Raw genomic sequence first — 54,485 nt, forward strand, 5'->3', positions numbered from 1 at the left:
TTTGCGTTCGCTGCGGCCAAGAAACGCACCATCAGTTTCCTGGGAGGCGCCATGCATCTGCCCACGTCGCGCGACATCGATCGCCGCCTGGTGGTCGGGAGCCTCATCTTTGGTGCGGGCTGGGGCATTGCAGGCTTTTGCCCGGGGCCCGCCATCGTTTCGGCGGGCGCGGGCCAGCCCAAAGCCATCGTGTTTGTGATGGCGATGCTGGCGGGCATGTGGCTGTTTGAACTGGCCGAACGCATGTCCCACCGCGCCCCACCTACCCAGACCGGAGCCCGCTGACATGCCGATGCAGATCATTGCCCTGACCCCCGACTTCGCAGTGTCGCCCCAGCTGGCCACCACGGACTTTGCCTCTTTGGCCCAGCAGGGCTTCAAGACCATCATCAACAACCGGCCCGACGGGGAGGGCGGTGGCGCACAACCCACCAGCCCTGAAATGGAGCGCGCCGCCACGGTGGCCGGACTTCATTACGTGTACCTGCCTGTTGTGAGCGGTTCCATCACCCCGGAACAGGTACGGGCCATGCACAAGGTCGTGATCTCCGCTCCCAAGCCCACGTTGGCGTTTTGCCGTTCGGGTGCCAGGTCTGCCCAGTTGTTTGGACTGACGCAGACCCTGGATGCCGAGGCGTCCTGATCACCCCGGAGCCATCATGAACTTCATACCCGGCTGGGTCCGCAACTACCAGAAGTCCTGGCTCTCCGGGGACATGGTTGCCGGTGTGATCGTGACGGTCATGCTGATCCCGCAGAGCCTGGCCTACGCGCTGCTGGCGGGCTTGCCCCCCGAGGTCGGCTTGTACGCCAGCATCCTCCCCATCATTGCCTACGCCATGCTGGGCTCCAGCATGACGCTGGCTGTGGGGCCCGTGGCGGTGGCCTCCCTCATGACGGCGAGCGCCCTGCAGCCGCTAGCGGCGGCTGGCTCGCCCGACTACGTGGCGCTGGCCATGCTGCTGTCACTCCTGTCAGGAGGCATGTTGCTGCTATTTGGCGCATTGCGGCTGGGCTTCCTGGCCCATTTTCTGAGCCATCCGGTCATCAGCGGGTTTATCTCCGGCTCGTCAGTGCTCATCGCTGTGGGCCAGGTCAAGCACCTGCTGGGGGTAAGGGCCGGCGGTACCGACGTGTTTGACACCGTGGTGCAGCTCGCGCACGCGGCACCCGGAACCAACCTGGTCACGTTGGGCATTGGTGCGGGCAGCGTGTTGTTTCTCGTGCTGGCGCGCAAGTCCTTGTCCCCGTGGCTGGTCCGCCTGGGCGCCAGCCCTCGGTTGGCAGACATCGCATCCAAACTGGCGCCGATGCTGGCGGTGATGGTGTCCACCGCCTTGGTGGCCGCCATGCGCTGGGACCAGACGGCAGGGGTCAGCATTGTCGGCACGGTGCCCCAGGGCCTGCCACAGCTTGGGCTGCCCGCAGTTTCTATGGCGTCTGTGGGCTCGCTGTGGCTGCCTGCGCTGCTGATCTCGCTGGTGGGCTTTGTGGAAAGTGTGTCGGTAGCGCAATCGCTTGCGCTCAAGCGGCAGCAGCGCATTCAGCCCAACCGAGAGCTGCTGGGCTTGGGAGCGGCCAATGTCGCCAGTGCGCTGTCGGGCGGTTTCCCCGTCACGGGCGGCTTTGCGCGCTCGGTCGTCAATTTTGCCGCCGGAGCCAACACGCCCCTGGCAGGTGTCATTTCTGCCGTGCTGATGGGTGTGGTGATTGCCGCGCTGACCGGGCTGTTTCACTATCTGCCCCATGCCGTGCTGGCGGCCACCATCATCGTGGCGGTGGTGTCCCTGATTGACGTCGAGACACTGCGCGAGGCCTGGCATTACGACAAGGCGGATGCCATGGCCCTGCTGGCCACCGCAGGGGGCGTGATCGCTTTGGGCGTGGAAGTCGGCATCCTGATGGGGGTGGCGTTGTCGCTGGGCACTTTGGTGTGGCGCAGCAGCCATCCGCACATTGCGGTCGTGGGGCGCGTGCCTGGCACGGAGCATTTCCGCAACGTCGCCCGCCATGCAGTCACTATCGAACCCGGCCTGATTGCCGTGCGGGTCGACGAAAGCCTGTATTTCGCCAATTCGGACGCGTTACTCGATAAGGTGGAGTCTCTGGTTGCGGCACAGCCTGACACGCACTATGTGCTGTTGGTGTGCTCGGCCATCAACCAGATCGACACCACAGCCTTGGGTGTGCTCACCGACCTGGAGCGCAGCCTGGTCCAGCGCGGCATGGCATTGCTGCTGGCAGAGGTCAAAGGGCCTGTGCTGGACCGCCTGCAGACCACGCCGCTGGGGCTGCGTTTGGAGGGCAGGGTGTTTCTGAGCACCCATGCAGCGTTCCAATTTGCAAACCGCGAGGCGACTGTCTCGCCCAACCCATCGCCATCGCTGGCCCGATAGCGTGCAGCGGGTGGACGGCGACTGACGGCACGGGTGCATTGAGCCCCATCCACGGCCCTTTTGCGCTTGGACTTTGCCTGTGTTCGCCATCGAACAGACCGTGCCCCGCCTGCTGCTTACATTCCGTCTCACATCCCTGCAGGGTGTGACGTAACGGGGTCGCAAGACGCCGCCACTCCACGTCCTGCGCGCAGGGTCCAGCAGTGGTCTGAACAAAAGGCGTTCTATGCACGTGAATCGAGAGAGCCGGCAGCTTGGTCCTGCCGAGCGCAGCGCTGCACCCGAAATTCCCCCGGCGCGGTGGCTGTGGTTTGCGACGGCATTTGCCACCCTGTTGGGCAGCGCCAGTACGTGGGCGGCCCCGATGACGCAGCCTCTTGAATCCATCGAAGCGCTCAGTCAGCGGTGGGTGCCTGGCCCTGTGGCATATGCGGTGCTGTCCACCATGGCGGCGCTGCTGGCCATGATCATCTTGGTGATGATGGTGTATGCCACCCGGCATGGAGTGCTCACACTGAACCGCCTGTTAGGGCACCAGCGCCATCCGTACCTGGACATCGATCAGGCAGACTGGCCGCTGATCACGGTGTTCATCGCTGCCCACAACGAAGAACAGGTGATCGCCGGATGCCTGCAGGCCCTGCTGGACACCAATTACCCGCTCGACCGGCTGAAGGTGGTGCCGGTCAACGACCGGTCTACCGATGGCACGCGCGCCATCATCGATGACTGGGTAGGCCGTTACCCGGGGCGAATCGTGCCGTTTCACCGTACCAAGGGCAAGCCAGGCAAGGCCGCAGCGCTCAAGGATGCCCTGCAGCATGCGCAGGGCGACATTGTGATCATCTTCGATGCCGACTATGTGCCCGGCCGTGGGCTGCTCAAGCAGCTAGTGGCGCCATTTTTCGACCCCGAGGTGGGGGCAGTGATGGGCCGTGTGGTGCCGGTCAATACGGGGGTGAACCTGCTCACACGCATGCTGGATCTGGAGCGAAGCGGCGGCTACCAGGTGGACCAGCAGGCCCGTATGAACCTTCGCCTGGTGCCCCAGTACGGCGGCACCGTGGGTGGCGTGCGCTGCTCGGCTGTGGCTGCGGTGGGCGGCTGGCACGACGATACGCTGGCCGAAGACACGGACATTACCTATCGGCTGTTGCTCAACGGCTGGAAGACTGTCTACACCAATAGGTCCGAGTGCTATGAGGAGGTGCCTCAGGACTGGCAGGTGCGCATCAAGCAGATCAAGCGCTGGGCCAAGGGGCACAACCAGGTGATGGTGCGCTATGGCTTGCGCTTTGCATTCAGTCCTTACCTGAGCTGGCGAGAACGCCTGGACGGGCTGCTGCTTTTGTGGGTATTTGTGCTGCCGCCGTTGCTGCTGGTGGGTTGGCTGCTGGCGCTCGGCCTGTATTTTTTCAATGCCGGGGACATGCTGACGGGGCTGATCTCCTTGTTTGCGCTCATGGCCTATGGCACGCTGGGCAACTTTGCCGCGTTCTTTGAGATCGCCGTAGCGGTACTGCTGGACGGCAAACGCAGGCGGTTGCGGCTGCTGCCGCTCAGCTTGCTGGGCTTCGTGATCAGCCTGTTTGCCATATCGTCATCGGTGTGGGGGCAGTTGATGGACAAGCTGCTGCGCCGCGACATGGTGTGGGACAAGACCGTGCGCTACCGGCAACCGAGCGTCGAACAATGAACACCGCCTTGTTCTACCTGGCCTTCGTATTGATCAGCTCGGGATTGATGGTGATTGCCCTTGGTCCCACCTGGCGCGAGTGGCGGCACCCCACCGATACCGAGGCATTGCAGGTGTTGCCGCACTACACCACCGACATCGACCATTTCGCTGACCGGTTCCGCGCGCTGGTGCAGGCCCACCAGGCGCAAGTGCCGGGTCCTTATGCCAACGAGTTTGATTTTGCGCCGGTGTCACTGGAGGGCGTGAACTGGGCCGGCATGCTGCGACCCCTGGTGTGCCTGGGCTCGGTCAAGCCGCAGACAGCGATCCAATGTGCTGCACCGCTGTTCGTGCATGGTGACTTCGAAGCACCGGCCCGCAGCCGCTTTGTGGGCCTGTTGGCGCAGGGTCGTATCCGGCTGGGTGCGGGTAGCGATGTGGGGCAGTGGGCACATGCCGACGCGTCCCTGCATCTGGCCCGGGGCTGTTCGGGGCTGCGGCGCCTGTCTTCATCGACCGCCGTGGAGCTGGAGGCCGATTGCTGTTTTGAGCGGATCCAGGCGCCACACATCCGCTTTGGTGGTGATGCGGCCCTGCAACCTGAACGGGAGCATGCGCCTTTGATCGAGGCCAGCTTTGATCGGCTGGAGGGTGCGCTTCGCCAGAGCGAGCATGTGACGCTCGTGCGCGGCGACTGTAAGCTGCCACGCATGCACCGGTATCACGGCTCGCTGGTGGTCACGGGGCGTTTGCTCATTGGGGCTGGCACCGTGATTGAAGGCGACGTGAAAGCCCGTGGCGGCATCGTCATGGGCGACCACGCGCGGGTGCAGGGCTCGCTATGCAGTGAAAAGCAGATCCAGCTCCTGGACCATGCCCAGGTGGCCGGACCCGTGGTGTCCGAATCGGGCATCCTGCTGGGCGCTGGGGTACAGGTGGGCTCGCCGCAGGCCCTCACCACCGTCAGCGCAGAAACCATCATGGCGGAGGCGGGCGCCCGGGCGCATGGCACCGTGTGGGCCCGCCAACTGGGCATTGTGTGGTCGGCGTGAACGCGGCGCACCCGCATTGCATGGCTGGTCGGTGGCCTGCACCCTCGCATTGTTCCATCCGCTGAACCGCCACAGAGGGCTTCTACTTGCCACATCCCACCGTTATTCCCCACAGCCGCCGAGACCGCGAGCTGGCTTTCAATGCTGCGCGTGGCCTGTTGGCGCAGGCCCAACAAACCCACAGGCACCAGTTGCCCCATCGCGCTCTCAGCCGCATCCGGCTCAACCCATGGCTGCTTTTGCAAATGGTGGGGCTGCCGGTGGTGTGGTTGTCTCTGATCTACGCTTTGCGGGAGCCTCTGTACGGTTTTTGGCGCAACTACCTGCTCACCTGGGCGCAGTGGCTGCATATGCCGCTGCAGCCAGCGGCAGTGTCATCACGCCAGGACCTGTTGGGGATGAGCTGGTTGCCAGGCGCGGGTGACCTGGGGCTGTCCATCACCACTGGTGCTGCCCTGGCTGCCGTGCTGACTGTGGTGGCCTGGGGGTTGGCACTGCGCCTGCGAGGGCGATGGCTTCCCGCGCAGTATCTGGTGCGGGTGCTGTGCGTGGTGCAGGCACTGGCGCTGCTGTACTTCTGGTTTGCGCCGATGCCGTTCCCGCACTTGGTGCTGAACCATGTCATGGACCTGCTGGATGCTGGCTATTTGCTCATTCTGGCCATACCGGTGCTGATGGCGCTCGGCTACTACCCACTGCAAATCAGCTGGCAGGCCAAGGTCGTGCATACCTTGCTTATCTTGTTGTTCTTTGGGGTCATGGTGCCGCAGCAAGCCATGGTGCACCTGCTGGTTCTGCAGCACTTTTCGGTGGTATTCATGCCCGTGCTGTACCTGTGTTTGGGGGCGCTTTTCGACATGATGGTGTTTGTGGCTCTGTATGCATGGGCGGCCAGCACGGCCCCCTTGTCCGCTACACATTAGGGCGCTCATCCCCCTGTCGGGTCTGTTCAGCCGTACCCTCTGCGGCGCTGCCAGGTTCACCTGTCTGTACGCCTGCGTACGCAGTGAAGAAATCGGAGGCATCTTCTGCAAAATAAGTACGCCACCCTTTACCCGGGGGTGTCGGCCTTCCTGGCAGTGCGCTTCTTTTTGCGCTGTTGCTCTCCAGATGTTGAAAGCGGTGTCCGGGCTTGCGTTCGGAGATCGTGCACATGCGGCGTCGTTCATTGCTAGAAAAGGTGCCAGCCTTGGGGGCTGGGTTGCTTTTGTGTTCGGCCAGCTGGGCGTCAGAAGCTCGCGCGCCCATCGATGCTGTAGCGGAGATCAAGGCGTTGCGCATCCTGTCGGGTCCCTATGCCGGTGGCTACGAGCTGGCGCCCAATGGACGCCTGAACTGGTACTTCGCCAACCTGGGATTGTTGCCCTTGGTGCCCATGCTCAGTGCGCCGGATCTGGAAACATACGTCCTCCCGTATCTGAATCTGTACCTGGCCAGCACCGATCCTGCCACCAGCACCATTGCGGATATTGAGTTCCCCTATGGCCGGGCCAATACCTCGGTGGTCAAGAAGGTGCTGGCTGACTCGGACGACGCCTATGCATCCACCTTTCTGTCCCTGGCGTCGCGCTATGTGGCGGCCAGTGGCAATTGGGCCTGGTGGGAGGCGCGCAAAGCCGCCCTCAAAAATATCGCTTACCGCAACCTGGCATTGACTGCCAAGCCTTCGGGGCTGACTGCAGTGTTTCAGGCGCCGCGCAGCCAGACCAACGCCAGCGGCTACCTCATGGACAACTGCGAAGGTTACCGAGGTCTGCGCGACTTTGCGGCGGTGCTGCGGTCGCGCAGCGAACTGTCTGAAGCCAACTACTATGACCTGCTGGCGACCAATACCGCAGAAGGCATTGCGCGCCAGCTCTACAAGGCCCCAGAGCAGTCATTTTTGGCCAGCGACGCCGCGCTGGCACCCAGCGCAGAGTTTTACCCTGGCACCACTTGTCAGGTGTACCCGCAGGCCTTTGGATTGCGCGAGCTGACCGGGCTGTTTGCAGCAGGGTGGAACTGTCTCAACACGCGCTCACCAGGCTGGGAAACCGGGCGCTATGACCCTTTCCCGTGGGCCATCCTCGGGTACGTTGCCGCGCTTCGAGGGCAGGGCAGTCAGGCGCGTACTCAACTGGCGGCCATGGAAAAAACCTTTGCGGCCAACCGCAGCCTGGTCACCATCAACGAATTGGGTTTCTATCTGCGCACCAAAGCCGTGTTGGGCGGGAGCACGGCGGCATGAGGGCGGGCTTGCGTAAGCTCCATGTGCGCCAGCAGACAGACAGAGACGGTGTGCCCTCCGAGAATTCAAAACGATCCCGTCCTGCTGTCAAGAAGCCGCACATCGACCAATCCCTCGCGAACCGACTGCTGGCCCTTTTGCGGCCTACAGAGCGGTCGCGCCTGCTGTCCGTTGCCGAGTGGGTCGAACTGGAAAGCCAGCAAGTATTGGGGCGAGCGGGTGAACGACTCAGCCATGTGTACTTTCCCACCAACAGCATGATCTCGTTGCTCTCCAACCTGGAGGGCGCGCGGCACTTTGAGGCCGGACAGATCGGCTTTGAGGGCATGTTGGGTGCCAGCGCAGGGCTGGGGGTGACGGCCTCGGCCTTTGATGCGGTGGTTTCGGGGGCAGGCCAGGCATGGCGAATCCAGCTGGATGCCTGGCGCAGCCATTGTTTGGCCAGCCGGACGCTGAGCCTGCTGACCACCCGCTATCTGTATGTCGAGCTATCGCAAATGGGCACGATGGTGGCCTGCGGGCACTTTCATTCGCTGGAGCAGCGTCTGGCGCGGTTTCTGCTGATGAGCGAAACGCGGCTGCGCACCCCCGACATCCAGATGACCCATGAGACGCTGGCGCACCTGCTGGGGGTACGCCGGGCCGGTGTGACGCTGGCGGCCGGCAAGCTGCAAGAGAGCGGTGTAATCCAGTACACGCGCGGGCATATCCTTGTGCTGGACCGAGAGGCATTGCTGGCGCAAAGCTGTGGGTGCTTTGACCAGGATCTGGAGACCTATGAACGGGTCATGTCAGGCGCTGTCGCTTAGACGCTGCAGGCTCGGACAACCTAGGGCAGTTCCCAAAACAGCGACAGCTTGGCGCCGTTGCGGGAATAGTAGGGGTTGCGGTAGCGCTCTAGGCCCGCAGTAATGCCCCACTGTGGGCCCAGCCACTGCCGCAGTGTGAGCTGTGACTGGCGACTGTCAAAGTTGACCAGAGATACCCCATTGCCAATGGCCTGGTAGCCCTCGGCACCCCAGCCGTGGCGGGCAATGATCTGCGTGTGGTGCGCGCGCCCCCAGGTGGCCGCCACAAACTGCTGATGGGTACGCACGCCACCGGGGGAGCTGTTGTTGAAGCGTATTTCTGCCTGTACCACCCACGGCAGATCGAAATAGTAAGTGGACCCGAGGCTGATGTTGCGGTCGATGTGGCCGTCTGGCGCTCGGTAGTAACCTGCCCCCAGGGTGGCCACCCATTGGCGTGTGGGCAGCAACTTGCGGTTGATGAACCCGTCCACACGGTAGCGCGGCAGGTAAGCAGCACCATCGCCTGCGCCCACCGATAGCATGGAGAACCAGTCTTCGTTCCAGGTCATGGTGTCGGACAGCCCGATGAACAGGCCCGACTCTCCAAACCGCCGCGTGGTGGCGATTTCCATGCCGAGCCACTGGCTGTTCACACCCCATTGGCCGCGCACGCCAGCTTCATGCCAGTTGCCATACCCGTTGGTGAGGGTGTGGCGGCTGGTGTAGGCCTCAATGCCCCGGACCGGGGCCGGCAGGTCTGCAACGTCTTGCGCATGGGCTGCAGGTAAGGCATGGGCCAGCAACCCCAGTGCCAGAACAAGGGACGGGGCAGGGCGGTGGATGTAGTGGGTGTTCATGGTGACCGTGCGGGGGTGTGACGAGAACTGGTGCAGTTAGTTGTGTCCACGGCGGCAGTGATGGCCTTGGACTGCAGGATTTGCGCGGCGACTTCGTCCGTCACCGTCCAGTGGGCGCCGTGCCGATGGGGCAGGGCGGTACGAAGCCAACAGCGGGCAGAGGGGATGTCGCCTTGCTGCAGTGCCACCACAGCCACCAGACCCCAGGCAAAGTCGTCCTTCACCTGGGCCAGCCATTCGTTGCGGTGCTCAGCCATCCAGCGGCGGTAATGCGCGGGCGCCCCACCAGGGATCAGCGGAAAACGCACCAACAGCGGAAAGATCTGCGCCACGGCGTCGGGGTAGAAGGCATGTGCGGTCTCACGCTGTCCGGGCTGGGTGGAAACCAGGTAGCGCTTGCGCTGATCGTCCCAGAACACGGTCGCCAGAGTTTTGGTGAAGTTGGGGTGGCGCGCGTTTTGTGCCGCCTTGTGGGTGAGCGGGTAGGCCCACAGCTCCAGGTTGTCCATGAGCAGCCCATGTTGGTACACCGGTGAGACCAGGTAAATTCCCCGGTTGGGGTCTACCAACTTGGCCAGCGCCGCACTGGTAGCCATGCGGCTGCGCACCCAACTGGCCTGGCTGCGTTGTGAGGCAGGCATGCTGTCCATGAACGCCAGCCACAGGCCGAGTACAGAGTCATCGGCATCGGCGGTTTTACATGGGGCCCACACAGGGCCGTTGCGGCAAAAACGGTCAAAGGTCGCGTCGGGCTTTTGCCGCTGTACCAGCCAGGCGCCCCAGGCCTTGGCAGGCGTGGAAATATCCAGCCCATGGCTTTGAGCCAGCAGCAGTGCCTGCAAGGCAAAGTAGGGATCTACCGTGTCGCCCTGGTGCTGCACCGAGATGGCGCCCGAGGTCTCGGCATACCCCTCCAGATCGAGCACGGCCGCCGAAGTACAAAGTGGTGCTGCAAGAACGGCGCACGCCAGAGCGTTGCCTATCCAGCGCTTCAGGCCAGAGTGGGCCTGTGACAAATGAAGGCATTTGGGAGCTGGAGAGTCTGGTGTCAATGGGTGATCCGTGGCATGGAAAGCCATGGTCAGCGTGTAGGCACAGAGCTGTCTGTTCGATACCGTACATAACGCGGCGCGTTCGATAGCGCACAGACCGTCTCGGTCCAAAGCCCCACCGTCGGTGTTCGCCTTGGCCTGGGGTGCGGGTTATCTGGCGAATCTCATTCAACAGGACTACCCATGACAACGCAAAAAATGTTTGGAACCGACGGCGTGCGCGCCCCAGTGGGTATGGAGCCCATGACCCCCCAGACCATCATGCGGCTGGCGCACGCCTGCGGCCAGCTGCTCAGCCGTCAGCACACGGGACTGAACCCGCGACCTGTGGTGGCAGTGGGCACCGACACGCGCGGGTCGGCCCCCATGTTTGAGGCGGCCTTGCAGGCGGGGTTTTCTGCGGCCGGTGTGGACACGGTGATGTGCGGCGAGTTGCCCACACCCGGCGTGGCCTACCTGACGCGCTTGCGCGGCTACCAGGCGGGTGTGGTGGTGAGTGCATCGCACAACCCTTGTGAGGACAACGGGGTGAAGTTCTTTTCGGCCACAGGTGACAAGCTGCCCGACGGCATGGAGGCCGAGATCGAACGCACCATGGACCAGCCCATGGTCTGTTTGCCATCGTCTCGGTTGGGCCGCGTGTCCCTGCTGCCCGAGGCCTCCGATCTGTACATCCAGTTTTGCAGGCAGGCATTGCCGGCAGGTTTGCACCTGCAGGGTATGAAGATCGTCATCGACGCCGCCCATGGCGCCTGCCACCGCATCGCCCCCGAGGTGTTCCGACAGTTGGGCGCGGAGGTGGTTGCGGTGGGCGCCACGCCTGATGGGCAGAACATCAACGACAACGTGGGCGCCACGTCGCCCAAGCACCTGAGCGAGGCCGTGCTGGCTCATCAGGCAGATGTCGGCGTGGCGCTGGACGGCGATGGAGACCGGTTGGTGATGGTGGACAGCGAGGGCCGCATCTATGCGGGTGACGAGCTGCTGTACGTGCTGGCCGTGGATGCCCAGACCAACGATGGCTTGCAGGGTGGGGTGGTGGGCACGGTGATGAGCAACCAGGGGCTGGAGCAAGCGCTGCTGCGCCGTGGGCTGGACTTTGCAAGGTCTGCCGTGGGTGACAGGCATGTGCTGGAGCTGCTCAAGCAGCGGGGTTGGCGCTTGGGCGGCGAGGGCTCGGGCCACCTGATCGGGCTGGACTGGCACAGCACCGGAGACGGCGTGATGTCAGCCTTGCGGGTGGTTGCTGCCATGAAGCGCTCGCAGCGCAGCTTGTCGCAGCTGTGCAGCGATCTGTGCATGAACGCTCAGTGCCTGGTCAATGTGCCCGTGACCCGTGGTGCGGGGATGGCCGACAACACCTGGATGCCCCACTTCCAGCTGCGGGCCGAAAAGTTGCTTGGCGACGATGGGCGGGTGCTGCTGCGTGCCTCGGGCACCGAGCCTGTTGTGCGGGTGCTGGTGGAGTGCCGTACTGCACTCAGGGCGCAGCGGATGGCCAGCCGGTTTGCCAAAGAGGTCAGCCAACTGCTGACCGCACCCGCGGCGCTGGATACAGTTACCGCCTGAACGGCCGCCGTCCCCGCACCATCCTGGATGGTGGTGGGGCCGCAAGCGCTGTCAGTCCACCGTGCAGAGCCGGTCTGCAATGTGCTGCGCGGTGTGGCCATCGCCAAACGGGCTGCTTTCCAGCTGCATGCTGCGGTACGCCCCATCGTCGCGCAGCAGGCGTGCCGCCTCAGTCACCATGCGGCGGATGTCTGTGCCAACCAGTACCGCACCACCAGCTTCCACCAGCTCCTGCCGCTCGGTGCTGTCGCGCGCAATCAGCACTGGCCGCCTCAGAGCAGAGGCCTCTTCCTGAATGCCGCCCGAGTCCGTCAGCGTGAAGTAACAGCGTTGCAGCAGGCTGATGAGGGCAGGGTAGTCCATGGGTTCGGTCAGACACACCCGTTGGCGCAGGTCGTCCGGCAATGCGTCGATCACCGGCCTCACCGCCTGACTGACGGCTGGGTTGGGGTGAAGCGGCCAGACCACAACCAGATCGCCATGGGCCGCCAGCAACTGCCCGATGGCAGTGGCGATATTGCGTATGGGGTCGCCCCAGTTCTCTCGGCGGTGGGCAGTCACCAACAGAAGCCGTTGGTTTATTTGCTGATCTAGAAACTCTGCGACCATGGCTGGTACCACTGAAGACGAACCGGACGGCAAGACAGAAGGCGCGGACGATGCATTGGTCTGCAGGCGCTCCTGCGTCCAGCGCGCCGCGTCAATCACCGTATTGCCGACGACGGAGATACAGGCGTCTGCGATGCCTTCGCGCAAAAGGTTGTCCCGGGTCCGCGCCGTCGGTGCGAAGTGCCAGTGGGCGAGCCGTGCAATCAGCTCCCGGTTTTTTTCCTCCGGAAACGGCTCGCGTGTGCCTGTGCGCAAACCCGCCTCGATGTGGGCGACCGGCTTGTCGTTGTAGTAGCCACTCAGCGCTCCGACCAGCGCAGACGTCGTGTCGCCCTGCACCAGCACCACATCAGGCTGGGTTTCGTCCACCAGCCTGTCCACTCCCTCCAGCAACAGCGCCGTGAGGTCGCCCAACCTCGGTGTGCGCCGCTCCAGTGCCAAGCGCAGGTCTGGCCCCATATCAAAAAATCGGTAAAGCACCTCGGCCACCTCGGCGTGCTGCCCGGTGTGGAGCACCACCACGCGGTGGCCACGCAGCTTTAGCTCGCGATGCAACGGTGCCATCTTGATGATCTCAGGGCGGGTGCCTAAACACGCAAGGTAAGTGGTCATGGGTTCTTTCAACGCAGCGGCGCTCGCGTTTTGGTGGGAGGCGTTGGAACCAGTCCAGACGGACTTTCCGGAAGGGAGACTTGGGAGAACGCCGCCACAGCAGGTGCCCCCAAGGCCGACGCATGGTGCGGTTGGGGGGCGTGGAGTGTCTGTTCGACACCGCACAGAGTGTGTATTTGATATTTAACATAATATACATCGTATCTAGTGTTAATGATGTCATTCCAACGAAGCGCCAATGCGCCGTCGGCCCTGCATCCTGTTCAAGCCGCTACCATCACCGCCCATGAACCTTCCCACCCAAGCACCTTCTACATCGTCCATCCACTTCGGTCATCAGGGCCGCGTCTGCATCGTCACGGGTGGCGCCCAAGGCATTGGCGAGGCCTGTGTCCGCCGCTTTGCGGCCGAAGGCGCCAAGCCGGTGATCGTCGACGTGGACGATGCGCGTGGCCAGGCGCTGGCGCAGGAGCTGGGCGCGCTGTATGTGCGCTGCGATGTGGGCGATAAATCGCAAGTGGATGCACTGGTGGCCCAGACCCTGGCGGCCCATGGGCGCATCGACGTTTTGGTGAACAACGCGGGCATCTTTCGCGCGGCAGACTTTCTGGAGGTAACCGAGGCCGACTTTGACGCAGTGCTGCGGGTCAACCTCAAGGGCTCGTTCCTGGTCGGCCAGGCGGTGGCGCGGGCCATGGTGGTATCGGGAGGCGGTTCGATCGTGAACATGAGCTCGGTCAACGGTGTGCTGACCATTCCCAATATCTCCAGCTACAACGTGAGCAAAGGCGGCGTGAACCAGCTCACGCGGGTGATGGCGCTGGCATTGGCCGACAAGAACATCCGCGTGAACGCGGTGGCCCCGGGCACCATTGCCACTGAGCTGGCCGCCAAGGCCGTGCTGACCAGCGATGAGGCCAAGAACAAGATCATGAGCCGCACGCCCATGAAGCGGCTGGGCGAGCCGTCCGAGATTGCCGATGTGGTGGCCTGGTTGGCCAGCGATGCGGCCAGCTATGTGACCGGCGAGATTGTGACTGTGGACGGTGGGCGCATGACGCTCAACTACACCGTGCCGGTCTGACGCACTTCTGGCCACTCCTGTTTTGATAGCTGCCAGCGCATGATTCACTAGCGCTAGCAGCTGTTTTCATCACTTTCAGACCTGTGGCATGCGCTGCAGCAGACGGGTGGTACTGCGCGGCCAGCCCACCGGACCGAACCAGGCGCCGCCAGCAATCGCCCAGGCGTTGACCAAGCCGTAAAGCACCAGCGCCGCCCCCTGCGCTGCAAACACGGCAGCCAGTCCACCGCCCCAGCGCAGCGCCAGCCAGCCGCCGGTGACGGCCACCGCCAGGCGCACGATGTTGCCGATCACCGGCCAGAGCAGGCGCCCTGCCCCTTGTGAGGCAAAGTACAGCACCAGACCCAGGCCGAAGAAGCCGTACACGGGGCCGACGGTGCGCAGATACAGCGCACCCGCTTCCAGCATGGCGGGGTCGCTGTTGAACAGGGACAGCCACGCGTTGGGAAAGGCTGCCGCCCACAGGCCAATCGCCTCGGCCATCACAAACGCCATGGCCGCGCCAATCCAGGTGGCGCGCAAGGCGCGCTCGCGCTGGCCGGCGCCGATGCATGTGCCGACCATGGCCACCAGCGGCGCGCCCAGGCCAAACACCAGCGGCACCAACAGGTATTCCAGCCGCGATGCGGTGCCGTAGCCCGCGATGGCCGCTGTGCCAAAACCACCCACCAATGCGGTCGTGACGCCAATCGCCAGATTGGTGGCGACGGTAGACACCGTGCCCACCAGACCCACCCGCAGGATGTCTTTGAACAGCACCCAACGAAACCGGATGTGCGCCAGCGACGGCCGCAGCAGGCTGCGCGGCGACCACAGGTATGCGGCCAGCACGGCGCTGCCGATCAGGTAATACGCCATCAGCGCAATGGCGCCACCGGCAATGCCCAGGCCCGGCATGGGGCCCCAGCCAAAGATGAACAGTGGCGACAGCGGCACCAGTACAAACGCGCCCAGCACCGTGACGTAGGCTGGCACGGCCATGTTGCCCGTACCCCGGATGACGGCCGACAGCGTGTTGAACAGCCAGACCAGAAACGCGCCCGCAAACACCCAGTTGGAATAGACCAGTGCCGCATTCAGCGCGCCGCCCGTGCCGCCCATGCGGGTGTAGAGCCAGCGCCCTCCTCCCACCACGCCCACAGTAAAGACCAGCGAAAACACCGCCGCAATGGCCAGCGCATGCAGCACCAGCGCGTCGGCATCGTCCCGCCGCCTTGCGCCCAGGGCGCGTGCTATGGCCGAAGCAATGCCGCCGCCCATGGCGCCCGCCGAGGTCATCTGCATCAGCATGACGACCGGAAACACCAGCGCCATGCCCGCAAGCGCATCGGTGCCCAGCTGGCCGACAAAGTAGGTCTCAATCAGCCCGACGCCCGCCTGCGCCAGCATCACCAGCACGTTGGGCGCGGCCAGCCGCAGCAAGGTGGGCGCAATGGGCGCCTCCAGCAGCATGCGGGTGCGCGGGTTCAGGGCCTCGGTCACATCAGGCCCCTGCCCCACCGGCTGCAGGCCGGCGTGGCACCACGATGCGCACGGTAGACAGCTGCAGCACATCGCCGTGCTGGTTGCGGGTCTCGCTGCGCACCGTGACCATGCCCCGGTCGGGCTTGGACTTGGAGGGCTGGATCTGCACCACCTCGCTCACCACATGCAGCACATCGGTGGCGCGTGTGGGCCGGGGCCAGGTCAACTCGCCCCCTGCGCCGATGATGCCGCCTGCAATCGGCAGCCCACTGGTCACTTGCAGACGCATGGTCACGGCCGCCGTGTGCCAGCCGCTGGCGGCCAGACCGCCAAACAGCGTCTCGCGCGCAGCAGCGTCGTCCAGGTGAAAGGGCTGCGGGTCGAACTGGGCGGCAAAGGTGGTGATCTGCGCTTCGTCCATGGCGTGTTCGCCGCTTTGGAACTGGTCGCCGACAGACAGGTCGTCCAGGTAAATCGGAGACGTGGGGGCTGTCGAAACGTTGCTGGCGGGGGTCTGCGTCATGTCGATGGCTTTCGTGGAGAGAAGGTGGTTGGTCAGGCCGCTGTGGCGGCGGGGCGCGCCACGCGCGCTTCCCGGATCGGCAGGTTGACCAGCGCTGCGCCCACGGCCAGCACGATGTCGATGTACCAGACCCAGTCATAGCTGCCGGTGGCCTGGAACACGCTGCCGCCCAGGTAGGCACCCAGGAATCCGCCAATCTGGTGCGACAGCATCACGATGCCGAACAGCATTGCCATGTTGGCCGTGCCAAACATCTTGGCGACCAGTCCGGCCGTGGGTGGTACGGTGGACAGGAAGGTGATGCCCATAACGGCGGCGAAGACCAGCACCACGGCCGGCGTCTTGGGAGCAAACAGGAAAATCAGTACCGCCAGACCTCGCGTGGCGTACAGCAGCGACAGCAGCGACTTCATGCGCCAGCGCCCTACCGCCCACCCCATGGCCAGGCTGCCCGCAATGTTGAACAGCCCGATCACCGCCAGCGACCAGCCCCCTACTTCGGGCGCCAACCCGCACGCTGCAATCACGCCGGGCAAGTGCGTGGCCAGGAACGCCACGTGAAAGCCGCACACCAGAAAGCCTGCCGCCAGATACCGGTAGCTCGGTGTGGCCAGGGCCTGGGCAATGGCCTCGCGCGCGGTCAATGCCTTCTGGCCGGATACCGCTGCAGCCTGTGCCGCCAGCGCGTTGGAGTTGCCCTTGAGCACCCACACCGCCGGCAGCGCCAGCAGCACCAGCACGCCCAGCCACTGCATCGCACTGGCCCAGCCCACGGCGGCGGTCAGGCTGATGGCGATGGGCGCCATCAAAAACTGCCCGAACGAGCCGCCCGCGTTGACGATGCCGCTGGCCAGCCCGCGCTTTTGCACAGGCACCAGCCGGGCAGTGGCCGCCATCAGCACAGACGGCCCAGCCATGCCTGCGCCGCCTGCGGCCAACACGCCAATCGCAAAAATCAACCCGGCCGTGGTGGTCATATACGGCGTGATGAAGGTGCCCAGCGCCACCAGCGCCACACCGATCAGGATCACACGACCCGTGCCGATGCGGTCGGCCACAGCCCCGGCAAACGGCTGGGTCAGCCCCCACCACAGTTGGCCAAACGCAAACGCCAGGCTGATGCTGCCGATGCCCAGGCCCGTGGAGGTGTTGAGTGCGGACAGGAACAGACCCATGGTCTGCCGCGTGCCCATGGTCAGTGCAAAGGCGCCTGCGGCCGCCAGCAGCACCAGCCACAGGGCCAGCGGTGCGGCGGGCTTGGTTGCCGTCGCCTGAGGGGTGTGGTTATTCGTCATGCGCAGTCTCCTGCACTGGCAGTGCAGCCAGCAAATCGAGCGAGTCGTCCACCAACGCGTGCAAGGCCATCACGCGTTCCACGCCCAGTGCCTCGTTCAGCGCCAGTTGTGCGGCCTTCCAGTGGCGTTGCGCTTCCGCGCGCTTGTCGCGACCTGCGTCGGTGATGTGCACCAGACGGCTGCGTGCGTCCGTACCCGCCTTCAGCGTCACCCAGCCCGCGTCCACCAACGGGCGCAGATTGCGGGTCAGCGTGGACGCATCCATCTTCATCTCCGTGGCCAGATCACCGGGGCGAATCGGGCCCAGCTTGAGCACATGCGACAGCAGCGAATACTGCGTGGTCTTGAGTCCACATTTCGCCATTTCGGCGTCGTAGTGGTTGGCCACGCGGCGCATCAGCTGGCGCAGCTTGAAGTTGGTACAGCCCTGCGGCAGCACAGGGGCCAGGGTGGATGGGTTGGCTTGCATGGATTTGATTGTATCTGCAATAATTGCATATGCAACTCATGCATTTCAACCCCGCTACAAACCAGGACACCCCATGACACAGCACAACCACCTTGAAGACTGGCTGGCACAGGAGCGCGACATCCTGGCCACGCTGGATGCAGGCCCCGGCCCGGGCGTGGCCCGCCGCGAGCAGATCGCCCACCTGAACGGCCTGCAGCAGATGCAGGCCATGCTGCGCGGTGAGCTGCCCTACGCGGCCATTGCCAAGACGCTGGACTTCCTGATCGTCGAAGTGGGCGAAGGTACGGCCATCTTCCAGGGCACACCCCGCGCAGAGCACCTGAACCCCATGGGCACGGTGCATGGCGGTTGGTTTGCCACCTTGCTCGACTCCGCCCTGGGCTGCTCCATCCACACGCGCATGGAACCTGGGCGCGGCTACACCACGGCCGAGCTGGGCATCAACCTGGTCAAGGCCATCACGCCCAAGGTACAGCGCGTGCGCGCCGAGGGCCGGGTGATCCACAGCGGGCGCCAGCTGGCCACGGCCGAGGCGCGCCTGGTGGGGCCGGACGGCACGCTGTATGCCCACGCCACCACCACCTGCCTGGTTTTCGATCTGCCTGCACAATCGAAGGGATGAAATTCCTCCACACGATGCTGCGCGTTGGCAACCTTCAACGCTCGATTGATTTCTACACCCAGGTGCTGGGTATGCAACTGCTGCGCCAGTCCGAGAACCCCGAGTACAAATACTCGCTGGCCTTTCTGGGCTTCGAGGGCGGCAACCCCGGCCAGGCCGAGATCGAGTTGACCTACAACTGGGGCGTGGAAAGCTACGACATGGGCACGGCCTACGGCCACATCGCGCTGGGCGTGCCCGATGCGTATGCCGCGTGCGAAAAGATCAAGGCCTCGGGCGGCAACGTGACGCGCGAAGCAGGTCCGGTCAAGGGCGGCACCACGGTGATCGCGTTTGTGACCGACCCCGATGGCTACAAGATCGAGTTGATCCAGCGCGCCGAAGGCGCAGGCGGCCAGGGTCTGCGGTGATATTCACTATCAAATAGATAGCTGCTGGCGCATATTCCACTAGCGCATGCGGCCATTTGGTCCCAAAAAACCCGGCAGCGCCGGGTTTTTTGTTGGAGAAGCAGGCGGCGCTTACAGGGCGCCCAGCGTCACTTCCACGCGGCGGGCTTCGGCGTTGCTGCCGGTCGCGGTGGCTTCTTCTGGCTTCTTCAGCTCCACCTTGTCTTCGGCCACGCCCAGGGCCTTGAGCGCTTCGGCCACGGCCACTGCACGCTGCTTGGCCAGCTCCGCGTTCAGGGCGGCGTCGCCCGTCGCGTCGTGGAAGCCCGAAACAACGGCCTTCTTGCCTTCAGCCACACCCTTGACCACATCAGCCAGGGCTTCGTTGGCGCCTGCGGCCAGTTCGGCCTTGGCGGTGGCAAAGTAGAACTTCACCACGCCGCTTTCCACGCGCACGCTGGCAATATCTTCTTCCACGGCTACGGCGGGTGCTGCGGGCGTGTTGCTGGCTGCAACGGCGGCAGGCCGGACCGGTGCCTTGGCGCCCAGACGCTTGACCACCACGGTGCCCACCACCACGGAGATCACCAACGCAATCAGTGCAAACAGAAAACCGAGGGCAAAACGTTGTTGGCTATCGTCGTCAGAGCTGGACATGGAAGATCCCTGTAGTGATGAATAAAGTGGTTGGACGGCCAATGCAGGCGTTGCGAAAACAAGGCCCTGGCCGATTGCAGCAAAGCTTTCGATTGTAGAGTGAAGGCATGACGAATCTGCCCGCCCCACTGCGAGACCCGGCGCCGATGCTGGAGCGTGCCCTCCAGGAATGGGGTGGCCATCAGGACCTGTGGATTTTTGGCTATGGGTCGCTCATCTGGCGGCCGGATTTTGACTACGCCGAGCGCCGCCCGGCCAAGGTCCACGGCTGGCACCGGGCGCTCAAGATGTGGAGCCGTATCAACCGCGGCACGCCCGAGTGCCCGGGGCTGGTGTTCGGCATGCTGTCGGGCGGAAGCTGCCGGGGCATGGTGTTCCGCGTGGACAAGGTGCATGCGCGGCAGGTGATGATCAACCTGTGGCAGCGCGAGATGGTCACCGCTGTCTACGACCCGCGCTGGCTGACGTGCCACACACCCCATGGCCCGGTGCGGGCGCTGACTTTTACCCTGTCGCGCAAAAGTCCCAACCACACGGGCGAGCTGCCAGACCACGAATACTGCCGCATTTTCGAGCAGGCCTGTGGACGCTACGGCACCACCCGCGACTACGCCCAGGCCACCTACGACGAGTTGCGCAAGCACGGCATCCACGACAGGGCTTTGGCTCGGTTGATCGCGTTGGCCCAAAAAGAGGCATAGTGCACATTTTTCTGGACTCTCGCGTGGTGGCTTGCGAGACTGCGCCTTTGTATCGGGTTCAATCCCGCGTTCATTCATTCGCACCGAGGAGTTTGAGTCATGAAGATTCGTTTTGCTTTTGCCCTGTCTTCCCTGGCTGTTGTGGCGCTGGCGGGCTGTGCCTCCCACCTGTCTGGCAACCGCGCTACCGCCAAGCTGGAGCCCACCCGGGGCAACACAGCCACTGGTACGGTGACGTTTGTACAGACCGGCGATGGCGTGCAGGTGTCGGGTGAAATTCGTGGACTCAAACCCGATGCAGAACACGGCTTTCATGTGCATGAAAAGGGCGACTGCTCGAGCGGCGACGGCATGAGCACCGGCGGACATTTCAACCCCACGGCCAAACCGCACGGGTCCCACGGCGCGGGCGAACACCACACCGGTGACCTGCCCAGCCTCAAGGCCGACAAATATGGCGTCGCCGCATTCAGCTTTGTGTCGCGGTCCATCAGCGTGGGCGGCCCAACCACGGACATCGTCGGCAAGGGCCTGATCGTTCACCGCGACCCCGACGACTACAAGACCCAACCCACCGGCAACGCAGGACCACGCCTGGCTTGCGCGGTGATTGCTTCCAAATAAAGCGGAAGCGGCCCTCGCCGCCGTTACCCACGCGCCGCCAGCAACTGCGCGGCGCGCTCCAGGTCTTGCACGGTGTCAATGTCGGTCACCGTGCCTTCGTCATCCACCTCCACCTGCCGTACCCTGCCCTGCTGCGCCTGCGCGCGCACCACGCTGGCGGCGCCCTGCTCGCCGGTCAGCGCCAACAGGCTGGACAAGCATGCGGCCGAAAACCCCACAGGGTGACCGCGCTCGCCCTGGTACACCGGCATGACCACGGCGCAGTCCGGGTCCGCCAGCGCGGCGGCGATGGTGCGCAAGGTGTCGGGACGGATCAGCGGCAAATCCCCCGGCAACACCAGCCAACCGGGCGCCTGGGCCGTGGCGCGCACGGCTGCGGCGATCGAATCCCCCATGCCGGGGTGGCCTGCATCTTCCAGGTGCCAGGGCAGGCCGCTGGCGCGCACGGCATCGAGGGTGTGTTCCAGCACGGTCTTTGCTCCCAGGGGCGCGCGCAGCTTGTGCACCGCACCGCCGGACGCGGCAAAACGCTCTCCCCGGCCCGAGGCCAGCACCAGAACGACGGGAAGTGAGGTTGGTTGAAGCATGGGGTTGCGCTTGAGCAGGTTCCGGGGGCCGGCGGCTGCGGCTTGCAGTCGGCGCGATTCTAGGGCCGCCATCCGCGCATCAAGCTGTCAGAACGCGCCACTCGCCACCGTGAAATCCGCATGCTGCGCTGCCAGCCCGTGCAGCATGCTCACCAGCGGCCGCAGGTCATCACGCCGACTGTGCAACGCATAGTCGAGCGACCCCAGCGGCACAGGGCTGGGCAACACCTGCAACACATCCCGGGCGTGCAGGGCTTGCGCCCAGCCCTCGGGCAGCAGGCCAGTGCCGCTGCCCTGAGCCAGCAAGCCCACGATGGCGCCCCAGTGGTTGCACACCAATCTGCGTGCGGGGCGTGCATCGGCCTGCCGCAGCCAGTCGTCGATGAGGTGGGTCACCCCCGAGCCTTGCGGCAGCGTTACCAGCGGTTGCGACTGCATCGCATCGGCATCCATCTGGCGCAGGCCGTGCGCCACGCCAGGGCCAGCGCACCAGGCAAAGCGCGCATGCGCCAGCGGCACCGAGGTCAGCGCGCTGCGGCTGGCGGGGCCAGCGATCACGGCCACATCCAGCTCGCCCTTGTCCAGCCGCTCCGCCAGGGCTGCACCCACATCCACGTGCACCGACACCTCCAGTGCCGGGTGCGCCGCCGCCAGGGCTTCCACCAGGCGCGGCAGCCAGGTGATCGCCGTCAGCTCGCCCACCCCCAGGCGGCAGGGCCCGCGCAGGCCGATGGTGCTACCCATGTCCTGCTGCAAACGGTCTGCCTGTTGCAGCAACGCGCCCGCCAGAGGCAGCAGTCGCGTGCCCGCCTCCGTCAACGCCGCGCGGTGTCCGGCGCGGTCAAACAGCACCTGGCCCAGCGATGCCTCCAGTTCGGCGATCCGCTTGGACAGCGAGGACACCGACAGGTGCACCCGCTCGGCCGCCATGGCAAAACTGCTGCAGGTGGCTGCCCAGTAGAAGGCTTCGAGCTGCTTGAGGGTCATGTCGTGAATATATTTTCAATTTGGCGAACAAATAATTAGCAATAAATTCGCTTTCTTGATTATTGCGGTTTCAGGACACTGCTTTCCAGCCCTTGTTTGCTCTTGCCTGGAACCACGCCATGCCCACCCCCTCCACCACGCCCCAACAGCCCGCCACCAATGCCTGGAGCGCCTTCAACGGAACGCATCGTAGTGGCCGCACGTCCCATCTGCTGTCGCTGGACGACTTTGAAGCCGCTGCCCGTCGCGTGCTACCCCGCCCTATCTTTGGCTACGTGGCCGGGGCGGCGGAAGACAACCTGGCCCTGGACGACAACCGCCAGGCGTTCCGAGAGATCGCCCTCGTCCCCCGCGTGCTGCGCAACGTGGCCCAACGCGACCAGGGCGTGACCCTGTTCGGCCAGCGCTATGCCAGCCCCTTTGGCATCGCGCCCATGGGTATCGCGGCGCTGTCGGCCTACCGGGGCGACATCGTGCTCGCCCGTGCGGCGGCAGCGGCGGGCATCCCGGCTGTGCAAAGCGGCAGCTCGCTCATCCGGCTGGAAGAAGTGATGGCCGCCGCCCCCGGCACTTGGTTCCAGGCCTACCTGCCCGGCACCCCCGAACGCATCGACGCCTTGCTGTGGCGCGTGATTGCGGCAGGCGTACAGACCCTCGTAGTGACGGTGGACATCCCCGTGGCGGGCAACCGCGAGAACAACATCCGCGCGGGCTTCTCCACCCCGCTGCGCCCCAGCCTTCGCCTGGCGTGGGACGGCCTGGTGCGCCCGCGCTGGCTGGCAGGCACGCTGCTGCGCACGCTGGCACACCACGGCATGCCGCATTTTGAAAACTCGTTTGCCGAACGCGGCGCGCCCATCCTGTCATCGCGTGTGCAGCGCGACTTTGCCGCGCGCGACCACTTTGACTGGAGCCACATCGCCCACATCCGCCGCCAGTGGCGCGGCCCGCTGGTCGTCAAGGGCATCCTCAGCCCGCAGGATGCCGCCCTCGCCCGCCAGCACGGGGTGGACGGCATCATCGTCAGCAACCACGGCGGTCGCCAGCTCGATGGCGCCGTGGCCCCGCTGCGAGTGCTGCCCGCCATTGCCGAGCAGGCTGGCAGCGGCATGACAGTGATGTTGGACGGCGGCATCCGCCGGGGCACCGACGTGATCAAGGCCCTGGCGCTGGGCGCGCAGGCAGTGTTTGTGGGGCGGCCCTTCAACTACGCAGCAGCAGTTGACGGCGAGGCAGGCGTTACAGCGGCCATCGATCTATTGCGCGCCGAGGTGGACCGCAATCTGGCTATGCTGGGCGCTACCACCTGTGCAGCGCTGGGGCCAGAGCATCTCATGGACCGCCGAGCACCGTAGAGGACTGCGGCGCACGCGTATCGGAGGGTCTCTAAGGCGCAAAGCGCCATCAGCGTAGTTTGAAATGAAGTGATGGCGGCGCAGGCAAAAATCCTGTTGATCACTTCAATATTGATAGCAGTCAGCACCTATCGGAAAAGCGCTAGCAGCACTTTTCATTGATTAGTAATGGTCTGCAGCGCCACAGACGGCCTTGGGCTGATTTCGAACTTTCACTCGACCACCATTGGCAGGCAGTTTTTGGCCCGAACCGGTGTGTTTGCCGTGCACTATGGACCTGCCATGCGCGGCCCTTCAGTTAAAGTCCCCGCCCCGCGGGCGATTTTTGACCGCATCGTGCTCCCCGGTGACGGGGTTCGAAAACAAAATCTGCGACTTTGGGTGAGGCTCGCCGGCGGATGCGGCCGTGCAAAACGCAACTCGCGGAGATAGAAAAAATATGCTGCTAACCGATATAGCCGTCGAGCACACTTTGGTGTCTAAAAAGGATGGCGTTCGTCAGACTTTCTTGCTGCATCCTTTTACTGATACACAGCGCGATTCACTGGGCAAATTCGAGCTCGTTCGCGACGTCAGCCAGCCCGGACTCAAAGACGTGAAACGCTCCACCTTCGTATCGTTTCACCAATTGGCGGAGCTGTATGCAAAAGGCCTGCTCGAAGAATTCGGGTTTTCCGTTCGCATGTGTCCGGGTAAAGGCACCTACCCTGCCAAGCTTCCAGCCAAAGAGATACTGCCCACCAGCATCAAGCCAGGCTCTTCGTTCGATCTGGCGGTGCAAAAGGTGGATATTTCCAAACCGGCCACGCGCGAATTGAGAACCGCCTTGCTTCGCGCCAACGTCCAAATTTAAGCGTGACGGCGCTGATTGATAAGGGAGCCGATGTGAATCCAACCATTGCGCATGCTGAACTGATTGCCACATTCAAGCGGGCCGAGGCAGATGCCGCTCACAAGTTCGGACTGATCCAAGCGGCTGCGAACAAGGGCCCCAAGGCGATACAAGCCGCCACAGAAACAGCGGCAAAGGCGGCAAAACGCAGGGACTCTTTTGCGAAAAAGCTGGGCGATCTGGGGGTGAATCTAAAGTATTGAACGCCGCCACGCACATGGCGCAACACCCACCATTGGCGACCGCGCACAAGGGGCCTTGATCATCAAAATAATCTCCGTAATCTGAAAACAGAATCGGTCATGGGTTCTGCCCCGATTTGCATGTTTTCCAAGCGCGGCAGTTGAAGCGTCTTCGTTTTCCAGATTACAAAGGTGTTGAGAGAGATGGAAACCGCTATAGCTGTGTTGCAGTCATTCAGTGACGGTAAACGAATGAGTACTACCGGCCAGAACCGGACGTAGAACTTGCTACCCAGAGGCTCTCTCGCGGGATTCGGGGTTGGCTTCGTATCTAAGCCATCCTGCGATCGCAGAGCCTCCTCCAATTCGATCTTTCGGATGTGTTCTGCCTTCGTTGACTGGCACTTCCGCGAAGTCAAAAGGACTCATCCCTTCGATGCAGGCCACATTGACTCCGTATTGGTCTGGCGATGAGCGACGCTGGTGGAAGGTGTAAATACCGCACCTTGAGCAGAAGTAGTGCTTGGCCTCTCCCGTATTAAACGTGTACAGCGTGAGTGCCTCATTGCCATGCGTGACCTGAATATCGTCTAGGTCGGCCGATACCGCTACTGCCCCTCGCATCCGACAGTAGGAGCAGTTGCATCTACGGGCTGTTCTCAGGCCATCTCTTAAGCGCAATGAAAACCGCACAGTACCGCAATGACATGCGGCTTCATACGAAGGCCGTTCTGGGAGATTGCTATCGGTCATTCCTCATTCTCACTTACAAAGTGCGCGTCGGGAGATGACTGTATGGGCCCAAAGCTGAAGCTCAATCCTCGCCGAATGCGTGCGTACAAGTAGTTCTCAACCACAGGTCATCGGGCGGACCATTGAAACCAACTAGTGCATCAACGCCGCATCGGAGGCAGATGGCCGTTTGATTCTGGTTGTCTCCAACGCCCCATTCAATGATGGTATTGGGTGCATTGCAGTCATTTCTCTGCCGCTTGAGCTACGCCGAAAGCTGCGCGCCAAAACACAGCCAGAGCAATGCCATGGTGGACACCGAACTGAAGCAGATGGATGGGTCTAAAAAAAAGCGCCGTGCTTTCCCAAACCCGGCGCTCTCATTCCAACAAGCTTTATCAAGCCAGCTTGAACGGCAGCTCGCGTGGCGTCTTGCCCGTGATCTGCGCGATGGCATTGGCAAACGCAGGTGCCAGCGGCGGCAACCCAGGTTCGCCCATGCCCTTCGGTGGATCGGCGCTGGGCACGATGTGCACCGTCACCTGCGGCATGTCGGTGATGCGGGGCACGGCGTAGTCGCCGAAGTTGCTCTGCTCCACCACACCGTCCTTGAGCGTGATGGCTGCGCCGGGCAGGCAGGTGCCCAGGCCCATCAGCGCGGCGCCTTGTACCTGGGCTTCCACGCTTTTGGGGTTGACCACCAGGTTGCAATGCACGCCGGCCGTGATGCTGTGCAGCTTGGGCGTGCCGTCTTTGACGGAGGCCTCGACCACATAGGCCACCACCGACTCGAACGACTCGTGCACCGCCACGCCCCAGGCGCGGCCGACGGCCAGCTTCTTCTTGCCGTAGCCCGACTGGGCGACGGCCAGCTGCAGGGCTGCCTTGTGGCGCGGGTGCTTGTCGCCCATCAGGGCCAGGCGGTAGGCCACGGGATCTTGCTTGGTGGTGCGGGCCACTTCGTCGATCAGGGTCTCCATGGCGTAGGCCGTGTGGGTGGAGCCCACGCTGCGCCACCACAGCACCGGTACGTTCACGTCCGGGTGGTGCACCGACAGCTTCATGGGCACGTCGTAGGGCTCTTTCATGCCTTCGATGGCCGTGGCGTCAATGCCGTTCTTGATCATGAAGGCCTCGAACGGCGAGCCCTTGGTGATGGACTGGCCGACGATGGTGTGGTCCCACGCCAGGATCTTGCCCTTGGCGTCGAAGCCGATCTCGGCGCGGTGCACGTGCATGGGGCGGTAGTAGCCGCCCTTGATGTCGTCCTCGCGGCTCCACAGCGTGCGCACCGGCGCGGTGATGCCTGCAGTGCGCGCGGCCTTGGCCACGCCGCAGGCCTCCACCACGTAGTCGCTGGTGGGGATGGCGCGGCGGCCAAAGCCGCCACCGGCCATCTGCGTGTTGACCTTCACGTTCTGCGGCTGCAGGCCCAGTGTCTTGGCGGCGGCCATAGCGTCCAGGCCGGGCATCTGCGTGCCCATCCAGAGTTCTGCTTTGTCGCCGTCCAGTTTCACGGTGCAGTTGAGCGGCTCCATGGGCGCGTGCGCCAGGTACGGGAAGACGAACTCGGCACTGATCTTGTGGGGTGCGCCCGCCAGCGGCGCCATGTCGGCCTGCATGGCCACATTGCCCGGCTTGGCGGCCAGTTCGCGGTACTGCGCCAGCAGCGCAGTGGTGTCGGGCTTGGTGACCGCGCTGGTGTCCCATTCCACCTTGAGGGCGTCGCGCCCCTGCTTGGCGGGCCAGTAGCCGTCGGCCACGATGGCAACGCCCTCGCCGCCCCGGTCGGTAGGCACGCGCAGCACGGCCTTCACGCCCTTGATGGCTTTGGCAGCGCTGTCGTCCAGGGACTTTACCTTGGCACCAAACACGGGCGGGCGGGCCACCACGGCCGTCAACATGCCGGGCAGGCGCACGTCAATGCCGTAGTCCTGCTGGCCGCTCGACTTGGCCTTGGCATCCAGCCGCCCGGTGGGTTTGCCGATCAGGCGGAATTGCTTGGGGTCCTTGAGTGCGACCTTTTCAGGCACGGGCTGCTTCATGGCTGCTTCTGCCAGTGCACCGTAGCCCAGCTTCTTGCCACCGGGGCCGACCACAAAGCCGTTGCTGGTGCGCAGGGCCGACGCGTCCACTCCCCACTGGGCGGCCGCCGCCGAAACCAACATGGCCCGGGTGCGCGCGCCCAGCTCGCGGTACTGGGTGTACGAGTTCTTGATGGAGTTGGACCCACCGGTGAGGTGCATTCCAAATGCGGGGTCGGCATAGGCCGGGTTGGCGTCGCCGTGCACGCTGCGCACCTTGCTCCAGTCGGCATCCAGCTCCTCGGCCAGGATCATGGGCAGGCCGGTTTGCACGCCCTGGCCAAAGTCCAGCCGGTTGATGGTGACGGTGACGGTGCCATCGGCATCGATGCGCACAAAGGCCGAGGGCTGTTCGTGCGGCTTGAGGCCAGCGGGGGCCGCAGCGGCTGCGCCCTGCGCAGCAGACACCAGGGGAAATGCGCCCAGCGCAAAGCCCGAGGCAGCCGACACCTTGAGGAAGGTGCGGCGAGCCACACCTTCCGACGCATCAAAAGCTCCTGAATTCATAGCGCCCTGCGCTTTATCCACTAGCGCTTGGAGGTGTTTTGGCATGAAATGTTGTGCTTGGCCCTGCAGGGCATGGGGTTCGAAGTGCATGGCGGTCTCCTTCAATCAGGCCAGGGTCATGGCAGCGTCGTGGATGGCGGCGCGGATGCGCACGTAGGTGCCGCAGCGGCACACGTTGCCGGCCATGGCAGCGTCGATGTCGGCGTCGGAGGGCTTATTCTTGCCCTTGAGCAGCGCGGTGGCGCTCATGATCTGGCCGCTCTGGCAGTAGCCGCACTGGGCCACATCGTGCTTGACCCAGGCGGCATGCACGGCCTTGCCCACCTTGTCGTCGGCGGCAATGGCTTCAATGGTGGTGATCTTCTGGCCTGCCGCCGCCGAGATGGGCGTGATGCAGGACCGCACCGGCGAGCCGTTCAGGTGCACGGTGCACGCACCGCACAGCGCCTGGCCGCAGCCAAACTTGGTGCCGGTCATGCCCAGCGTGTCGCGCAGGGCCCAGAGGATGGGGGTGGATTCGTCGGCATCCACGGCCGTGTCTTTGCCGTTGATATTGAGGGTGGGCATCGTGGGACTCCTTGGGGTGAAGGTCAGCGCTCAAAAGCACAGCGCAATCGGTAGGGCGGCGCGGGCAGACATCAAGCCGCTTTGTTGTTTTAAGAGAATAACTATTCGATTAAACCGCAAAATTCGAGTTTCTGCAGCGGCACGATTTACGCCTTGATGGCGTCCCAGCACAGGCCAAACGCCATTTGGTGCACGGCCTCGTCATCGGGCAGCACCTGGGTACGGATCAGGTTGCCGGTCTCCCGCACCGAGCCCACCAGGCTGGCCGTGAGCAGCGGAATGGGCACGGCCTTGAGGATCTCCTGCTGCTGGCCTTCTTCCATCAGCGCAAAAAAGCCCGCCATCAGCCGGGTCGAAAATTCGCGGTTGCCCTGGGTGAACCAGGGCGAGTTGTAGTACTGCTCCTGGAACACCACCTCGGCGTATTGGTCCAGCCGATGGCGCAGCAGATTACCCCAGGCGCGGCGCACCCGTGCGCGGTAGGGCATGCCAGGTTCTATGCCGTCCATGATGCGCGCGGCCGTCACTGTCTTGGCATCCTGGTACAGCTGGCTGATCAGTTCGTCCTTGGACGGGTAGTACACGTACAGCGTGCTCGTGGCCACACCCGCTGTCCGGGCAATGTCGGCCAGGGTCAGGCCGCTCAGGCCCCGCTGGGCCACCAGTTCAAAGGTGGCCTGGGCAATGGCACGCTGTTTTTCGTCGTCTTTGGGTTTCATCGGAACCAGGAATATAAGCGAACACAAATTCGATCACCACCAAAGCCCGTGCGCATGACTACGGCGCCATGCCCTAGCGCAAAGCACCATGGTACGGGGGATGCACAATCGTGGCCATGACCACGAACTCCATCGCGGACCTCCGCAAGAGCTACGAGCGCGCCGAACTCAACGAAGACGCCTCGCACGCCGCCCCCCTGCAGCAGTTTGACCAGTGGCTCAAAGAAGCCATCAGCGCCGAAGTGCCCGAGCCCAACGCCATGACCCTGGCCACCGTGGGCAGCGACCTGCGACCCAGCACACGCATCGTGCTCATCAAGGGTTATGACGAGCGCGGCATTGTCTGGTTTACCAACTACGACAGCCGCAAGGGCCGCCAGATTGCGGGCAACCCGTTTGCAGCGCTGCAGTTTCACTGGGTGGAGCTGGAGCGTGTGGTGCGCATCGAAGGCGTGGTGGAGAAGGTCAGCGACGAAGAAAGCGACGAATACTTCCACAGCCGACCGCTCGACTCCCGCATCGGCGCCTGGGCCAGTCCGCAAAGCCAGGTCATTTCAGGCCGCAGCGTGCTGGTGGCCAATGCGGCCAAGTACGGTGCGCAATTCATGCTGAAACCGCCCCGCCCGCCGCACTGGGGCGGCTACCGCCTCAAGCCCGACCAGTGGGAGTTCTGGCAGGGGCGCAAGAGCCGGCTGCATGACCGGCTGCGCTACCGGCTGGACGCAGGCGAATGGGTGCGGGAGCGGTTGGCGCCCTGAACACTGCTGGCCGCCCTGCGTGAGCCTTAGCGATGGGTAACCAAGTGGATTCCACATCCGAAGTCGTTTACCTGTGTCTCAACCCGGAGTCTGAGCTGCCCCAGCTTTCTCTGGGGAGCTTTCGCGCCATCGTCGTGATTGAGTCGGAAGTGTCTGCGCTCTGGCAGAACACTGTGAGCGACTGGCTGGTACGTTCAGGATGTCTACAAATGATGTCCTGGGGTCTTGGCAGCAGTTCCTGGGACGACTCTGTGGACTGGGCCAACATCAGCCAGTTTGATCATGGAGATATACCGGACGAGAGCTTTGTCCTGACCTCATGGCATGAGGATCAGTCGTTGCAAGAGGTCATGCATTTCTGCAAACACTTCGCAGACCATCCGTTTGCAGAGCTACGCTCAACGCTGCTTTTGCATATCGCGCACGAGCCGCGCGAAGAAGGAATTTGCAGGTTGTACAGCGATGCCTAGCCGATCAAACAGGCTGCTGAACGAAAGACTTGCGCACCGCTGCGGATATCACCCCACCACCCACCGCGTGACCGCCAAAATCACCACTGGCATGGTCACCAACCCCATGGCGGTGGACACCGCCACGCTGGCCGTCACCTCTTCTTCTGCCACGCGATAGCGCTGCGAGAACAGAAACACGTTGGCCCCGACGGGCAGCGAAGCCGCGACGATCATCACGGCCAGCGGCATGCCCGACAGGCCCAGCGCCCAGCCCATGCTGGCCAGCACCAGCGGGTGCACCACACATTTCACCAGCGCAATGCGCAGCGCGGCCTTGAACTGGTGGCCCACCTTGGTGAATGCCAGCGTTACCCCCACCAGCAACAGCGCAATCGGCCCCAGCGCCTGGCCCAGCAGTTGCAGGGGCTTGCCCACCACCTCGGGCACCACCAGCCCGGTCTGCGCAAACAGCAGGCCCGCAATGATGGGCAGCGGCACGGGGTGCACGATGCCGTTGCGGATGGCTTGCAGCACGGTGCGCCACATGGGCTGCTGCACCCCGCCGGGGCGCCCCGCATGTTCGCGCGCGGCCGCCAGCTCGAACACCACGGTAGCCGCAGTCAGCAGGATGAGCGAGTGCACCGAGATCAGGGTGAACAGCGTGACCAGCCCCGCATCGCCAAACACCAGGCCCACCAGCGGCACGCCGATCATCAGCGTGTTGCTGAAGGTGTTGGCCAGCGCCCGCGCGGCGCCCAGCGTGTTGAAGCCCTGCACCGCCAGCGTGGCGGCATAGACCACACCAAACGCCACAAAGTAGATGCCCACGGGGCCGAAGTTGAGGTCTTCGATGTGCACCGTGCTCATGGTGCGAAACAGCAGCGCGGGCGTGAGCACCATGAACACGAGGTTGGCCAGGTCCTTGACGGACTCGGCACGTATCCAGCCGCGCCGCCCCACATAAAAGCCGATGGCAATGAACAGGATGACGGGGATCAGCGAGGTGAAGACAGGAGAGTTCACGGAGAAAAGCGCGCCAGGTCGGCAAGGGTGGGCGCCGATTGTCTCCCATCATCTCTGCCGACCAGGCGTAGTGTGTCTGGCGTACAGCGATACCACGCTATATTTTTAATAGCTATCAGCGCATACTCCACTAGCGCTTGGCGCCGATTCCTTTCAAATCCTCTGGCCTGCGCCCGCTGGGGGCGTATCTGCTGCGGCGCGCGGTGCGTCCGCCGACAGCAGGGCCAGCAGCCCTTGCAGCCCCTCCACCCGGTGGTCTGCCAGAGGCCAGGGCTCGACACCCGGCCGCACGGTCTGGACGGTGGTGGCCCCCAGCGCGCGCCCGGCCGCCAGCTCGGACAAGGGGTTGTCGCCCACCACCAGCATCTGGCGGGGCTTGCAACCCTCACGGGTCAGGATCTGTTCAAAGAGGGCCTGCTTGCCGTGCCCGGCACCGGTGGGTGGTGCGTCAATCGCGTCGATGAAGACCTGTTCAAACCATGGGCGGATTCCCAGCGCATCGATCTTGCTGTCCTGCAGGCGCCGAAAGCCGCTGGTGACCAGGTAGCGCCGCAACGGAATGCAGGGCAGCAGACCGATGTCGGCATAGCCTTGCAGCGGTGCTGTGGCTTCCATCTGGCTGAACTGGCGCCATCCAGCCGCACGCATGGCCGGCGTGAAATGGTGGCGCTGGGCCACCAGGTCGAACGCGGTGAACCAGCAGGCCTGCAGCGCTTGGTCCAGGGCCTGCGGGCTCAGCGCGCCCTGGTTGGCTTGCCGCACAGCCTCGAAAGCGGGCTCGAACAAGGGGCCCACCGCCCGCGCGTCCATCAGGCAGTTGTCCAGGTCAAAAACAGCAACGGTGTAGTCCAGAGGCATGGCTCAACAAAAATGGGTTAACAAAACGGTGCGGCGCATACCGGGCAAACGCCGCGCACCTTTAAACAGGTTCTTATCCGGCCACCACGGATACGCCGTGGTCTGCCAGCGTCAGGCTGACAGGGGCGCCCACGTCCAGCGGCAATTCCACCAGGGGCGACACCACAAAAATGGCGCCCAGGGCGCTGGCAAAGGTGTATTCCATGACGCTGCCCAGGTAGGTGCAGCGGATGACCCGCGCGGCGAGGCCCGCCGATGTGGCCGGGCCAATCACCCAGGCCTCCGGGCGCACGGCGATCTTGACCGGGCCTGTGGGCAGTGCGGCGGGTGACGGCACGCGCAGCGGGCCCAGCTGCGCATACCCGGTGTCCGCGGTGCTGCCCGGGCTGGGCGCGTGGTTCTGGGCTGCGAAAAGCATGGCCTCGCCCATGAAACCGGCCACAAACTCGGACGTGGGTTGCTCGTACAGCGCGCTGGGCGCGCCGCGTTGGGCGATAGCGCCCCGGTCCATCACCACGATCTGGTCGCTGACGGCGAGGGCCTCGGACTGGTCGTGGGTGACATAGGCCACAGTGAGCTTCAGGCGCTGCTGCAGGGCGCGAATCTCCTCGCGCATCGCGCGGCGCAGGCGGGCGTCCAGGTTGGACAGGGGTTCGTCGAACAGCAGCACCGCGGGCTCCAGCGCCAGCGCGCGGGCCAGCGCCACGCGCTGCTGCTGCCCGCCCGACAGCTCATGCGGCCTGCGCTGGTCCAGGCCGTGCAGGCCCACGGTGTCGAGCATGGCGCGCGCCTTGTCGCGCACCTGCTGCCTGCCCAAGCCCGAAAGGTGTAAGCCGTAGACCACGTTGTCGATGACGTTCATGTGCGGAAACAGCGCGTAGTTCTGGAACACCAGGCTCACATTGCGCTGCGCCGGGCCGAGGGGGGTCACATCCTGCCCGTCGATAAAGATGCGGCCCGATGTGGGTGATTCGAGCCCGGCAATCAGGCGCAGCGTGGTCGTCTTGCCGCAGCCCGATGGCCCGAGGATGGTGGTAAGCGTGCCGCGCGGCACGCTGAAGCTGATGTGGTTCACCACCAGCGGAGCGTCGGGCGACGAGCCGTAGCGCTTGCTGACATCCCGGAACTCGATGCCATGCACGGTTGGTGTCTCAGAGGGGGGCGTCACGGGCATCTCATTCTTCCCAGGCCACGACGGCATCCACGCCGATGACCTGCCCCGCGTCCATGCGGTTGAACAGCGTGACCTGCGCGCCCATTGCCTCGGCAATCTGCCGGCAGATGGATAACCCCAGGCCCACCCCACCCTGCCCGGCCGAAAACGGCTGGAACAATCGCTGCCGCACAGCGTCGTCGATGCCAGGGCCCTCGTCCCACACCAGCACCTCGCGCCGCCCCGTGCTGTCGCGCAGCAGCACCCCCAGCCGCCCATGGGTGGGCGTGTGGTGGATGGCGTTGGCCAGCAGGTTGCGCATCAGTTCGCCCAGCAGCGCTGCGTCGCCGGGTGCCCACAGCGTGTCAGGGCCCTCCAGCGCAAAGTCGAGCCGTTTGGCCGCAATCAGCGGTGCCAGCTCCATCACGGCCTCGCGGGCAATCGCGTTCAGGTCCACGTTGGGCAGCTCGCCCATGCGCTTGAGCTGCTCCACCTTGCTCAGGCTGAGCAACTGGTTGGCCAGGCCCGAGGCGCGATCCACGGTGTGCAGCATCTGCTGCAGCGCATCGCCCACCAGCATGTCGCCTGCCATGGCGGCCTGCAGCTGGGTGCGCAGCACGGCCATGGGGGTGCGCAGCTGGTGGGTGGCATCGGCCAGAAAGCGCCGCTGCTCCTCGATCCAGCGGCTCTGGCTGTGTTGCAGCTCGGCAAAGTGCTGCACGGCGGGCGCGAGTTCCGACGGGCCTTCGTAGATGCGCTCTGCAGTGCCCACAACGTCGCCGCTGGGCGGCCGCATCAGCGACACATCTGCATGCCGCAACCAGCCCGATGCCGCCCGCGCCAGCAGCACCGCCACGGTGGTCATCGCCAGTGCCAGCAGGACCACCCACCACAGGCCCGACGCACCGCCCAGCAGGCGGCGCGCACCCGGCAGGCGCTCGCCCAGCGGGCGCGCCGCCTGGCGCAACACGGGCGCAGCCACGGCTTGCCCCTCCTTCACCCCGGTGGGCTGGTACAGGGTCACGGCCACCCGCACCAGTTGGTCTCCGACCTGCGCCAGGTAGAAGTGCACGGCACCGGGGTCACGCACCACCTCGGTGGGAGGCACGCGCGGCAGGTCGGCGCTGCCCGCCAGGCGTTCGCCGTCCAGATTGCTCTCGCGGTACCAGACACCGGGCACTTGTTGGGCAGGCAGGGATGCGGCAGGCTCTGCTGACAGATCTGCAGGCCAGTGCGCCAACGCCTGGCGCAGGGCCTCATCTTGCGCGGTGGCGTCATGCTGCGCCTGATAGGTCCATTGCACCACGCAGATCACGGCCACCAGCCCCCACAGCGGCACCACCCAGCCCACCAGCAGCACCCGCTGCAATGAGCCGCCCCGCGGCCGCCAGGGCCGCCGCTGCCACCACCGCAGCGTCACCGGACAACCCCGCCCTTATCGGACTTGTCGGCTTTGTCCGTCTTGTGGGCGGCCATGCTGTCGGCGTCGCACAGCAGGTAACCCACGCCGCGCAAGGTCACAATCTCGGCTTTGGTGCCCACCAGCTTCTTGCGCAGCCGGTGCACCACCACTTCCACCGCGTCGGCTTGCACCTGCTCGTCCGTGTTGGCAAACACCTGGGTGCGCAGCTCTTCCTTGCTGACCACCCTGTCCACGCGCGACATCAGCAGCCGCAGCAGTTCGGACTCCCGCTGCGACAGCTCCAGCGGCAATGCGTCGTTGTAGAACACGCCACTGCCCGGCTCGCGGTACAGCGCCCCGCAGCGCAACTGCCCGTCGCGCCCCACGCGGCGCGTCAGGGCCCGCAGCCGCGCCACCAGCTCATCCAGGTCAAAGGGCTTGGCCAGGTAGTCATCGGCCCCGGCCTCCAGTCCTGCCACCCGGTCCGTGACGGCAGCGCGGGCCGTCAACGCCAGTACCGGTGTGGTGCTGCCGCCATCGCGCAGGCGCCGCAGCACCTCCAGCCCGTCCAGGCCCGGCAGCGACAGGTCGAGCGTGATCACGTCAAACGCGGTGCGCCGCGCAGCCGCCAGGGCCTCCTTGCCATCTGCGCAGCACAACACCTCGAACCCACGGGCCACCAGACTGCGGCTCAGGGCCCCGGCCAGATCAAAATCGTCTTCGACCAACAGCAGTTTCATCCCCCGATCATGCCGCCTGTGGCGGGCTGGGGCCACTGTGCTTCTACGGACAGGCGATGAAAGCGAAGCGAAAGGCGGTGCACACCCCTCCACGGCTGTGCCGCTGTACAGTAATGCGCAGTATTTTCGAAACCGCCTCCATGAGATACCTCCGGAACCAGACAGCGCTGCCAGGCCTTTATCGAAGGACCTTGCAGCTGGTGGCAACCGCACTGGCCCTGTGCACGGTGCTGCCGGCCCAGGCATCGCAGTCCCTGCGCTGCAATGGATCACTGGTGGGCAAAGGCGACTCTCCCGTGACGCTGCTGCAAAAATGTGGCGACCCCATCTACCGCCAGGGCGTGTGCGTTTCCATGCTGCAGCTGGGCTGGGTGGTGACGCCCTACCGCCCGGGCGGTCCCGCAGCAGTGCTGGCCAACCAGTGTGTGCCCATGGAAGAGTGGACGTACGACCGGGGGCCGGGCACCTTTCTGGGGGTGGTTCGCATCTACAACGGCACGATCGAATCCGTGCGCGACGGCGATCGCAGCAGGTAGCGGGGCCCGCTGGCCCGCCTGTCCCCTCAGGAAGCCGCGGCGATGACGATGCTGGATTCGTCAAAAACCGCCGTGGCTTGCTGGCCCGCTCGAACCTTGGCGCCCTCAGCGGCAAAGCCCACCAACTGGATGCCGCAGGGCAGCTGCAGCACCACCTCGGGGGCGGCGCCGCGAGCGACGCTACGCACCACCCCGGCCATGGCATTGCCTGCGGGACTGCCAGGGGCCTGGGCCACCTGAACCGCCGTCGCCTTGCACAGCGCCAGCACACCAACCCCTGCCTTCAAACCCAGCAACTGCGCGCTGACCCGCGTGATGGACGCATGCAGCGCCTGCCCATCCGCCAGCAGCAGCTGCACGCGCACCAGCCCTCCCACGGCCCGCACCTTGCCCACGGTGCAAGGAAACTGGTTGCGCATGCTGGTGCGCAGCGCCAGTGCGGCGCGGCCGGTCGCTGCGTCGTCGTCGCTCTTCAATCGGCCCAGCACCTGCTGGCGTGCATCCGCCAGCGCATGGGCCGCCTGCAGCACCCGCTGGCCGGCTGGGGTGAGCGCGGCCCCGCCGCCGCCGCTGCCGCCCACCACCTTCTCCACCAGCAACACCCCGGCCAGGTTGGTCAGCGTCTCCAGTGCCTGCCAGGCGGCCTTGTAGCTCACGCCCGCGCCCCGCGCCGCCTCGGAAATGGAGCCCACCTCGCCGATGCGGCGCAGGATGTCGATGCGCTTGTCCGTGGCCTCGTGGCCCAGCACCTCGGCCAGCGGCAGTGAAGAATTGCTCATGCGGGGATGTTAACTGGGTGGTGCAGACGCTTGAGACACCGCTGTTCATCAACGGAATAGCGATGCGGCTGACATGCTACAGTCCCGCTATTCCAATGAAGAATAGCGAGATTGTCGTGAAGCGTTTCCTGTTGTCCGTGGCCGCCTTGTTGGCGATGGCGGTTTCGGCCCAAGCGGGTGAGGTGTCGGTGGCCGTGGCCGCCAACTTCACAGCCCCGATGCAAAAGATGGCCCGCCTGTTCGAGCAGGACACTGGTCACAAAGCCTCGCTGGCTTTTGGCTCCACCGGGCGGTTCTATGCGCAGATCAAGAACGGTGCGCCGTTCGACCTGCTGCTGTCCGCCGATGATGAAACCCCGGCCAGGCTCGCCAAGGAAGGCTTGGCGGTCGATGCCAGCCGCTTCACCTACGCCATTGGCAAGCTGGCCCTTTGGAGCAAGCAGCCCAGCCTGGTAGATGCACAGGGCCAGGTGCTCAAATCCGGCACCTTCGACAAGATCGCGGTGGCCGACCCCAAGCTCGCCCCTTACGGAGCCGCCGCAGTGGAGGTAATGACCCAAATGGGCGTGCTGAACACCCTGCGGCCCAAGTTTGTGCAGGGCGAGAACATTGCCCAGACCCACCAGTTCGTTGCCACCCAGAATGCCCAACTTGGCTTTGTCGCCCTGTCGCAGGTGATGGCCGATGGCCGCCTGGTGGAGGGCTCGGTGTGGGCGGTGCCTGCAACGCTCTACTCCCCTTTGCGCCAGGACGCCGTCCTGCTGACCAAGGGGCAGGGCAACGCCGCGGCGGCCGCATTGATGCAATACCTTAAGGGCGACAAGGCGCGGGCGGTCATTCGCGGCTTTGGCTACGAGCACTGAGATACTCACACCCCTATCCCCCATCGCCCTTTTCCTTTATGCCTCTGGGCCCTGAAGCACTGCAAGCCATCTGGCTGACCCTGCAGCTTGCCACCCTCGCCACCCTCGTGCTGCTGTTGATCGCCACGCCACTGGCCTGGTGGCTGTCGCAAACCGAGTCGTGGTGGAAAGGGCCCGTGGGCGCCTTTGTGACCCTGCCGCTGGTGCTGCCGCCTTCGGTGCTTGGCTTTTACCTGCTGGTGGCCATGGGGCCTGCCGGGCCCTTGGGGCAGTTCACTCAGGCCATGGGCTGGGGCCTGCTGTCTTTCACCTTCACGGGCTTGGTGATCGGGTCGGTGGTGTTCTCCATGCCGTTTGCGGTGCAGCCGCTGCAGCATGCCTTCGAGTCGATGGGCCGCCGCCCGATGGAAGTGGCCGCCACTCTGCGGGCCAGCCCGGTGGATGCGTTTTTCACGGTGGCCTTGCCGCAGGCCCGCACCGGTCTGCTCACCGCCGCCATCCTGAGTTTTGCCCACACGGTGGGCGAGTTTGGCGTGGTGCTGATGATTGGCGGCAACATCCCGGGCAAGACACGGGTGGTCTCCACCCAGATCTACGGCCATGTGGAAGCCATGGAATACGCCCAGGCGCACTGGCTGGCGGGCGGCATGGTGCTGTTCTCGTTCGTGGTGCTGCTGTGCCTGGCACTGCTCAAGAACCGTGGCTCGCGGGTGCTGCCATGAGTGCGTCAGGTAGCCTGCGCATCCGGCTTGCGCTGCCGCGTGCCGACTTTGAACTGGCCGTGGACCTCCACCTGCCCGGCAGCGGCATCACGGTGCTGTTTGGCGCCTCGGGCTCGGGGAAGACCAGCGTGCTGCGCTGCGTGGCGGGGCTGGAGCGCGCGCACCCCGGCCTGGTGGTGGTGGCGGGCGAGGTGTGGCAGGACGATGCCACCCAGGTGTTTCTGCCCACCCACCAGCGGGCGCTGGGCTACGTGTTCCAGGAGGCCAGCCTGTTCGAGCACCTGGACGTGCTGGGCAACCTGCGGTATGGCCTGAAGCGCGCCCGGTCTGCGCAGGCCGAGGCCACGCTGCAGACGGCCATCGAACTGCTGGGCATCGGCCGTCTGTTGCATCGCCGGCCCGGCCAGCTCTCGGGCGGCGAGCGCCAGCGGGTGGCCATTGCCCGTGCCTTGGCAACTTCCCCCCGCCTGCTGCTGCTGGACGAGCCCATGGCCGCACTCGACCTGGCGCGGCGCCAGGAGATCATGCCCTGGCTGGAGCGCCTGCGCGACGAGCTGCACATCCCCATGCTGTATGTCACGCACTCTGCCGACGAACTGGCACGGCTGGCCGACCACCTGGTGGTGCTGGAGGGCGGCCAGGTCAAGGCCGCCGGGCCGGTGGACCAGGTGCTGTCGTCGGTGCACCTGCCCATGGTGCTGGGCGACGACGCGGGCGCGCTGCTGCGCGGCCAGGTGCTGGAGCGGGACACGGCCTGGCACCTGGCGCGCGTGGGCTTTGCCGGTGGCGCCATGTGGCTGCGCGACAGCGGCCTGCCCGTGGGCCAGGCGGTGCGGCTGCGGGTGCTGGCCCGCGACGTGAGCCTGACGGTGCAGGAGCCCACGCAGACCAGCATCCAGAACCACCTGCCCTGCGTGATCGACTCGGTCGCGCCCGACGCCCACCCCTCGCAGGCGCTGGTGCGGCTGCGCTGTGGGGAGTCTTTTCTGCTCGCGCGGGTCACCCGCCGGTCCCTGCATGCGCTGGGTGTGGTGCCCGGCAGCGCGGTGTGGGCCCAGGTCAAATCGGTGGCGATTGTTCCTTGAGGTGCCCACCTTCGGCCCTGCAGCCCGGATCCGCACGCCCTCGCAGGGCGTGGCCACGACGCCTTATGGGGCCACGCACACGCCCAATGACTGACTTTTGGCCTGGTACATGGCGGTGTCTGCCGCGCGCAGGTAGTCGTCGACCGTCGCCAGCCTGGATGCGCTGGTGGCCAAGCCAACACTCGCGCCACTGATCACGGTGTGTTCGCCGATCACATAGGGTGCGGCAAGGGCGGCGGCGATCTGCTCTGCCCGTTGGCTGGCTTCAGCGGGGTCAATGGACTCCAGCAGCACATTGAACTCGTCGCCACTCATGCGGGCGACCAGATCCACCGCCCGCACGCAGGATTCGAGCCGCCGCGCCACCTGTTGCAATAGCTGGTCGCCCACATGGTGTCCGTAGCAGTCATTGACGGCCTTGAACCCGTTAAGGTCCAGCAGCAGCACGGCAAACATCGTGGCCCCACCGCGTATTGGCTCGCCATCACCGTTCACCCCGTCGTTCTGGTGCAGCGCGATGAGTTGCGCGAGGCGATCGCGGAACAACGGCCGGCCGGGCAAGTTGGTCAGTGCGTCGTAGGAGCTGCCACGCTCGGCCAGATCGCTCAACGATCCCGCCATGCGCACGGGAACACCGTCTTCAAACTCGGCGAGCCCGCGCCAATTGACCCACACCAGCCGCCCAGCCCCGTGGAACGCACGGAAGTCCACCGAAAAGTTCGCGCTGTTTCCGGACAGATGTCTGCGGTAGGCCTCCTGCACGCGAGCGCGATCCTCGCGATCGATCAGTTGCTCGAGAAAGCGCCAGCCTCCGTCGTACACATGATCGCGGCTACCCAGCCCGACGATCTGGAGAAAGCGCCCGGACACATGCAGGGCGTCCGTTCGCAAGTCCCAATACCAGATGCCGTCATTGGATCCGCGGGTCGCCAGCGAATAGCGGTTTTCGGAGCGCAACAGATCGAGTTCGGTATTCTTCTGCTGGGTGACATCGATCATCAGGCCGATCATGCGGTTCGGGCGACCCGGCTCGACCACTGCGCGGCACAGATCACGCACCCACACGACCTTGCCCGACTTGGCAATCAGCCGGTAGCTCATCTCGTAGGCATGGCTGTGCGTGGCGTTGTAGGCGGCATCGTCGATCACCAAGGCCTCCTCCAGATCATCGGGATGCACATGCGCCCTCCAGAAGCCCGGGTCGGCCCGCCACTCCTCGACGGAGTAGCCGAACAAGCGTTCGACCTGTGGGCTCAGAAAGGTATTGCCCACCCCGATTTCAGCCTCCCACACCACGCCATCAATGGTTTCCAGCAAGCGCAGAAAGCGCTGGCGAATTTCCACCAGCACCTGCTCAGTGACCTCGGTGATCTCGATCAGGACACCCTGGCGGCTGATCACCCGCTCTGCCGCATCCGTCTCCGGGTGGAACTGCAGACGCACCCAGCGGTAGTCCGCGTCGGCAAAGCGCAAGCGGAACACCGGCATGCCCGAGCGCATGGTTCCGATGTCGTCGGGATGCACGAACTCCAGCAAAGACCTGCCAAGCGCCGCTGCCACCGAGTGGCCGGTGAGCTTGTGCCACGCCGGGTTCAGATACGTGATCTCCCACAGCGCATCGGTCTGCACCACCGCCTCAGGAAGCAGTTGCAACAGGTTTGCGGACGGCGTGGGAGTGATGGGCATGCAGGGCTATTGCAAATGGGTCAGATTCATGCAGGGACGCGCCGAACAAGTCCTTCGCGCGTCGCGCAACCCGGCGTTGGGCGGCCTGCTGCGGTGCCAATCCCATTTCCGAATCGGTTGCGCGCCATCACCGGGACTGAGACAGCGTCGCCTTGACGGATCGAAATATCAACCACGTCAAAGCGAGTATGGCATGCATCCAAGTCACCTTTGGACTCGGTGGTTTGGGTGGTTTGGGGCCGGGAGGTGGGCGAGCCAGCAACGCCCTCCCCGCCGCTGGCTCGCTCACATCACGACGGCATCACCCGTCAGAACGCTACCTTCACCCCCACCGTCAGATTGCGCCCCATCAGCGGCGCTGCGTTCTTGATGAACGAGGTGTGTGCGTACGCAAGGCGGTCCGTCAGGTTGTTGGCCTTCAGGTACACCTGCCAGGGGGTGCCGCTGCTGAACTGGCCGTTGTAGCTCACGCCCAGGTTCAGCATGCCGTAGCCGGGCGTGGCGGTTTCAAAGTCGGCCACGCGGTTCTGGCGGGCCACCTGCACCCATTCCACCTGGCCTTCCCAGGCCTGCCAGTTGGCGTCCAGCCGCACACCGGCGCGGGTGGCCGGGATGCGCGGCAGCAATCCACCGCCATCCAGCCTGGCGCGCACGGTGTCGCCAAACAGGGTGATGCCCAGATTGCGTGTGAGGCGCTGGCGCACCTGGCCTTCGATGCCGGTGAAGGTGGCGTCGGCCTGGCTGTACTGCAGCAGTTGCAGGCCGTCCAGCGCGTCGAGCGTGCGGCCATAGATGTAGTTCTGGATGCGGTTGCGGAACACGCTCACGCCGAAGGTGGTGTCGCCGCTGGTCTTCTTCAGGCTCACATCGATGTTCTGCGAGATTTCGGAGCGCAGGTCGGCATTGCCCCGTTCGTACGTGCTGGTGGCCATGTGCAGGCCCTGGGCGTACAGCTCTTCGGCCGACGGGGCGCGGCTGGCGCGGGTGAAAGAGGTGCCCACCTGGTAGCCCGGCGTGAACTTCCACACCGCGCCCAGCGACGCCGAGGTGCCGTTGTGGCTGCGCTCGATGCCACTGGTCTGGGCCTCGGCCGTCTGGCGGTCATGGCGCAGGGCGGCTTCAAAGCGCCAGTCGTTCCAGCGGTACTCCTCCAGCACGAAAAGGCCCGTCTTGCGGGTCACAGTGGGCTGCACATAAGCCTCCTCGCCCTCGGCGCTGAACTTGCGCTGCGAGGTCTGCAGGCCGATCACGCCCTTGAAGCCGCCGATGGGCTCGTGCTGCAGCTCGACGCGCGTGTCGTAGGCCTTGTTCTTGAAGGTGGTGCTGATGGCGCCGTCTTCGACCTCGTCGTGTTTGTAGTCGGTGACACCCGCACGCAGCCGCAGTGCCGAGAAGCCCGCAAACGGGTTGCGCAGCTCGCCCCGCAAGTCAAAGCGCTCGCTGCGCAGGTCCACCACCGGCACATCGCCTGCTGCGGCGTCGTGGTCATGGCCGTCGGCTTCGTCGTCCGCGTGGGCGCCGCAGTGCAGGTGGTCGCCATGGGTGTGGCAGCCGTCAAAGCTGTGGTTGTGGCCGGGCAGACCGTACTTGGCGGTCTGGCGGGTGTAGGCCGCACCCAGGTAGCCCTGGTCGCCCACCCACGACAGGCCCACGCTGCCAGTGTCCGTGCGGTTGAAGCTGCCCAGCACCTTGCTGCCGCCCGACCAGCCCTTGCCCACGCGGTAGTCGCCCGCATCCCGCGCCACGCCTTCCACATGCACGGCCAGATTGCCCGCCCCACCCGTCAGCGAAAAGGCCCCGGCGCCCTCGCCTGCCCCCGAGTTGGCACGCAGCTCGGCACTGCCTTCGTAACCCTTTTGCGGGATGGCGGTGGGCACCTTGCCGTCCAGCACGTTGACCACGCCGCCCACGGCGCCGTTGCCGTAGACCAGGGCCGAGGGGCCACGCAGCACCTCGATCTGCGTGGCCAGCAGCGGCTCGGACACCACGGCGTGATCGGGGCTGATGGTGGAGGCGTCGTGCAGCTCGGCGCCGTCGCTCAGCACCTTGACGCGCGGGCCGTCCATGCCGCGGATGATCGGCCGGCTGGCGCCCGCACCAAAGTGGCTGCTGGTGATGCCGGGCTCGCTGTTCAGCGTTTCGCCCAGCGTGGCCTCGCGGCGGCGCACCAGTTCATCGCCTTCCAGCACGGTGGCGGGGGTGGTCATGTCGCTGGCGCCCAGTTGCAGGCCGCTGGCCGACACGGTGACTGCGGGCAGACTGGGTGCAGCGTCAGCCGCCGCAGCGGGCGCGGGTGCAGTCTGCGCCTGGGTGGCAACGCTGGTGCCAGACAGCGCCAGCAGGGTCGCCAGGGCCACAGGGTGGAGCGCCGGGCGTGCACGGCGGGAAGCAAAGCGGTGGGTAGAAAAGGTGTGGGTCATGGTGGTGGCCTGCAACAAGGCATGCGCGGCGCTGGCGGTGTCAACGCGCCTGCGCATGCCGACCCGCGCCCGGGGCGCGGGTTGATGAATAAAAACCGCTGCAAGCGCTAGTGAAATATGCGCTAGCAGCTATGAAAACAGGAGTAATGATGGGCGGCGCGCCGTGGTACGGCCGCTGGCAGCCGCCAAATCGGCCTGCATACAGCGGCTTGCATACCGCGCCCTGCGCCAGCAGGCACAACACCGCCGCGTTGCCCTGCAAAGCACACAGCGAGGACGCCGGCTGAGAAGGTGGGGCTGGAGGTGCGCTGCGCGTCAGGCGACCGGTGGGCCGCGCGCATGGAACAGCGCAATGTGGGGTGTGCTCGCCCGCCCTGCCGCATGCACGGCCGGCGGCAGCGGCGCATCGGCCGCAGGCAGCGCCAGCGGGGCGGCATGCAATGCGTCGCCCAGCGCCAGCTGGTCGAGCAACAGGCAGTCCACCGGCGCGTGGTGGGCCAGCAAATAGGGCAGCCACAGACCGTGGCCGAGTGTGGCAGCGGGGCGCACAGTGGGGGCCAGGTCCCACGCCGGCTGCCCGGGCAACGAAGAGGGCGCGGCCAGCACCCCGGCATGCGCCTGGTCCAGCGCGCCGCCGTGCACCACCTGGTGCAGCCGCCCCAGCGTGGGCACCACCACCAATGCCAGCAGCAGCCACGCCAACGCCATGCGCCGCACCGCTGCGCCGCGCAGGTCGGCCGACGGCAGGTGCAAAGGGCGAAGGAAGGCGCGGGTCACGTCAGGCAAAAAGGGAAAGGATTGCGGCAGAGGCTGCAGCGGCAAAAGCCGTGGATTATTTCACCGGCACCGCGTCCACCACGCGGTAGTACAGGCCATATTGATCATTGGGGAGCACGGTGAACTTGCCTTCCACCACCACGGGCTCCAGCGAATAGCGCACGGGTGTCTTGGCCTTGACCTCGACCATACTCTCGGGCCCGCCCGGCGTACAGAACGAGCAGGTCAGCGGCACGGAGGTGAGGATGAAGTGCGTCTGCGTCGGCTTGGCATCCAGCGGCACCATGAAGCCCTGAATGCGCTGCGTGGTCTTGTCCATGCCTTTCTGGGCATCGTTGAACACGGGCAGGATGCCGTCCTTGGTGGTCTTTTTGCTCAGGTCGGTCAGCACCGACCAGGGCACCACGTCGTTGCGCTGGGGCAGCGGGGCAATCGGGCTGTTGGGGCTGTGGTAGCCCGCACCCGACCCCGCTGGCACGACGGTGCCAGCGCCCGCAGGCAGGGGCGACGACAGCACTGGCGCTGCGGCCGCGCCTTCCTTGGCACGCTCAAAAGCGCCCGGCGCGGGCTTGGTGGCGCCGCCTTGCTGTGCGTGCGCACAGGTTGCCAGAACCAGCGTGGCGGCCAGACAAGCCACGCGAGCCATCAGGCCGGGGATGGGCAAGGGTTTCAAGGTGCAGGACATGGCGGGGACTCCGGGCGAACGAGCATCAAAAAAACAGGCGCTCAATGTGCGTGTTTCATGCCGCAGTATTTTCCAATGGCCAGGTTCTTGCACGCCGCCTGCAGGTCTTTCTGGCACTGGTCGTGGCCCTTGCCGGACTCCAGGCACTTGGCGGCGGCCTCGTGGGCGGCAGCCATGGCACGGTGGCGGGCGACGTCTTCCTGGGTGTCCTTGTCATTGTGGGCTTGCGCGTGGGCCAGGGCACCGGCGAGCAGCATGGGGGCCAGGGCGAGAGCAGCGAAAAGTTTTTTCATGGAAAGACTTTCAGGTTGAGTGGCTCGAGGGTTTATGGAGGTCAGAACTCGGGGGCCGCATCAGGGCTGGCTCAACAAGTCGGCCACATCGGTGCGGTAGGCCTGCATGGCCGGCAGCAGCGCCGCCAAGGCCGCCACGCCTGCGGCCAGCAGCGGCACCCCGGCTTCGGCGGGCAGCCAGATCCAGCCCGTCACCGGCAGCAAGCCCTGCGCCTGCAATGCCCAGCCCAAGGCCTGCGCCAGGCCGTGGCCCAGCAGCAGCCCCAGGATGGACGCGAGCGCGGCCAGCCACAGCGCCTCCCACAGCACCAGCCCGGCCACACGGCCCGGCGGCGCGCCCAGCATGCGCAGCATGGCCAGGTCGGCGCGGCGCTCGCGCACGGCATTCCACAGCGCGATGAACACGCTGAGCGCGGCCACGGCCAGCAGCACGCCGCCAAAGGCGCGCAGCACATCGGCACCCACGCCCAGCAGGCGCAGCAGGCGCGTGACCTCGATGGCGGGCGCCGCCGCCTGCATCGAGGTGCCGCCGTTGATCAGGCGTGGCAGCGTGATGGCCGCCATGGGCGTGCGGTAGCGCACCAGGGCCACGGTCACCTCACGCTCTTCCTTCATGATTTCCAGGTCCTCGGCATCGTTGGCCGTGGCGGTCTCGTGCACCATCCAGACGGATTCGGTGCTGGTCAGTATCAGCCGGTCCAGAACACAGCCGCAGGGCGCCAGCACCCCGCTCACACGGTAGGGGTGGTTGCCATGGGCGTGCCCTCCTCCACCCAGGCCGTGGCTGCCAATGAAGGTGGCCCCCACCAGCGGCGCGCCTTGATGGCTGGCTTTGACAATACCCCGCGCCACGCTCGCGCCCAGCACCGCGTCCATGGGCTGCTGCCACAGCGCGCCTTCGGCCAACTGGGCCTCATAGTGCGCCACGTAGTCGGGCGTGGTGCCCACGATGCGAAAGCCCTGGTAGCTGTCGCCCAGGCTCAGCGGGATGACCTGCGCCACCAGCGGGTTCTTCTGCAGCGCCTGCACCTCTTGCAGCGGGATGTTGCCCGTGGGCACGTCGATGTGGAACACGCCCGCCAGGATCAGCTGCAACGGGCTGCCCTTGGCGCCCACCACCAGGTCGATGCCACTCAGGTCGCGCTCGAACGCCTTGTCGAGCTGCGTGGCCACCAGCAGCACCAAAGTGATGGCGGCCAGGCCCAGCGTGAGAACCAGCAGGTTGAGCACGGCGGCCAGCGGGCGGGACCACAGGTAGCGCCAGGACAGGCGGGCGAGTTTGAATACTCCTGAATTCATAGCTGCTCAGGCATATTCAACCAGCGCTCCGTGCCGATTTCATTCAAATTGAGGGTCTGGACACCTGCCAGGGCGGACACCACACGCTGGTCATGCGTGGCAATCACCAGGCTGGCATCGCAGGCAGCGGCGCTGTGCTGCAGCAGGGCCAATGCATCGGCCGCCGCCTCGTCGTCCAGACTGGCCGTGGGCTCGTCAGCCAGCAGCACCTGCGGCGCCAGCAGCACGGCCCGCGCCAGCGCCACGCGCTGCGCCTGCCCACCGGAGAGCTGGTGCGGCTTGCGGGCGGCCAGTTCGGCCACGCCCACTTGGGTGAGTGCGCGGTGAATGGCCGCATCGTCACGCGGCAGCCCGGCTGCAAAGTACGCCAGCGCCAGGTTGTCCGCCACGGTGAGTGCGCTGCTGAGGTACAGCTTTTGCGGCAGAAAGCCGATGTTGCGCGCGCGCCAGGCATCGATCTCGGCCCCCCGCTGCGTGCCCAGCTGGGTGCCCGCCACAAATAGGTCGCCACCACTGGCACCGCGCAGGCCGGCCATCAGCGCCAGCCAGGTGGACTTGCCGGTGCCCGAGCGCCCGCGCAGCAGCAGCGTGCCGCCCTGGCGCAGGTCCACATCCGGAAAGCGCAGCGGCGCGGCGCCACCCGTGGCATAGGTGTAGGAAAGCCCCCGGGTGCGGATCATGCGGCAGCACCCTCTGCCGGGTGCGCGCAGTCGGCACAGCGCCCGTGCACGGCAACGTCCACTGCCAGACTCTCATGCCCCGCAGTGGCCAGCGCCTGCAACACCTGCTGGAGCGCCTTTTGCACCTTGGCAGAACCCTGCGACAGGCGAAACTGGCGGTGGCAGTCGTCGCATTCAAACCGCGGTGCCGCGCCCTCCTCCCCCTGTGGGGCCAACGCGTAGCGCGTCACGCGGCCGGCATCGATCTGCTTGTGCAGCAGCCCTGCGGCAGCAAAACGGTCAAGCAGGCGGTAGACCGTGACCTTGTTGACCGCAACGCCCGCTGCAGCCAGGGCCGCCTCGACCTCGGGCTCTGACAGGACCGCGTCCGGCCGGGCTTCGTACACTGCCGCCAACGCCCGTGTGGCGCGGGTGGCGCGCATTCCGACTGGGAGGGACCAGGGCTGGATGCCGTGTGCGTGTGGAAGAGGCGGTGCGGACATGGGTGGCGCGTACGAACGGTGCATAACGCAATCGGGTTGCATTATGCCTGCCTGCGGCCTCGCTCTGAGCGAATTTGCTCCCTCCAAGCATTGAGCCCAAAGCGCAAGACCCGGATCCCGCCCCTTTTGGCAGCTGCTAGCGCGTCAGCGTCAGCCCTTCAAATACCGCGCAAACGTCTTGCGAAACTTCTCCACCTTCGGCCCCACCACAAACGCGCAATACCCCGCGTTGGGGTGGTTGGCAAAGTAGTCCTGGTGGTAGGCCTCGGCCGGGCTGTAGTTCGAAAGCGGCTTCACCTCGGTGGTGATAGGCGCGCCAAACAGCTTGTCTTGCGACATCTGGCGGATCATGGCGTTGGCAATCTCGCCGTGCTCGGGGTTGTCGTAGTAGATGCCGCTGCGGTACTGCGTGCCCACGTCGTTGCCCTGGCGGTTGAGGGTGGTCGGGTCGTGGGTGTGGAAGAAGATTTCCAGGATTTCTTCCAGGCTGATCTCGTCGGCGTCGAACGTCAGCCGCACCACCTCGGCGTGGCCGGTGTCGCCCTGGCAGATCTGCTCGTAGGTGGGATTGATGGTGTGGCCGTTGGTGTAGCCGCTTTCCACGTCGGTGATGCCGCGCACGCGGTCGAACACGGCTTCGGTGCACCAGAAGCAGCCGCCGCCGAGGGTGATGATTTGTTGGTTATTGGCCATGTGGGTCTCCATGCAGTTCGGGGGAAGAGCGTTGGCGGCATGGTACGCGCCCTCACCCGCCGCAGTGCGGGCGGGGGCATTGGGTCTGTGCGGCTTGGCGGCTATTCCGTTTCCAAATCATTCGTGTCTAGGCGCGAAGCCGCAGACAGTGCTGCAGCACGGCAAGGCGAAGCAACAACGACACGGATGATTTAGAAGCGGAATTACTCGTACTGGCGACCCTGGGCCATCAGCTCGGGCGTACCGATCAGCGCATTCAGGCCGTCAAAGTCCATCATCTGGTCCTTGAAGGGCGCGGTGGTCTGGTGCGTGTGCAGGCTGGCGTAGTAGCCCTGCAGCGTGTGCGCCACGGCGCGGGCGGTGCCGCCGGGGAAGATCACGATGCGAAAGCCGCGCTGCTGCAGCTCGGCCGCGCTCTGGATCGGTGTCTTGCCGCCTTCGACCATGTTGGCCAGCAGCGGGATGCGGTGGGCAAAGCGCTGGCAGGCCGCGTCCATCTGCTCGGGGGTGCGCAGGGCTTCGATGAAAAGCGCATCCACACCACATTCCAGGTACGCCTCGGCACGGTCGAAGGCGGCGTCGATGCCCTCCACGGCCAGCGCGTCGGTGCGGGCCAGGATCAGCGTGTGGGCGCTGCGGCGCGCGTCCAGCGCAGCGTGGAGCTTGCCGCACATCTCGCCCGCCGGGACCACCGTCTTGCCGTCCAGGTGGCCGCAGCGCTTGGGAAATCCCTGGTCCTCGATCTGCACCATGGCGGCGCCCGCACGCTCAAAGCCGCGCACGGTGCGCTGGGTGTTGAGTGCGTTGCCAAAGCCGGTGTCGGCATCGACGATGACCGGCGTGCGCACGCGCTCGGTGATGCGTGCCAGGGTGTCTTCCACCTCGGTGTAGGTGGTCAGGCCCACGTCAGAGCGGCCCAGGCGGGTGTAGGCAATCGATGCGCCTGAGAGGTACAGCGCCTCGAAGCCCGCCTGCTGGGCCACCAGGGCGCTCAGGGCGTCGTAGACGCCGGGGGCCAGGATGGCGCGGGGTTCATGGAGGCGTTCTTTGAACGATGAAGGGGTCATGTCTTCAAACTTTCTGACGGTTCAGCCCGGCCGCCGTGTTCGCAGCGATGTAGCCACCGGCCACGGCGCTGAGCAGGCCGTTGCCGGAGAGATAACCCCACACCGCATCGCCCGACACGCCACGGGCCGCGCCGCCTGCGGCCAAAAGATTGGGGAATGGCTGGCCGGTCTGCATCAGCACGCGGCACTGGGCGTCGATGTCCAGCCCGCCTTGGGTGTGGAACAGCGCGCCGGTCACCTTGACCGCGCAGAACGGCGCCTGCAATGGGCGGGCAAACACACGTCGGTTGTGGTCGTTCTGGCCGCTAGCGCTAGTGGTACTTGCCAGGGTTGCTATCAATTTTGATTCATTGCAGCCGATCAATGCCGCCAGCGCCTGCACGCTGTCACAGTGCTTTACCGCGCCGGCTGCCTCGGCATCGACAAAGTCCGGAAATCCACGCGCCAGTGCGAGGATGGGCGCATCGAACACATTCCACGCCACGCCGCCCGGTTGCGCCAGCACATGCACCGACGCCTCGGAGTAGCCCTGCGTCTCGTCGTGAAAGCGCTCGCCCAGCGCATTGACCTGGATGCCGCCTTCCATCATCAGCGCCCACGAGATCAGCGCGCCCTGCGGAATGGCCCAGGAGCCGTGGCCCTGGTAGCCGCCCAGGTCCGCCAGCCGTGCGCCCAGCGCCTGGCCCCAGGCGATGGCGCTACCGTCGTTGCCTGTGTGGCCGGCGAACAGGGCGTCGCGCATCTCGGGCAGCAGCTCGCGCACCATGGACGGGTTGCCGCCAAAGCCGTTGCAGGCCAGGATGAGTGCGTCGCAGGCCAGGTGCTCCAGGGTGCCATCAGGCCGCTCGTAGCCCACGCCGGTCACGCGCTGCTGGGCATTGACCCACAGCTCGCGCACGGTGGCTTCGGTGATGAGGGGAATGTCCACCGCCGTCACCGCGTTGGCCAGGCGGCCCATCAGGCCCACGCCGGTTTTCTCGGGCGTGGCGTGCATGCGGCGCACGCTGTGGCCGGGGTACAAAAATCCATCGAGCACCTGCCACTGCAGACCATGGCGCGCTTGCAGTGCATCGAGCGCCGGGCCGATGGCCTGGACATAGGCCTGCACCAAATGGGGCGCTGCCCTGCCCTTGGCCTTGGCGCTGATGTCGGCGGCAAACCGCTCCGGGCTGTCATCAATGCCCGCCGCGCGCTGGGCCTGCGTGCCGGGCGCGGGGATAAAGCCGGATGAGAGGGCCGAAGAGCCCAGAGGCGTGGCATCGCGCTCCAGCACCGCGCAGTCCACACCGGCGTCGTGCAGCATCAGCGCCGCCGTGAGGCCACAGGCGCCGCCGCCCACGATGAGCACGGGCACATGCGCGTCTTGCGCCACGGTGCCGGGCATGTGCTCGGCATGGCAGATGCGGGGGGTGCTCATGGGCGCATTCATGCGGAAGGGGCGGCCACAGTGGCAGCAAAGTCGGCGCAGGTCAGCACCTGGGCCACGTTGGCCATGTCGGCCACCGAGGTGTCGTGCACTGCCTGCTTGAAGGCCGCGCAGCCGTCGGACAACACCAGCGTCTGGTAGTCGCGCATGTGCGCATCGCGCACCGTGCTGGCCACACCCCCGTTGGTGACGATGCCGCACACGGCCACGGTGGTGATGCCCGCGCGGCGCAGCACCCAGTCCAGCTGGGTGTTGAAGAAAGCCGAATACGCCACCTTGCACACCGACACGTCCACCCACGGTGCGATCTCGGCCACATGCGCCTGGCCTGTGCTGCCGGGCTCAAAGTCGCCGCGCCGCAGAAACGGGCGCAGAGCCTTGAGGTGCGGCGACACCATGGGGTCGCCCTGCGCATCGGGCCACAGGGTGAACTGGCTGCCCACCACCATGCCGCCCGCCGCCTTGAGTGCCTTGGCCACTGCTGCCACCCGGGGTGGCAAGGCCTGGGCGGCAGCGCTCACCGCGCCACCGCGCGCGTAGGCGCCGTCCGGGGCCAAAAAGTCGTTTTGCAAGTCGATGATGACCAGCGCCGTGTGGCGCGGGTTGATGCTCAGGTTAGGTGCGCCGTGGCTCATGCTGCGCCCTCCCCGCCGGCCCGCACCAGCAGATTGCCCAGCGGGTCCACCGTGGCGCTGAAGCCAGGCTCCAGCCACACCGTGGTGTCGGGCTGCTCCAGGATGGCGGGGCCGTCGATGCGGGTGCCAACGGGCAGGTCCAGCCGCGCGTGGCGCGCGGCGTCCCACCAGCGGCCGGCGTGGAACACGCGCTGCACGCCCAGCGACGGGTTCACGGTGGTGGCCTGCGGTGCCAGCACCGTCAGGTCGAACTTGGGGCGCACGCCCACGCGGGCATAGCGCAGGTTCATCACCCGCACGGCAATGCCGTCAAGCACACGGCCAAAAGCGGCGCGGTAGGCGGTCTCGAACGCGGCGCGGATGCCTTCGTGGCTCAGCGCATCAGCCGCCACGGGCACCTGCACGGTGTGGGTCTGCCCAGCGTAGAGCATGTCCAGCGCAATGATTTCCTGCACTTCCACAAACTTCACGCCCGCCGAATCCAGGCGCTGCTGGCAGGTGGCTGCGAGTGTGGCCACCCGTTGGCGAAGGTCGGCCACGTCCAGGTCGGCCAGGGGCTTGTTCAGCGTCTGCACCGCGTCGTGGCGCATGTCAGCCATCACACAGCCCAGGGCGGAGGTGACGCCGGGGTAGCGCGGCACGATGCCCGTGCCCACGCCCACCTCGCGCATCATGGCGCACACATGCAGTGCGCCGCCGCCGCCAAAGGGCATGTAGGCGAACTGGCGCGGGTCGTGCCCGCGCTCGATGGACACCACGCGCACGGCACCCGCCATCTTGGCGTTGGCCACCGTGAGGATGGCTTCGGCGGCTGCCATCACATCCAGGCCCAGGGGTCGGGCCACATGGGTCTCGATGGCGTCGCGCGACTTTTGCGCGTCCATGGCGGCCAGCAGGCCACCGCCAAGGGGCCGGTCGGCGGCGATACGGCCCAGCAGCACGTTGGCATCCGTCACCGTGGGGCGCGTGTTGCCTCGACCGTAGCAGGCGGGGCCAGGGATGCTGCCTGCCGACTCGGGGCCCACCTGCAGCATGCCGCTGGCGTCCACCGAGGCAATGGAGCCACCACCCGCGCCGATGGTCTCGATCTGGATCATGGGCGAGCGCACCACCATGCCAAATTCAATGGCCGTCTGTGCGGCCAACGCCGCCTCGCCCTTGGCCACCAGCGACACGTCGAACGAGGTGCCGCCCATATCGCCCGTGATCACATCGGGGAAGCCTGCCGCACGCGCAATGGCCGCGCAGGCAATCACGCCCGCAGCAGGGCCCGAGAGCGCGGTGCGCACCGGCACATCGCAGGCCGTCTGGCGCGACATCACGCCGCCGTTGCTTTGCACGATGAGCAGCTCGCCGCCAAAGCCCTGCGTGCGCAGGTCGCCTTCGAGCCGCTCCAGGTAGCTGCCCACTACGGGCTGCAAGGCGGCGTTGAGCGTGGCCGTGGAGCAGCGCTCGAACTCGCGGATCTCGGGCAGCACCTCACTGGCGGCCGTCACATGCGGGTTGGGCCACACGCTGCGCACGGCGGCCACGGCGGCCTGCTCGTTGGTGGGGTTGGCGTAGGTGTTGATGAAGAACACGCAGACGGCCTCGCAGCCCGCCTCCAGCAGCGCGCGCGCCTGGGCCTTGACCTGCTCGATGTCTACCGGGGTGTGCACCGTGCCATCGGCCAGCACGCGCTCGTCCACCTCCAGCCGCAGGTTGCGCGGCACGATGGGCTCGAAGCTGCCGCGCAGGCCCCAGGTCTGCGGCCGGTCGCGGCGGCGCATCTCCAGCACGTCGCGAAAGCCGCGGGTGGTGATGATGCCGGTGCGTGCCACCTTGCGCTCCAGCAGCGCATTGGTGCCCACGGTGGTGCCGTGCACGATGGTGGCGATCTGCGCGGCCGAGTCGGCCACGCGCGCCACGCCGTTCATGAAACCGCGCGCCTCCTCGCCCCGGGTGCTGGGCACCTTGACGATGCGGGCGCTGCCATCGCGCTCGTCCAGTACAAACAGGTCGGTGAACGTGCCGCCCACGTCCACACCCACCACATACGAAGCCTGATCCGAAACCTTGCCGCTGCTCATGCCTTGCCTTTCGCTGTGGCGGGGGCAGTGACGTAGCCCATCGCCAAATCCTTATCACGCGCTGCTGCGGCCCGTGCGGCCGGCACACCGTAGCCACCGCCACCGGGGGTTTCCAGCCGCACGCGCTCGCCCTGCTTCAGGCGGATGCCGATCATCTTGGAGCGCATGGGTGGCTGCTTCCATTCACTATTGTTTTCATAGCTGAAGACGTTCATGGAACCGGCGCTACCGCCCGAAATGCCTTGGGGTGCGGCCTTGCCGCGCTCGCCAAAAATGAACACCTCGGCGTCCTGCTCCAGCAGCTCGATTTCATAGATCGCACCCAAGCCGCCGCGGTGCTCGCCATCACCGCCCGAATCAGGGCGCAGCGCCCATTGCGTAAAGCGCACAGGGTACGCAGCCTCCAGAATTTCGAGCGGCGGGATGGTGGCGGTGGAGATGGGCGCATTGCCATGGCTCAGGCCATCGCCATCGCTGTGCCCGCCGTGGCCGCCGCCAAAGAAGCTGAACATGACCCATCGCTGACCCTTGCGCGCGGCGTCGGTGCGCAGCCCGGCGATGGACAGCGCGTTGATGGTGCCGTAGGCCTGGGCCATGGCGCGCTTGGGGTCGGCCT

At 65.5% G+C, this 54,485-nt stretch carries 57 protein-coding genes (2 of these 57 running past the window's edge); 23 read left to right on the forward strand and 34 right to left on the reverse strand.

Annotated features, from left to right (window positions below; all coding sequences use genetic code 11):
• The 8 genes from ASC83_RS12240 to ASC83_RS12275 all read left to right on the forward strand — a co-directional run.
• On the forward strand, positions 1-285 hold the 3' portion of the coding sequence (locus ASC83_RS12240) for a YeeE/YedE family protein (protein WP_056062731.1). The gene continues 165 nt to the left of window position 1, outside the view; 285 of the gene's 450 nt are visible here — the last part of the coding sequence; its start codon lies beyond the left edge, outside the window; its stop codon occupies positions 283-285.
• A gap of 1 nt (position 286) precedes the next feature.
• Entirely contained in the window at positions 287-643 is a 357-nt protein-coding gene (locus ASC83_RS12245) for a TIGR01244 family sulfur transferase (protein ID WP_056062735.1), read from the forward strand.
• Between the two features lie 16 nt (positions 644-659).
• A complete protein-coding gene (locus ASC83_RS12250; RefSeq protein WP_056062738.1) occupies positions 660-2,396 on the forward strand; it encodes a SulP family inorganic anion transporter in 1,737 nt (578 codons plus the stop codon).
• A 364-nt stretch (positions 2,397-2,760) separates the two neighbouring features.
• Entirely contained in the window at positions 2,761-4,092 is a 1,332-nt protein-coding gene (locus ASC83_RS12255; RefSeq protein ID WP_369816971.1) for a glycosyltransferase, read from the forward strand.
• The gene (locus tag ASC83_RS12260) at positions 4,089-5,126 is read left to right on the forward strand and encodes a polymer-forming cytoskeletal protein (protein ID WP_056062741.1); all 1,038 of its coding nucleotides are present in this window, start codon (positions 4,089-4,091) and stop codon (positions 5,124-5,126) included. Before ASC83_RS12255 ends, ASC83_RS12260 begins: the two co-directional genes overlap by 4 nt.
• Before the next feature lie 191 nt (positions 5,127-5,317).
• Positions 5,318-6,049, forward strand: a complete 732-nt coding sequence (locus tag ASC83_RS12265) for a hypothetical protein (protein WP_156379489.1) — start codon at positions 5,318-5,320, stop codon at positions 6,047-6,049.
• A 230-nt stretch (positions 6,050-6,279) separates the two neighbouring features.
• Positions 6,280-7,353: a hypothetical protein gene (locus tag ASC83_RS12270; protein WP_056064993.1), complete on the forward strand. Its 1,074-nt coding sequence runs from the start codon at positions 6,280-6,282 to the stop codon at positions 7,351-7,353.
• Between the two features lie 257 nt (positions 7,354-7,610).
• The gene (locus ASC83_RS12275) at positions 7,611-8,162 is read left to right on the forward strand and encodes a Crp/Fnr family transcriptional regulator (RefSeq protein WP_235509362.1); all 552 of its coding nucleotides are present in this window, start codon (positions 7,611-7,613) and stop codon (positions 8,160-8,162) included.
• 20 nt (positions 8,163-8,182) lie between these two features.
• Here ASC83_RS12275 and ASC83_RS12280 read toward each other — a convergent pair whose 3' ends face one another.
• Together ASC83_RS12280 and ASC83_RS12285 are read right to left on the reverse strand one after the other, a co-directional pair.
• Positions 8,183-9,001 (reverse strand): YaiO family outer membrane beta-barrel protein, encoded by an 819-nt coding sequence (locus ASC83_RS12280; RefSeq protein ID WP_056062747.1) that lies wholly within the window; start codon positions 8,999-9,001, stop codon positions 8,183-8,185.
• Entirely contained in the window at positions 8,998-9,927 is a 930-nt protein-coding gene (locus tag ASC83_RS12285; RefSeq protein ID WP_056062748.1) for a hypothetical protein, read from the reverse strand. Before ASC83_RS12285 ends, ASC83_RS12280 begins: the two co-directional genes overlap by 4 nt.
• 309 nt (positions 9,928-10,236) lie before the next feature.
• Between ASC83_RS12285 and glmM the strand changes: the two genes are divergently transcribed.
• Positions 10,237-11,622 carry a phosphoglucosamine mutase gene (glmM, locus tag ASC83_RS12290; protein ID WP_056062751.1) on the forward strand — a complete coding sequence of 462 codons (1,386 nt, stop codon included), beginning with the start codon at positions 10,237-10,239 and terminating at the stop codon, positions 11,620-11,622.
• A gap of 51 nt (positions 11,623-11,673) precedes the next feature.
• On the opposite strand, the gene wecB is transcribed toward glmM, so the two are convergent.
• Positions 11,674-12,843 carry a non-hydrolyzing UDP-N-acetylglucosamine 2-epimerase gene (gene wecB / locus ASC83_RS12295; protein WP_056062754.1) on the reverse strand — a complete coding sequence of 390 codons (1,170 nt, stop codon included), beginning with the start codon at positions 12,841-12,843 and terminating at the stop codon, positions 11,674-11,676.
• A 286-nt stretch (positions 12,844-13,129) separates the two neighbouring features.
• Here wecB and ASC83_RS12300 point away from each other — a divergent pair, with 286 nt between their 5' ends.
• Positions 13,130-13,927, forward strand: coding sequence for an SDR family NAD(P)-dependent oxidoreductase (locus tag ASC83_RS12300; RefSeq protein ID WP_056062757.1), 798 nt, complete (start codon positions 13,130-13,132; stop codon positions 13,925-13,927).
• 75 nt (positions 13,928-14,002) lie between these two features.
• Here ASC83_RS12300 and ASC83_RS12305 read toward each other — a convergent pair whose 3' ends face one another.
• From ASC83_RS12305 to ASC83_RS12320, 4 genes are read right to left on the reverse strand one after another with little or no spacing between them, the layout of a single operon-like run.
• Positions 14,003-15,379, reverse strand: coding sequence for an MATE family efflux transporter (locus ASC83_RS12305; RefSeq protein ID WP_056064997.1), 1,377 nt, complete (start codon positions 15,377-15,379; stop codon positions 14,003-14,005).
• A gap of 31 nt (positions 15,380-15,410) precedes the next feature.
• On the reverse strand, positions 15,411-15,914 hold the full coding sequence (locus ASC83_RS12310) for a MaoC family dehydratase (RefSeq protein WP_056062760.1): 504 nt from the start codon (positions 15,912-15,914) through the stop codon (positions 15,411-15,413).
• Positions 15,915-15,946: 32 nt separating this feature from the next.
• On the reverse strand, positions 15,947-17,209 hold the full coding sequence (locus tag ASC83_RS12315) for an MFS transporter (protein WP_056062763.1): 1,263 nt from the start codon (positions 17,207-17,209) through the stop codon (positions 15,947-15,949).
• Positions 17,199-17,678: a MarR family winged helix-turn-helix transcriptional regulator gene (locus ASC83_RS12320; protein WP_056062766.1), complete on the reverse strand. Its 480-nt coding sequence runs from the start codon at positions 17,676-17,678 to the stop codon at positions 17,199-17,201. The genes ASC83_RS12315 and ASC83_RS12320 overlap by 11 nt, the downstream gene beginning before the upstream one ends.
• Before the next feature lie 73 nt (positions 17,679-17,751).
• On the opposite strand from ASC83_RS12320, the gene ASC83_RS12325 reads away from it, so the two are divergent.
• Positions 17,752-18,303 (forward strand): PaaI family thioesterase, encoded by a 552-nt coding sequence (locus ASC83_RS12325; protein ID WP_056062768.1) that lies wholly within the window; start codon positions 17,752-17,754, stop codon positions 18,301-18,303.
• Positions 18,300-18,713 carry a lactoylglutathione lyase gene (gene gloA, locus ASC83_RS12330; RefSeq protein ID WP_056062770.1) on the forward strand — a complete coding sequence of 138 codons (414 nt, stop codon included), beginning with the start codon at positions 18,300-18,302 and terminating at the stop codon, positions 18,711-18,713. The genes ASC83_RS12325 and gloA overlap by 4 nt, the downstream gene beginning before the upstream one ends.
• A gap of 111 nt (positions 18,714-18,824) precedes the next feature.
• Here gloA and ASC83_RS12335 read toward each other — a convergent pair whose 3' ends face one another.
• Positions 18,825-19,349, reverse strand: a complete 525-nt coding sequence (locus ASC83_RS12335; RefSeq protein ID WP_056062773.1) for an OmpA family protein — start codon at positions 19,347-19,349, stop codon at positions 18,825-18,827.
• Positions 19,350-19,456: 107 nt separating this feature from the next.
• Here ASC83_RS12335 and ASC83_RS12340 point away from each other — a divergent pair, with 107 nt between their 5' ends.
• Positions 19,457-20,050 (forward strand): gamma-glutamylcyclotransferase, encoded by a 594-nt coding sequence (locus ASC83_RS12340; protein WP_056062776.1) that lies wholly within the window; start codon positions 19,457-19,459, stop codon positions 20,048-20,050.
• Positions 20,051-20,149: 99 nt separating this feature from the next.
• Entirely contained in the window at positions 20,150-20,674 is a 525-nt protein-coding gene (locus tag ASC83_RS12345) for a superoxide dismutase family protein (RefSeq protein ID WP_056062780.1), read from the forward strand.
• Positions 20,675-20,697: 23 nt separating this feature from the next.
• On the opposite strand, the gene ASC83_RS12350 is transcribed toward ASC83_RS12345, so the two are convergent.
• Both ASC83_RS12350 and ASC83_RS12355 read right to left on the reverse strand, forming a co-directional pair.
• Complete coding sequence (locus ASC83_RS12350) at positions 20,698-21,261, reverse strand: NTP transferase domain-containing protein (protein WP_056064999.1); 564 nt, start codon at positions 21,259-21,261, stop codon at positions 20,698-20,700.
• Positions 21,262-21,348: 87 nt separating this feature from the next.
• The gene (locus tag ASC83_RS12355) at positions 21,349-22,248 is read right to left on the reverse strand and encodes a LysR family transcriptional regulator (protein WP_056062783.1); all 900 of its coding nucleotides are present in this window, start codon (positions 22,246-22,248) and stop codon (positions 21,349-21,351) included.
• A 119-nt stretch (positions 22,249-22,367) separates the two neighbouring features.
• Here ASC83_RS12355 and ASC83_RS12360 point away from each other — a divergent pair, with 119 nt between their 5' ends.
• The 3 genes from ASC83_RS12360 to ASC83_RS12370 all read left to right on the forward strand — a co-directional run bounded on the left by ASC83_RS12360 (position 22,368) and on the right by ASC83_RS12370 (position 24,698).
• On the forward strand, positions 22,368-23,603 hold the full coding sequence (locus ASC83_RS12360) for an alpha-hydroxy acid oxidase (RefSeq protein WP_156379490.1): 1,236 nt from the start codon (positions 22,368-22,370) through the stop codon (positions 23,601-23,603).
• Between the two features lie 439 nt (positions 23,604-24,042).
• Complete coding sequence (locus ASC83_RS12365; RefSeq protein WP_056062786.1) at positions 24,043-24,456, forward strand: hypothetical protein; 414 nt, start codon at positions 24,043-24,045, stop codon at positions 24,454-24,456.
• Between the two features lie 2 nt (positions 24,457-24,458).
• Complete coding sequence (locus ASC83_RS12370; protein WP_353937056.1) at positions 24,459-24,698, forward strand: hypothetical protein; 240 nt, start codon at positions 24,459-24,461, stop codon at positions 24,696-24,698.
• A gap of 267 nt (positions 24,699-24,965) precedes the next feature.
• Here ASC83_RS12370 and ASC83_RS23550 read toward each other — a convergent pair whose 3' ends face one another.
• The 4 genes from ASC83_RS23550 to ASC83_RS12385 all read right to left on the reverse strand — a co-directional run bounded on the left by ASC83_RS23550 (position 24,966) and on the right by ASC83_RS12385 (position 29,286).
• A complete protein-coding gene (locus ASC83_RS23550) occupies positions 24,966-25,430 on the reverse strand; it encodes a GFA family protein (protein WP_082522440.1) in 465 nt (154 codons plus the stop codon).
• A gap of 377 nt (positions 25,431-25,807) precedes the next feature.
• Complete coding sequence (locus tag ASC83_RS12375) at positions 25,808-28,000, reverse strand: molybdopterin cofactor-binding domain-containing protein (RefSeq protein ID WP_369816972.1); 2,193 nt, start codon at positions 27,998-28,000, stop codon at positions 25,808-25,810.
• Between the two features lie 105 nt (positions 28,001-28,105).
• Positions 28,106-28,567, reverse strand: coding sequence for a (2Fe-2S)-binding protein (locus ASC83_RS12380; protein WP_056062789.1), 462 nt, complete (start codon positions 28,565-28,567; stop codon positions 28,106-28,108).
• Positions 28,568-28,713: 146 nt separating this feature from the next.
• Complete coding sequence (locus ASC83_RS12385; RefSeq protein WP_056062793.1) at positions 28,714-29,286, reverse strand: TetR/AcrR family transcriptional regulator; 573 nt, start codon at positions 29,284-29,286, stop codon at positions 28,714-28,716.
• A gap of 116 nt (positions 29,287-29,402) precedes the next feature.
• Here ASC83_RS12385 and pdxH point away from each other — a divergent pair, with 116 nt between their 5' ends.
• Together pdxH and ASC83_RS12395 are read left to right on the forward strand one after the other, a co-directional pair.
• Positions 29,403-30,044, forward strand: a complete 642-nt coding sequence (gene pdxH, locus ASC83_RS12390; RefSeq protein WP_056062797.1) for a pyridoxamine 5'-phosphate oxidase — start codon at positions 29,403-29,405, stop codon at positions 30,042-30,044.
• 32 nt (positions 30,045-30,076) lie between these two features.
• Positions 30,077-30,514 (forward strand): hypothetical protein, encoded by a 438-nt coding sequence (locus tag ASC83_RS12395; RefSeq protein WP_056062800.1) that lies wholly within the window; start codon positions 30,077-30,079, stop codon positions 30,512-30,514.
• A 48-nt stretch (positions 30,515-30,562) separates the two neighbouring features.
• Here ASC83_RS12395 and ASC83_RS12400 read toward each other — a convergent pair whose 3' ends face one another.
• From ASC83_RS12400 to ASC83_RS12420, 5 genes are all read right to left on the reverse strand, one after another.
• On the reverse strand, positions 30,563-31,519 hold the full coding sequence (locus tag ASC83_RS12400; protein WP_056062804.1) for an AEC family transporter: 957 nt from the start codon (positions 31,517-31,519) through the stop codon (positions 30,563-30,565).
• A 153-nt stretch (positions 31,520-31,672) separates the two neighbouring features.
• Positions 31,673-32,377 (reverse strand): HAD family hydrolase, encoded by a 705-nt coding sequence (locus ASC83_RS12405; protein ID WP_056062805.1) that lies wholly within the window; start codon positions 32,375-32,377, stop codon positions 31,673-31,675.
• Between the two features lie 73 nt (positions 32,378-32,450).
• Positions 32,451-33,551 carry an ABC transporter ATP-binding protein gene (locus tag ASC83_RS12410; RefSeq protein ID WP_082522441.1) on the reverse strand — a complete coding sequence of 367 codons (1,101 nt, stop codon included), beginning with the start codon at positions 33,549-33,551 and terminating at the stop codon, positions 32,451-32,453.
• A 1-nt stretch (position 33,552) separates the two neighbouring features.
• A complete protein-coding gene (locus ASC83_RS12415; RefSeq protein ID WP_235509393.1) occupies positions 33,553-34,890 on the reverse strand; it encodes an ATP-binding protein in 1,338 nt (445 codons plus the stop codon).
• Positions 34,891-34,946: 56 nt separating this feature from the next.
• Positions 34,947-35,672: a response regulator transcription factor gene (locus ASC83_RS12420; RefSeq protein ID WP_056062814.1), complete on the reverse strand. Its 726-nt coding sequence runs from the start codon at positions 35,670-35,672 to the stop codon at positions 34,947-34,949.
• Between the two features lie 200 nt (positions 35,673-35,872).
• On the opposite strand from ASC83_RS12420, the gene ASC83_RS12425 reads away from it, so the two are divergent.
• Positions 35,873-36,208, forward strand: a complete 336-nt coding sequence (locus ASC83_RS12425; protein WP_235509363.1) for a DUF2845 domain-containing protein — start codon at positions 35,873-35,875, stop codon at positions 36,206-36,208.
• Between the two features lie 26 nt (positions 36,209-36,234).
• Here the strand turns inward: ASC83_RS12425 and ASC83_RS12430 are convergent, their stop codons facing one another.
• Positions 36,235-36,987, reverse strand: coding sequence for a TOBE domain-containing protein (locus tag ASC83_RS12430; RefSeq protein WP_056062817.1), 753 nt, complete (start codon positions 36,985-36,987; stop codon positions 36,235-36,237).
• Between the two features lie 95 nt (positions 36,988-37,082).
• On the opposite strand from ASC83_RS12430, the gene modA reads away from it, so the two are divergent.
• Genes modA through modC form a run of 3 tightly spaced genes read left to right on the forward strand, consistent with a single transcriptional unit; the run spans position 37,083 to position 39,657 of the window.
• A complete protein-coding gene (modA, locus tag ASC83_RS12435) occupies positions 37,083-37,850 on the forward strand; it encodes a molybdate ABC transporter substrate-binding protein (protein ID WP_056062820.1) in 768 nt (255 codons plus the stop codon).
• A gap of 38 nt (positions 37,851-37,888) precedes the next feature.
• Positions 37,889-38,572, forward strand: coding sequence for a molybdate ABC transporter permease subunit (gene modB, locus ASC83_RS12440; RefSeq protein WP_056062824.1), 684 nt, complete (start codon positions 37,889-37,891; stop codon positions 38,570-38,572).
• Complete coding sequence (modC, locus tag ASC83_RS12445) at positions 38,569-39,657, forward strand: molybdenum ABC transporter ATP-binding protein (protein ID WP_056062827.1); 1,089 nt, start codon at positions 38,569-38,571, stop codon at positions 39,655-39,657. Before modB ends, modC begins: the two co-directional genes overlap by 4 nt.
• A gap of 63 nt (positions 39,658-39,720) precedes the next feature.
• Here the strand turns inward: modC and ASC83_RS12450 are convergent, their stop codons facing one another.
• The 14 genes from ASC83_RS12450 to ASC83_RS12515 all read right to left on the reverse strand — a co-directional run.
• The gene (locus ASC83_RS12450) at positions 39,721-41,343 is read right to left on the reverse strand and encodes a sensor domain-containing diguanylate cyclase (RefSeq protein WP_056062830.1); all 1,623 of its coding nucleotides are present in this window, start codon (positions 41,341-41,343) and stop codon (positions 39,721-39,723) included.
• Between the two features lie 308 nt (positions 41,344-41,651).
• Complete coding sequence (locus ASC83_RS12455) at positions 41,652-43,763, reverse strand: TonB-dependent receptor domain-containing protein (RefSeq protein ID WP_056065007.1); 2,112 nt, start codon at positions 43,761-43,763, stop codon at positions 41,652-41,654.
• Positions 43,764-44,078: 315 nt separating this feature from the next.
• On the reverse strand, positions 44,079-44,540 hold the full coding sequence (locus tag ASC83_RS12460) for a hypothetical protein (RefSeq protein WP_235509364.1): 462 nt from the start codon (positions 44,538-44,540) through the stop codon (positions 44,079-44,081).
• A gap of 55 nt (positions 44,541-44,595) precedes the next feature.
• Complete coding sequence (locus ASC83_RS12465) at positions 44,596-45,225, reverse strand: DUF3299 domain-containing protein (protein WP_056062833.1); 630 nt, start codon at positions 45,223-45,225, stop codon at positions 44,596-44,598.
• A 41-nt stretch (positions 45,226-45,266) separates the two neighbouring features.
• Complete coding sequence (locus ASC83_RS12470) at positions 45,267-45,518, reverse strand: hypothetical protein (protein ID WP_056062836.1); 252 nt, start codon at positions 45,516-45,518, stop codon at positions 45,267-45,269.
• 60 nt (positions 45,519-45,578) lie between these two features.
• Entirely contained in the window at positions 45,579-46,817 is a 1,239-nt protein-coding gene (locus ASC83_RS12475) for an FtsX-like permease family protein (protein ID WP_056062839.1), read from the reverse strand.
• Entirely contained in the window at positions 46,814-47,497 is a 684-nt protein-coding gene (locus ASC83_RS12480) for an ABC transporter ATP-binding protein (RefSeq protein WP_056062842.1), read from the reverse strand. The genes ASC83_RS12475 and ASC83_RS12480 overlap by 4 nt, the downstream gene beginning before the upstream one ends.
• A complete protein-coding gene (locus ASC83_RS12485) occupies positions 47,494-47,919 on the reverse strand; it encodes a transcriptional repressor (protein ID WP_056062843.1) in 426 nt (141 codons plus the stop codon). The genes ASC83_RS12480 and ASC83_RS12485 overlap by 4 nt, the downstream gene beginning before the upstream one ends.
• A 210-nt stretch (positions 47,920-48,129) precedes the next feature.
• Complete coding sequence (msrA, locus tag ASC83_RS12490; protein ID WP_156379492.1) at positions 48,130-48,672, reverse strand: peptide-methionine (S)-S-oxide reductase MsrA; 543 nt, start codon at positions 48,670-48,672, stop codon at positions 48,130-48,132.
• A 203-nt stretch (positions 48,673-48,875) separates the two neighbouring features.
• Positions 48,876-49,739, reverse strand: a complete 864-nt coding sequence (locus ASC83_RS12495) for an oxaloacetate decarboxylase (protein WP_056062851.1) — start codon at positions 49,737-49,739, stop codon at positions 48,876-48,878.
• 4 nt (positions 49,740-49,743) lie between these two features.
• Positions 49,744-51,156: an FAD-dependent oxidoreductase gene (locus ASC83_RS12500; RefSeq protein ID WP_056062854.1), complete on the reverse strand. Its 1,413-nt coding sequence runs from the start codon at positions 51,154-51,156 to the stop codon at positions 49,744-49,746.
• Positions 51,157-51,164: 8 nt separating this feature from the next.
• The gene (locus ASC83_RS12505) at positions 51,165-51,800 is read right to left on the reverse strand and encodes a cysteine hydrolase family protein (protein ID WP_056062856.1); all 636 of its coding nucleotides are present in this window, start codon (positions 51,798-51,800) and stop codon (positions 51,165-51,167) included.
• Entirely contained in the window at positions 51,797-53,869 is a 2,073-nt protein-coding gene (locus ASC83_RS12510; protein WP_056062859.1) for a hydantoinase/oxoprolinase family protein, read from the reverse strand. The genes ASC83_RS12505 and ASC83_RS12510 overlap by 4 nt, the downstream gene beginning before the upstream one ends.
• Positions 53,866-54,485, reverse strand: the 3' portion of a protein-coding gene (locus tag ASC83_RS12515; RefSeq protein ID WP_056062862.1) for a hydantoinase B/oxoprolinase family protein. The gene runs 1,087 nt beyond the window's last position; the window shows 620 of its 1,707 coding nt (coding positions 1,088-1,707); its start codon lies off the right edge, out of view — the gene reads right to left on this strand; it ends in the stop codon at positions 53,866-53,868. Before ASC83_RS12515 ends, ASC83_RS12510 begins: the two co-directional genes overlap by 4 nt.

It is taken from the genome of Acidovorax sp. Root402 (assembly GCF_001425125.1).
In the GTDB taxonomy this organism is placed as follows: Bacteria; Pseudomonadota; Gammaproteobacteria; order Burkholderiales; family Burkholderiaceae_C; genus Acidovorax; species Acidovorax delafieldii.

What these genes read in the sequence shown, in the direction of transcription:
- ASC83_RS12245 (WP_056062735.1), top strand. Translation starts at nt 287, where the DNA reads ATGCCGATGCAGATCATTGCCCTGACCCCCGACTTCGCAGTGTCGCCC.
- ASC83_RS12250 (WP_056062738.1), top strand. Translation starts at nt 660, where the DNA reads ATGAACTTCATACCCGGCTGGGTCCGCAACTACCAGAAGTCCTGGCTC.
- ASC83_RS12255 (WP_369816971.1), top strand. Translation starts at nt 2,761, where the DNA reads ATGACGCAGCCTCTTGAATCCATCGAAGCGCTCAGTCAGCGGTGGGTG.
- ASC83_RS12260 (WP_056062741.1), top strand. Translation starts at nt 4,089, where the DNA reads ATGAACACCGCCTTGTTCTACCTGGCCTTCGTATTGATCAGCTCGGGA.
- ASC83_RS12270 (WP_056064993.1), top strand. Translation starts at nt 6,280, where the DNA reads ATGCGGCGTCGTTCATTGCTAGAAAAGGTGCCAGCCTTGGGGGCTGGG.
- ASC83_RS12275 (WP_235509362.1), top strand. Translation starts at nt 7,611, where the DNA reads ATGATCTCGTTGCTCTCCAACCTGGAGGGCGCGCGGCACTTTGAGGCC.
- ASC83_RS12280 (WP_056062747.1), bottom strand. Translation starts at nt 9,001, where the DNA reads ATGAACACCCACTACATCCACCGCCCTGCCCCGTCCCTTGTTCTGGCA.
- glmM (WP_056062751.1), top strand. Translation starts at nt 10,237, where the DNA reads ATGACAACGCAAAAAATGTTTGGAACCGACGGCGTGCGCGCCCCAGTG.
- wecB (WP_056062754.1), bottom strand. Translation starts at nt 12,843, where the DNA reads ATGACCACTTACCTTGCGTGTTTAGGCACCCGCCCTGAGATCATCAAG.
- ASC83_RS12300 (WP_056062757.1), top strand. Translation starts at nt 13,130, where the DNA reads ATGAACCTTCCCACCCAAGCACCTTCTACATCGTCCATCCACTTCGGT.
- ASC83_RS12305 (WP_056064997.1), bottom strand. Translation starts at nt 15,379, where the DNA reads ATGCTGCTGGAGGCGCCCATTGCGCCCACCTTGCTGCGGCTGGCCGCG.
- ASC83_RS12310 (WP_056062760.1), bottom strand. Translation starts at nt 15,914, where the DNA reads ATGACGCAGACCCCCGCCAGCAACGTTTCGACAGCCCCCACGTCTCCG.
- ASC83_RS12315 (WP_056062763.1), bottom strand. Translation starts at nt 17,209, where the DNA reads ATGACGAATAACCACACCCCTCAGGCGACGGCAACCAAGCCCGCCGCA.
- ASC83_RS12320 (WP_056062766.1), bottom strand. Translation starts at nt 17,678, where the DNA reads ATGCAAGCCAACCCATCCACCCTGGCCCCTGTGCTGCCGCAGGGCTGT.
- ASC83_RS12325 (WP_056062768.1), top strand. Translation starts at nt 17,752, where the DNA reads ATGACACAGCACAACCACCTTGAAGACTGGCTGGCACAGGAGCGCGAC.
- gloA (WP_056062770.1), top strand. Translation starts at nt 18,300, where the DNA reads ATGAAATTCCTCCACACGATGCTGCGCGTTGGCAACCTTCAACGCTCG.
- ASC83_RS12335 (WP_056062773.1), bottom strand. Translation starts at nt 19,349, where the DNA reads ATGTCCAGCTCTGACGACGATAGCCAACAACGTTTTGCCCTCGGTTTT.
- ASC83_RS12340 (WP_056062776.1), top strand. Translation starts at nt 19,457, where the DNA reads ATGACGAATCTGCCCGCCCCACTGCGAGACCCGGCGCCGATGCTGGAG.
- ASC83_RS12345 (WP_056062780.1), top strand. Translation starts at nt 20,150, where the DNA reads ATGAAGATTCGTTTTGCTTTTGCCCTGTCTTCCCTGGCTGTTGTGGCG.
- ASC83_RS12350 (WP_056064999.1), bottom strand. Translation starts at nt 21,261, where the DNA reads ATGCTTCAACCAACCTCACTTCCCGTCGTTCTGGTGCTGGCCTCGGGC.
- ASC83_RS12355 (WP_056062783.1), bottom strand. Translation starts at nt 22,248, where the DNA reads ATGACCCTCAAGCAGCTCGAAGCCTTCTACTGGGCAGCCACCTGCAGC.
- ASC83_RS12360 (WP_156379490.1), top strand. Translation starts at nt 22,368, where the DNA reads ATGCCCACCCCCTCCACCACGCCCCAACAGCCCGCCACCAATGCCTGG.
- ASC83_RS12365 (WP_056062786.1), top strand. Translation starts at nt 24,043, where the DNA reads ATGCTGCTAACCGATATAGCCGTCGAGCACACTTTGGTGTCTAAAAAG.
- ASC83_RS23550 (WP_082522440.1), bottom strand. Translation starts at nt 25,430, where the DNA reads ATGACCGATAGCAATCTCCCAGAACGGCCTTCGTATGAAGCCGCATGT.
- ASC83_RS12375 (WP_369816972.1), bottom strand. Translation starts at nt 28,000, where the DNA reads ATGAATTCAGGAGCTTTTGATGCGTCGGAAGGTGTGGCTCGCCGCACC.
- ASC83_RS12380 (WP_056062789.1), bottom strand. Translation starts at nt 28,567, where the DNA reads ATGCCCACCCTCAATATCAACGGCAAAGACACGGCCGTGGATGCCGAC.
- ASC83_RS12385 (WP_056062793.1), bottom strand. Translation starts at nt 29,286, where the DNA reads ATGAAACCCAAAGACGACGAAAAACAGCGTGCCATTGCCCAGGCCACC.
- pdxH (WP_056062797.1), top strand. Translation starts at nt 29,403, where the DNA reads ATGACCACGAACTCCATCGCGGACCTCCGCAAGAGCTACGAGCGCGCC.
- ASC83_RS12395 (WP_056062800.1), top strand. Translation starts at nt 30,077, where the DNA reads ATGGGTAACCAAGTGGATTCCACATCCGAAGTCGTTTACCTGTGTCTC.
- ASC83_RS12405 (WP_056062805.1), bottom strand. Translation starts at nt 32,377, where the DNA reads ATGCCTCTGGACTACACCGTTGCTGTTTTTGACCTGGACAACTGCCTG.
- ASC83_RS12410 (WP_082522441.1), bottom strand. Translation starts at nt 33,551, where the DNA reads ATGCCCGTGACGCCCCCCTCTGAGACACCAACCGTGCATGGCATCGAG.
- ASC83_RS12420 (WP_056062814.1), bottom strand. Translation starts at nt 35,672, where the DNA reads ATGAAACTGCTGTTGGTCGAAGACGATTTTGATCTGGCCGGGGCCCTG.
- ASC83_RS12430 (WP_056062817.1), bottom strand. Translation starts at nt 36,987, where the DNA reads ATGAGCAATTCTTCACTGCCGCTGGCCGAGGTGCTGGGCCACGAGGCC.
- modA (WP_056062820.1), top strand. Translation starts at nt 37,083, where the DNA reads ATGAAGAATAGCGAGATTGTCGTGAAGCGTTTCCTGTTGTCCGTGGCC.
- modB (WP_056062824.1), top strand. Translation starts at nt 37,889, where the DNA reads ATGCCTCTGGGCCCTGAAGCACTGCAAGCCATCTGGCTGACCCTGCAG.
- modC (WP_056062827.1), top strand. Translation starts at nt 38,569, where the DNA reads ATGAGTGCGTCAGGTAGCCTGCGCATCCGGCTTGCGCTGCCGCGTGCC.
- ASC83_RS12450 (WP_056062830.1), bottom strand. Translation starts at nt 41,343, where the DNA reads ATGCCCATCACTCCCACGCCGTCCGCAAACCTGTTGCAACTGCTTCCT.
- ASC83_RS12455 (WP_056065007.1), bottom strand. Translation starts at nt 43,763, where the DNA reads ATGACCCACACCTTTTCTACCCACCGCTTTGCTTCCCGCCGTGCACGC.
- ASC83_RS12465 (WP_056062833.1), bottom strand. Translation starts at nt 45,225, where the DNA reads ATGTCCTGCACCTTGAAACCCTTGCCCATCCCCGGCCTGATGGCTCGC.
- ASC83_RS12470 (WP_056062836.1), bottom strand. Translation starts at nt 45,518, where the DNA reads ATGAAAAAACTTTTCGCTGCTCTCGCCCTGGCCCCCATGCTGCTCGCC.
- ASC83_RS12475 (WP_056062839.1), bottom strand. Translation starts at nt 46,817, where the DNA reads ATGAATTCAGGAGTATTCAAACTCGCCCGCCTGTCCTGGCGCTACCTG.
- ASC83_RS12480 (WP_056062842.1), bottom strand. Translation starts at nt 47,497, where the DNA reads ATGATCCGCACCCGGGGGCTTTCCTACACCTATGCCACGGGTGGCGCC.
- ASC83_RS12485 (WP_056062843.1), bottom strand. Translation starts at nt 47,919, where the DNA reads ATGCGCGCCACCCGCGCCACACGGGCGTTGGCGGCAGTGTACGAAGCC.
- msrA (WP_156379492.1), bottom strand. Translation starts at nt 48,672, where the DNA reads ATGGCCAATAACCAACAAATCATCACCCTCGGCGGCGGCTGCTTCTGG.
- ASC83_RS12495 (WP_056062851.1), bottom strand. Translation starts at nt 49,739, where the DNA reads ATGACCCCTTCATCGTTCAAAGAACGCCTCCATGAACCCCGCGCCATC.
- ASC83_RS12500 (WP_056062854.1), bottom strand. Translation starts at nt 51,156, where the DNA reads ATGAGCACCCCCCGCATCTGCCATGCCGAGCACATGCCCGGCACCGTG.
- ASC83_RS12505 (WP_056062856.1), bottom strand. Translation starts at nt 51,800, where the DNA reads ATGAGCCACGGCGCACCTAACCTGAGCATCAACCCGCGCCACACGGCG.
- ASC83_RS12510 (WP_056062859.1), bottom strand. Translation starts at nt 53,869, where the DNA reads ATGAGCAGCGGCAAGGTTTCGGATCAGGCTTCGTATGTGGTGGGTGTG.